Annotated in this window: 60 protein-coding genes (2 of these 60 only partly in view); 29 read left to right on the plus strand and 31 right to left on the minus strand. The window is 72.0% G+C overall.

Annotated features, from left to right (window positions below; genetic code table 11):
• The 4 genes from AB0I60_RS04420 to AB0I60_RS04435 all read right to left on the minus strand — a co-directional run.
• Nucleotides 1-12: the 5' portion of a TIGR04222 domain-containing membrane protein gene (locus AB0I60_RS04420; RefSeq protein ID WP_360725809.1), read on the minus strand. It extends 876 nt beyond the left edge of the window; the window shows 12 of its 888 coding nt (coding positions 1-12); its start codon is at nt 10-12; its stop codon lies beyond the left edge, outside the window.
• A gap of 246 nt (nt 13-258) precedes the next feature.
• A complete protein-coding gene (msrB, locus tag AB0I60_RS04425; RefSeq protein WP_360725810.1) occupies nt 259-696 on the minus strand; it encodes a peptide-methionine (R)-S-oxide reductase MsrB in 438 nt (145 codons plus the stop codon).
• A 9-nt stretch (nt 697-705) separates the two neighbouring features.
• Entirely contained in the window at nt 706-1,044 is a 339-nt protein-coding gene (locus tag AB0I60_RS04430) for a hypothetical protein (protein ID WP_360725811.1), read from the minus strand.
• A gap of 82 nt (nt 1,045-1,126) precedes the next feature.
• On the minus strand, nt 1,127-2,071 hold the full coding sequence (locus AB0I60_RS04435) for an asparaginase (RefSeq protein ID WP_360726798.1): 945 nt from the start codon (nt 2,069-2,071) through the stop codon (nt 1,127-1,129).
• Nucleotides 2,072-2,158: 87 nt separating this feature from the next.
• On the opposite strand from AB0I60_RS04435, the gene AB0I60_RS04440 reads away from it, so the two are divergent.
• Complete coding sequence (locus AB0I60_RS04440; protein WP_360725812.1) at nt 2,159-2,836, plus strand: GntR family transcriptional regulator; 678 nt, start codon at nt 2,159-2,161, stop codon at nt 2,834-2,836.
• Nucleotides 2,837-2,861: 25 nt separating this feature from the next.
• Here AB0I60_RS04440 and AB0I60_RS04445 read toward each other — a convergent pair whose 3' ends face one another.
• The 3 genes from AB0I60_RS04445 to AB0I60_RS04455 form a co-directional block, all read right to left on the minus strand.
• Nucleotides 2,862-3,725, minus strand: a complete 864-nt coding sequence (locus AB0I60_RS04445; protein ID WP_360725813.1) for an alpha/beta hydrolase — start codon at nt 3,723-3,725, stop codon at nt 2,862-2,864.
• A gap of 103 nt (nt 3,726-3,828) precedes the next feature.
• On the minus strand, nt 3,829-4,998 hold the full coding sequence (locus AB0I60_RS04450; protein WP_360725814.1) for an acyl-CoA dehydrogenase family protein: 1,170 nt from the start codon (nt 4,996-4,998) through the stop codon (nt 3,829-3,831).
• A 37-nt stretch (nt 4,999-5,035) separates the two neighbouring features.
• Nucleotides 5,036-6,187 carry an acyl-CoA dehydrogenase family protein gene (locus tag AB0I60_RS04455; protein WP_360725815.1) on the minus strand — a complete coding sequence of 384 codons (1,152 nt, stop codon included), beginning with the start codon at nt 6,185-6,187 and terminating at the stop codon, nt 5,036-5,038.
• A gap of 79 nt (nt 6,188-6,266) precedes the next feature.
• Between AB0I60_RS04455 and AB0I60_RS04460 the strand changes: the two genes are divergently transcribed.
• From AB0I60_RS04460 to AB0I60_RS04470, 3 genes are all read left to right on the plus strand, one after another.
• Nucleotides 6,267-6,902 carry a TetR/AcrR family transcriptional regulator C-terminal domain-containing protein gene (locus tag AB0I60_RS04460; protein ID WP_360725816.1) on the plus strand — a complete coding sequence of 212 codons (636 nt, stop codon included), beginning with the start codon at nt 6,267-6,269 and terminating at the stop codon, nt 6,900-6,902.
• A 40-nt stretch (nt 6,903-6,942) separates the two neighbouring features.
• A complete protein-coding gene (gene ligD, locus AB0I60_RS04465) occupies nt 6,943-7,938 on the plus strand; it encodes a non-homologous end-joining DNA ligase (protein ID WP_360725817.1) in 996 nt (331 codons plus the stop codon).
• Between the two features lie 1,237 nt (nt 7,939-9,175).
• Complete coding sequence (locus AB0I60_RS04470; protein WP_360725818.1) at nt 9,176-9,844, plus strand: DUF3800 domain-containing protein; 669 nt, start codon at nt 9,176-9,178, stop codon at nt 9,842-9,844.
• Between the two features lie 355 nt (nt 9,845-10,199).
• Here the strand turns inward: AB0I60_RS04470 and AB0I60_RS04475 are convergent, their stop codons facing one another.
• On the minus strand, nt 10,200-10,424 hold the full coding sequence (locus AB0I60_RS04475; protein ID WP_360725819.1) for a helix-turn-helix domain-containing protein: 225 nt from the start codon (nt 10,422-10,424) through the stop codon (nt 10,200-10,202).
• 184 nt (nt 10,425-10,608) lie between these two features.
• On the opposite strand from AB0I60_RS04475, the gene AB0I60_RS04480 reads away from it, so the two are divergent.
• Nucleotides 10,609-10,800, plus strand: coding sequence for a hypothetical protein (locus tag AB0I60_RS04480; RefSeq protein ID WP_360725820.1), 192 nt, complete (start codon nt 10,609-10,611; stop codon nt 10,798-10,800).
• 426 nt (nt 10,801-11,226) lie between these two features.
• On the opposite strand, the gene AB0I60_RS04485 is transcribed toward AB0I60_RS04480, so the two are convergent.
• Complete coding sequence (locus AB0I60_RS04485; RefSeq protein ID WP_360725821.1) at nt 11,227-11,667, minus strand: hypothetical protein; 441 nt, start codon at nt 11,665-11,667, stop codon at nt 11,227-11,229.
• Between the two features lie 223 nt (nt 11,668-11,890).
• Between AB0I60_RS04485 and AB0I60_RS04490 the strand changes: the two genes are divergently transcribed.
• The gene (locus AB0I60_RS04490) at nt 11,891-14,110 is read left to right on the plus strand and encodes a hypothetical protein (protein WP_360725822.1); all 2,220 of its coding nucleotides are present in this window, start codon (nt 11,891-11,893) and stop codon (nt 14,108-14,110) included.
• A gap of 138 nt (nt 14,111-14,248) precedes the next feature.
• Nucleotides 14,249-14,809: a hypothetical protein gene (locus AB0I60_RS04495; protein WP_360725823.1), complete on the plus strand. Its 561-nt coding sequence runs from the start codon at nt 14,249-14,251 to the stop codon at nt 14,807-14,809.
• A 74-nt stretch (nt 14,810-14,883) separates the two neighbouring features.
• On the opposite strand, the gene AB0I60_RS04500 is transcribed toward AB0I60_RS04495, so the two are convergent.
• The gene (locus AB0I60_RS04500; RefSeq protein WP_360725824.1) at nt 14,884-15,753 is read right to left on the minus strand and encodes a hypothetical protein; all 870 of its coding nucleotides are present in this window, start codon (nt 15,751-15,753) and stop codon (nt 14,884-14,886) included.
• A gap of 377 nt (nt 15,754-16,130) precedes the next feature.
• Between AB0I60_RS04500 and AB0I60_RS04505 the strand changes: the two genes are divergently transcribed.
• The 3 genes from AB0I60_RS04505 (at nt 16,131) to AB0I60_RS04515 (ending at nt 18,321) form a co-directional block, all read left to right on the plus strand.
• Nucleotides 16,131-17,033, plus strand: coding sequence for an aminoglycoside 3'-phosphotransferase/choline kinase family protein (locus AB0I60_RS04505; RefSeq protein ID WP_360725825.1), 903 nt, complete (start codon nt 16,131-16,133; stop codon nt 17,031-17,033).
• 77 nt (nt 17,034-17,110) lie between these two features.
• On the plus strand, nt 17,111-17,308 hold the full coding sequence (locus tag AB0I60_RS04510) for a hypothetical protein (RefSeq protein ID WP_360725826.1): 198 nt from the start codon (nt 17,111-17,113) through the stop codon (nt 17,306-17,308).
• Between the two features lie 320 nt (nt 17,309-17,628).
• Nucleotides 17,629-18,321 carry a DUF6319 family protein gene (locus tag AB0I60_RS04515; RefSeq protein ID WP_360725827.1) on the plus strand — a complete coding sequence of 231 codons (693 nt, stop codon included), beginning with the start codon at nt 17,629-17,631 and terminating at the stop codon, nt 18,319-18,321.
• Nucleotides 18,322-18,733: 412 nt separating this feature from the next.
• On the opposite strand, the gene AB0I60_RS04520 is transcribed toward AB0I60_RS04515, so the two are convergent.
• Complete coding sequence (locus AB0I60_RS04520) at nt 18,734-20,272, minus strand: alpha/beta hydrolase (RefSeq protein ID WP_360725828.1); 1,539 nt, start codon at nt 20,270-20,272, stop codon at nt 18,734-18,736.
• A gap of 78 nt (nt 20,273-20,350) precedes the next feature.
• Here AB0I60_RS04520 and AB0I60_RS04525 point away from each other — a divergent pair, with 78 nt between their 5' ends.
• Together AB0I60_RS04525 and AB0I60_RS04530 are read left to right on the plus strand one after the other, a co-directional pair.
• The gene (locus AB0I60_RS04525; RefSeq protein ID WP_360725829.1) at nt 20,351-21,274 is read left to right on the plus strand and encodes an EamA family transporter; all 924 of its coding nucleotides are present in this window, start codon (nt 20,351-20,353) and stop codon (nt 21,272-21,274) included.
• The gene (locus AB0I60_RS04530; protein ID WP_360725830.1) at nt 21,275-21,718 is read left to right on the plus strand and encodes a DUF1801 domain-containing protein; all 444 of its coding nucleotides are present in this window, start codon (nt 21,275-21,277) and stop codon (nt 21,716-21,718) included.
• Between the two features lie 118 nt (nt 21,719-21,836).
• Here the strand turns inward: AB0I60_RS04530 and AB0I60_RS04535 are convergent, their stop codons facing one another.
• The 11 genes from AB0I60_RS04535 to AB0I60_RS04585 all read right to left on the minus strand — a co-directional run bounded on the left by AB0I60_RS04535 (nt 21,837) and on the right by AB0I60_RS04585 (nt 29,067).
• On the minus strand, nt 21,837-22,349 hold the full coding sequence (locus tag AB0I60_RS04535) for a hypothetical protein (protein WP_360725831.1): 513 nt from the start codon (nt 22,347-22,349) through the stop codon (nt 21,837-21,839).
• 71 nt (nt 22,350-22,420) lie between these two features.
• Entirely contained in the window at nt 22,421-23,494 is a 1,074-nt protein-coding gene (locus AB0I60_RS04540; RefSeq protein WP_360725832.1) for an ATP-dependent DNA ligase, read from the minus strand.
• 78 nt (nt 23,495-23,572) lie between these two features.
• The gene (locus AB0I60_RS04545) at nt 23,573-24,109 is read right to left on the minus strand and encodes an alkaline shock response membrane anchor protein AmaP (RefSeq protein ID WP_360725833.1); all 537 of its coding nucleotides are present in this window, start codon (nt 24,107-24,109) and stop codon (nt 23,573-23,575) included.
• Nucleotides 24,106-24,705 (minus strand): DUF6286 domain-containing protein, encoded by a 600-nt coding sequence (locus AB0I60_RS04550; RefSeq protein ID WP_360725834.1) that lies wholly within the window; start codon nt 24,703-24,705, stop codon nt 24,106-24,108. The genes AB0I60_RS04545 and AB0I60_RS04550 overlap by 4 nt, the downstream gene beginning before the upstream one ends.
• Before the next feature lie 5 nt (nt 24,706-24,710).
• Entirely contained in the window at nt 24,711-25,091 is a 381-nt protein-coding gene (locus AB0I60_RS04555) for an Asp23/Gls24 family envelope stress response protein (RefSeq protein ID WP_360725835.1), read from the minus strand.
• An 8-nt stretch (nt 25,092-25,099) separates the two neighbouring features.
• Nucleotides 25,100-25,276, minus strand: a complete 177-nt coding sequence (locus AB0I60_RS04560) for a hypothetical protein (protein WP_360725836.1) — start codon at nt 25,274-25,276, stop codon at nt 25,100-25,102.
• Nucleotides 25,277-26,211: 935 nt separating this feature from the next.
• Nucleotides 26,212-26,649 carry a hypothetical protein gene (locus AB0I60_RS04565; protein ID WP_360725837.1) on the minus strand — a complete coding sequence of 146 codons (438 nt, stop codon included), beginning with the start codon at nt 26,647-26,649 and terminating at the stop codon, nt 26,212-26,214.
• Between the two features lie 5 nt (nt 26,650-26,654).
• Nucleotides 26,655-27,107, minus strand: a complete 453-nt coding sequence (locus AB0I60_RS04570) for an Asp23/Gls24 family envelope stress response protein (RefSeq protein ID WP_360725838.1) — start codon at nt 27,105-27,107, stop codon at nt 26,655-26,657.
• Nucleotides 27,108-27,251: 144 nt separating this feature from the next.
• A complete protein-coding gene (locus AB0I60_RS04575; RefSeq protein WP_360725839.1) occupies nt 27,252-27,782 on the minus strand; it encodes a hypothetical protein in 531 nt (176 codons plus the stop codon).
• Nucleotides 27,779-28,309 (minus strand): sigma-70 family RNA polymerase sigma factor, encoded by a 531-nt coding sequence (locus AB0I60_RS04580; RefSeq protein WP_360725840.1) that lies wholly within the window; start codon nt 28,307-28,309, stop codon nt 27,779-27,781. Before AB0I60_RS04580 ends, AB0I60_RS04575 begins: the two co-directional genes overlap by 4 nt.
• On the minus strand, nt 28,306-29,067 hold the full coding sequence (locus AB0I60_RS04585) for a pyrimidine reductase family protein (RefSeq protein WP_360726800.1): 762 nt from the start codon (nt 29,065-29,067) through the stop codon (nt 28,306-28,308). Before AB0I60_RS04585 ends, AB0I60_RS04580 begins: the two co-directional genes overlap by 4 nt.
• A 39-nt stretch (nt 29,068-29,106) precedes the next feature.
• Between AB0I60_RS04585 and zapE the strand changes: the two genes are divergently transcribed.
• On the plus strand, nt 29,107-30,105 hold the full coding sequence (zapE, locus tag AB0I60_RS04590) for a cell division protein ZapE (protein ID WP_360725841.1): 999 nt from the start codon (nt 29,107-29,109) through the stop codon (nt 30,103-30,105).
• A gap of 105 nt (nt 30,106-30,210) precedes the next feature.
• Nucleotides 30,211-30,453 (plus strand): DUF3040 domain-containing protein, encoded by a 243-nt coding sequence (locus AB0I60_RS04595; RefSeq protein ID WP_360726802.1) that lies wholly within the window; start codon nt 30,211-30,213, stop codon nt 30,451-30,453.
• A 39-nt stretch (nt 30,454-30,492) separates the two neighbouring features.
• Here the strand turns inward: AB0I60_RS04595 and AB0I60_RS04600 are convergent, their stop codons facing one another.
• Nucleotides 30,493-31,386: a hypothetical protein gene (locus AB0I60_RS04600; RefSeq protein ID WP_360725842.1), complete on the minus strand. Its 894-nt coding sequence runs from the start codon at nt 31,384-31,386 to the stop codon at nt 30,493-30,495.
• A 106-nt stretch (nt 31,387-31,492) separates the two neighbouring features.
• On the opposite strand from AB0I60_RS04600, the gene AB0I60_RS04605 reads away from it, so the two are divergent.
• Nucleotides 31,493-33,112: an ATP-binding cassette domain-containing protein gene (locus tag AB0I60_RS04605; RefSeq protein WP_360725843.1), complete on the plus strand. Its 1,620-nt coding sequence runs from the start codon at nt 31,493-31,495 to the stop codon at nt 33,110-33,112.
• Nucleotides 33,113-33,154: 42 nt separating this feature from the next.
• On the opposite strand, the gene AB0I60_RS04610 is transcribed toward AB0I60_RS04605, so the two are convergent.
• From AB0I60_RS04610 to rocD, 3 genes are all read right to left on the minus strand, one after another.
• A complete protein-coding gene (locus AB0I60_RS04610; RefSeq protein WP_360725844.1) occupies nt 33,155-33,841 on the minus strand; it encodes a hypothetical protein in 687 nt (228 codons plus the stop codon).
• A 215-nt stretch (nt 33,842-34,056) separates the two neighbouring features.
• Nucleotides 34,057-35,430, minus strand: a complete 1,374-nt coding sequence (locus tag AB0I60_RS04615) for a DUF2252 domain-containing protein (RefSeq protein WP_360725845.1) — start codon at nt 35,428-35,430, stop codon at nt 34,057-34,059.
• Between the two features lie 172 nt (nt 35,431-35,602).
• The gene (rocD, locus tag AB0I60_RS04620; protein ID WP_360725846.1) at nt 35,603-36,820 is read right to left on the minus strand and encodes an ornithine--oxo-acid transaminase; all 1,218 of its coding nucleotides are present in this window, start codon (nt 36,818-36,820) and stop codon (nt 35,603-35,605) included.
• A gap of 141 nt (nt 36,821-36,961) precedes the next feature.
• Between rocD and AB0I60_RS04625 the strand changes: the two genes are divergently transcribed.
• From AB0I60_RS04625 to AB0I60_RS04650, 6 genes are all read left to right on the plus strand, one after another.
• A complete protein-coding gene (locus AB0I60_RS04625) occupies nt 36,962-37,831 on the plus strand; it encodes a PPK2 family polyphosphate kinase (RefSeq protein WP_360725847.1) in 870 nt (289 codons plus the stop codon).
• A gap of 146 nt (nt 37,832-37,977) precedes the next feature.
• Nucleotides 37,978-39,027, plus strand: coding sequence for a lactonase family protein (locus tag AB0I60_RS04630; protein ID WP_360725848.1), 1,050 nt, complete (start codon nt 37,978-37,980; stop codon nt 39,025-39,027).
• Between the two features lie 46 nt (nt 39,028-39,073).
• A complete protein-coding gene (locus AB0I60_RS04635; RefSeq protein ID WP_360725849.1) occupies nt 39,074-39,808 on the plus strand; it encodes an SGNH/GDSL hydrolase family protein in 735 nt (244 codons plus the stop codon).
• A gap of 89 nt (nt 39,809-39,897) precedes the next feature.
• Entirely contained in the window at nt 39,898-40,692 is a 795-nt protein-coding gene (locus AB0I60_RS04640) for a HipA family kinase (protein WP_360725850.1), read from the plus strand.
• On the plus strand, nt 40,676-41,065 hold the full coding sequence (locus tag AB0I60_RS04645) for a DUF3037 domain-containing protein (protein ID WP_360725851.1): 390 nt from the start codon (nt 40,676-40,678) through the stop codon (nt 41,063-41,065). The genes AB0I60_RS04640 and AB0I60_RS04645 overlap by 17 nt, the downstream gene beginning before the upstream one ends.
• Before the next feature lie 74 nt (nt 41,066-41,139).
• Nucleotides 41,140-42,156 carry an LCP family protein gene (locus AB0I60_RS04650; RefSeq protein ID WP_360725852.1) on the plus strand — a complete coding sequence of 339 codons (1,017 nt, stop codon included), beginning with the start codon at nt 41,140-41,142 and terminating at the stop codon, nt 42,154-42,156.
• Nucleotides 42,157-42,307: 151 nt separating this feature from the next.
• Here the strand turns inward: AB0I60_RS04650 and AB0I60_RS04655 are convergent, their stop codons facing one another.
• On the minus strand, nt 42,308-42,457 hold the full coding sequence (locus AB0I60_RS04655; RefSeq protein WP_360725853.1) for a hypothetical protein: 150 nt from the start codon (nt 42,455-42,457) through the stop codon (nt 42,308-42,310).
• A 1,193-nt stretch (nt 42,458-43,650) separates the two neighbouring features.
• Here AB0I60_RS04655 and AB0I60_RS04660 point away from each other — a divergent pair.
• Nucleotides 43,651-43,917: a hypothetical protein gene (locus AB0I60_RS04660; RefSeq protein ID WP_360725854.1), complete on the plus strand. Its 267-nt coding sequence runs from the start codon at nt 43,651-43,653 to the stop codon at nt 43,915-43,917.
• A 227-nt stretch (nt 43,918-44,144) separates the two neighbouring features.
• Here AB0I60_RS04660 and secA2 read toward each other — a convergent pair whose 3' ends face one another.
• Nucleotides 44,145-46,463, minus strand: a complete 2,319-nt coding sequence (gene secA2, locus AB0I60_RS04665; protein WP_360725855.1) for an accessory Sec system translocase SecA2 — start codon at nt 46,461-46,463, stop codon at nt 44,145-44,147.
• A gap of 429 nt (nt 46,464-46,892) precedes the next feature.
• Here secA2 and AB0I60_RS04670 point away from each other — a divergent pair, with 429 nt between their 5' ends.
• On the plus strand, nt 46,893-47,846 hold the full coding sequence (locus AB0I60_RS04670) for a sporulation protein (protein ID WP_360726804.1): 954 nt from the start codon (nt 46,893-46,895) through the stop codon (nt 47,844-47,846).
• A 15-nt stretch (nt 47,847-47,861) separates the two neighbouring features.
• Nucleotides 47,862-48,134, plus strand: a complete 273-nt coding sequence (locus tag AB0I60_RS04675; RefSeq protein WP_360725856.1) for a GlsB/YeaQ/YmgE family stress response membrane protein — start codon at nt 47,862-47,864, stop codon at nt 48,132-48,134.
• Between the two features lie 75 nt (nt 48,135-48,209).
• Here AB0I60_RS04675 and AB0I60_RS04680 read toward each other — a convergent pair whose 3' ends face one another.
• Nucleotides 48,210-48,818, minus strand: a complete 609-nt coding sequence (locus tag AB0I60_RS04680) for a TetR/AcrR family transcriptional regulator (RefSeq protein WP_360725857.1) — start codon at nt 48,816-48,818, stop codon at nt 48,210-48,212.
• A 184-nt stretch (nt 48,819-49,002) separates the two neighbouring features.
• Here AB0I60_RS04680 and AB0I60_RS04685 point away from each other — a divergent pair, with 184 nt between their 5' ends.
• The 5 genes from AB0I60_RS04685 (at nt 49,003) to AB0I60_RS04705 (ending at nt 53,879) form a co-directional block, all read left to right on the plus strand.
• Entirely contained in the window at nt 49,003-49,764 is a 762-nt protein-coding gene (locus AB0I60_RS04685; RefSeq protein ID WP_360725858.1) for an SDR family oxidoreductase, read from the plus strand.
• A gap of 188 nt (nt 49,765-49,952) precedes the next feature.
• Complete coding sequence (locus AB0I60_RS04690) at nt 49,953-51,035, plus strand: hypothetical protein (RefSeq protein WP_360725859.1); 1,083 nt, start codon at nt 49,953-49,955, stop codon at nt 51,033-51,035.
• A complete protein-coding gene (locus AB0I60_RS04695) occupies nt 51,032-52,456 on the plus strand; it encodes a VWA domain-containing protein (RefSeq protein ID WP_360725860.1) in 1,425 nt (474 codons plus the stop codon). The genes AB0I60_RS04690 and AB0I60_RS04695 overlap by 4 nt, the downstream gene beginning before the upstream one ends.
• Nucleotides 52,457-52,490: 34 nt before the next feature.
• A complete protein-coding gene (locus AB0I60_RS04700; RefSeq protein WP_360725861.1) occupies nt 52,491-53,234 on the plus strand; it encodes a hypothetical protein in 744 nt (247 codons plus the stop codon).
• A gap of 72 nt (nt 53,235-53,306) precedes the next feature.
• A complete protein-coding gene (locus tag AB0I60_RS04705; RefSeq protein WP_360725862.1) occupies nt 53,307-53,879 on the plus strand; it encodes a TetR/AcrR family transcriptional regulator in 573 nt (190 codons plus the stop codon).
• Between the two features lie 121 nt (nt 53,880-54,000).
• Here the strand turns inward: AB0I60_RS04705 and AB0I60_RS04710 are convergent, their stop codons facing one another.
• Nucleotides 54,001-54,453 (minus strand): MaoC family dehydratase, encoded by a 453-nt coding sequence (locus AB0I60_RS04710; RefSeq protein ID WP_360725863.1) that lies wholly within the window; start codon nt 54,451-54,453, stop codon nt 54,001-54,003.
• 4 nt (nt 54,454-54,457) lie between these two features.
• Nucleotides 54,458-54,985 carry the 3' portion of a 3-oxoacyl-ACP reductase FabG gene (fabG, locus tag AB0I60_RS04715; protein WP_360725864.1) on the minus strand. Its footprint extends 246 nt past the window's final position, so 528 of the gene's 774 nt are visible here — the last part of the coding sequence; its start codon lies off the right edge, out of view — the gene reads right to left on this strand; its stop codon occupies nt 54,458-54,460.

The following is a 54,985-nucleotide window of genomic DNA, read 5'->3' on the forward strand; positions in this document are numbered from 1 at the left end:
AGGGCCCGACAAGCCCCACGGTCGCCCCACGGTCCACCCCCTGTGGCCCTCGGCGGACCCCGGGGTCCGCTCTCGGGGCTATCGTGTGCGCCAGGCCACACCCCAGCAAGAGGGCTTTAGCAAGCCTTAGGGTTGCCCTCGCACCCGATCAGGACGACGATGCGCCGTCCACGCCGCCGGAGCCCTCGCCGTCGGTGCCCTTGAAGATGCGCATGATTCCTCCAGGTGTCGATGCGTTCATCGTTCGGAGTAGCGCCTTCAGTCTGTCGGACCGCCGGGGTGTTCGACCAGGCGCAAGCTGATGCTGTTGATGCAGTAGCGCTGGTCCGTGGGGGTCGCGTAGCCCTCACCCTCGAAAACGTGCCCGAGGTGGCTGTGGCACGTGGCGCAGAGCACTTCGGTGCGCACCATGCCCAGGGCCCGGTCCTCGCGCAGGATGACCGAGTCGGCCGCGAGCGGGGAGAAGAACGAGGGCCAGCCGCAGTGCGAGTCGAACTTGGTGTCGCTGCGGAACAGCTCGGTCCCGCAGGCGCGGCAGGAGTAGACGCCCTCGGTCTTGGTGTCGGTGTACTCGCCGGTCCAGGCGGGCTCGGTGCCCGCGTCGCGCAGGACGGCGTACTCCTTGGGCGTCAGGATCTCCCGCCACTCCAGCTCCGAGTGGACCACCTTCGGGGTGGCGCCGACGACAGGTTCCATACCTCCACGTTAGTCGAAGAACGTCGACAGGATCTCGCCGAGGCCGAACCACACGCTGACCGCGACCCCCAGCAGGATGAGCAGCACGACGGCGACGGCGGTGAGCCGGCGCAGCCCACCGGCCCGGTTGGCGGAGTCGGCGAAGTTCTCCACGCCCGCCAGGTAGCCCTCCACGGTGAACGCGGGGTGCTGGCGCTGCATCCGGTCGAGGTGGTCGGCGAACGCCCGGGTCTCCGGGTCGTGCGGGTCGAGGCCGATCAGCTCGTCTTCCACGCTCGGGGGCCGGTCGTCGGGCCGGCCCGGCGGCCGGTCCTCCTCCGGTGTGTCGGCGGCACGCGAACTGGCCATGCGGTCAGCGTAGTGGCCCGTTCAACCCGGAGGACCGGGTCGAACGGACTTTTCACCCGCCTCCAGGCCGGTCCGCCGCCCCTCAGCCGGTGACGGTGGACGCCGGCCGGATCGCGCCGACCGGTCGGCCGTGCCCGAGGACCGGGACGGTGGCCAGCTCGTCGGGTGCCTCCACGCCCAGCCGGCGCAGGGCGGCGACCAGCACGACGGCGCGGGCCCGGCTCGACCCGTCGGCGATCTTGCACGCCACCGCCTCGCCGGTGGGCAGCCCGATGGCGTAGACGCCCTCGGCCCCGTCCTTGGCGACCGAGCCGGGGATCGCGCGCATCAGCGCCGTCACGTCCCTCCCGGTGCCGCCGACCCACTCCGGGTGGGTGCCCATGGCCTGCGCGATCCGGCGTTCCGGCCCGTCCGGGGCCGTGGCCAGCAGGGAGAACGCGCGGGCGAGGCCGACCAGCGAGATGCCGAACAGGGGTGCGCCGCAGCCGTCCACGCCGACCGCCCCGATCCGCTCGCCGGCCAGCTCCTCCAGCGTGTCCCGGATGGCGACCTGGAGCGGGTGGGCCGGGTCGAGGTAGGTCTCGGTCGGCCAGTCGTTGACCGCGCAGGTGGCGAGCATCGCGGCGTGCTTGCCGGAGCAGTTCATGTAGATCGGGGCCTTGCCCCGGCCGGCGGCCAGGTGCTCGCGCAGCGCCGCCTCGCCGATCGGCAGGTCGGGCGTGCAGCGCAGCGCGTCCGGGGTCAGCCCGGCGGCGGCGAGGATGCGGCGCGCGCCGTCGACGTGGAAGTCCTCGCCGGAGTGGCTGGCGCAGGCCAGGGCGAGCAGCTCGCCGTCCAGCGCCAGGCCGTGCCGCAGCATCGCCAGCGCCTGCACGGGCTTGTTCGAGGAGCGCGGGTAGGCGAGCTGGTCGGGCTGGCCGAGCAGGAACTTCGGGTCGCCGCCGGGCCCCAGCGCCACGACCGAGCCGTGGTGCACCGACTCCAGGAAATCGCCCCGCCACACCTCGGCGACCAGTGCGTGCACCATCATCCGTCCCTTCCCACCCACGATAAAGCCAACTGCCAACTGTCGACAGTTAACAACATGGCGGGCGGTCGTGGTAGGGAGACCTTCGTGACACCTCCCCTGCACCTCAGCCTGGCCGGACAGGCCGTCGACGTGCTGCGCGAACTGGTGCTGACCGGCGAGATCCCGTCCGGGACGAGGGTCAACGAGGTCGAGCTCGCCGGCCGGCTGGGCATCAGCCGGGGCCCGCTGCGCGAGGCGATCCGCCACCTGGCCTCGGAGGGCGTGCTGATCCTGGTCCCGCACCGGGGCGCGCACGTGCCCACCGCGACGCCCGACGACGTGCGGGCGCTGTTCGAGCTGCGCACCGCGCTGGAGTGCGCGGCGGCCGAACTGGCGGCGACCCGGCGGACCGAGGCGGACATCGTCCTGCTGCGGGAGGTGTGCGCCGAGTCGCGGCGCACCTACCAGGCGGGTGAGCGCTTCCCCCACCGCCTGGACCTGGCCTTCCACCAGGCACTGCTGGACGCCGCGCGCTCGCCGCAGATCGCCGGGCAGGTGCGGCTGGTGCAGCAGCGGGTGGTCCTGCTGCGCAGCGGTCTGCGCGACGACCCGCCGCACCAGCACGCGTCGCTGGACGACCACGACGCCCTGGTCACCGCCATCGCCGCCGCCGACCCGGTCAGGGCGTCCGAGGTGATGCGCAGGCACCTGGCCCGCGTGTGCTCGCAGATGCTCACCGGCCTGGCCACCGCCGAGGCGCTCGAGGCGTCGACCGCCGACTGACCGCGCACCGGCCGCCGTCGACCGCTCAGTGGGTCGCCAGGTGGTCCAGCAGGTGCAGGGTCGTCTCCTCGGCGGCCTCCTCCGGCACGAAGTGCCCGGTGCCCGCCAGCACCTCGAACCAGTACGGCCCGGTCACCCACCGGCCGGTGTTCTGCACCGCCTCCGGCCCGACGACCTCGTCGTCCTCGCCCCACAGGAACCGGGTCGGCACCGACACCGGGCGGAAGGTCCCGGTCAGGTCGTTGGCCCGGTACCAGTTCAGCGCCGCCGTCAACGCGCCCGGCTCGCTGAGCCTGCGCACGTACTGGTTCACCCGCTCCTGCGGGATCGCCGCCGGCCACCCGGCCCGCAGCCGCGCCGCGTTGTCCGCCAGCAGCTCCCGCTCCGCCACGCCCGGCGTGCGCAGGTGGTCCAGGGCCGACCACCGCCGCTGCTGGTCCGGGTCGGTCCGCAGGGCGTGCGCCAGCGCGCCGGGGTGCGGCGCCGACACCGCCGTCAGCGTCCGGATCCGCAACGGGTAGCGGGCGGCGGCGATCCACGCCGCGAGCGCGCCCCAGTCGTGCCCGACCAGGTCGAACCGCTTCCAGCCCAGCGCGTCCGCGATGTCGCGCACGTCCTGCACGGCGTGCTCCAGCCGGTAGGCCGCCACGTCACGGGGTCGCACGCCCGGCGAGTAGCCGCGCAGGTCCGGCGCGACCGCCCGGTAGCCGTGCGCGGCGAGCGCGCGCAGCTGGTGTCGCCACTCGATGCCGCACTCCGGCACGCCGTGCAGCAGCAGCACCTTGCGCCCGGTCACCGGACCGGTCGCAATGGCGTCGAACGTGCCGGCGCCGGTCGTGACGCGCTCCCGGGTCAGGTCCGACTCGAAGACTGCGGGTCGTGATCGCATGTACTCATCGTGGCCGGCGGTGGACGCAGAGTCCCTGGTGTGCGCACCCGAGGCCGGGTGGGGGCAGCCCTACCCCCTTCGGGGTGGCCGTCCCGGTGTCGCCTCAGCCGAGCGTCCCGGTGACCTTCGCGTGCCCCTTGAGCAGGTTGCGGGCGATCGTGCGGCGCTGGATCTCGTCGGTGCCCTCGTAGATCCGCAGCAGCCGCAGCTCGCGGTACCAGCGCTCGATCGGCAGCTCCCGCGTGTAGCCCATCCCTCCGTGGATCTGGAGCACCCGGTCCACGATCTCGTTCGCCTTGATCCCGCCGTACAGCTTGGCGATGCTCTGCGCCTGCCGCGAGTCCGCGCCCCGGTCGACCAGCCACGCGGCGTGCAGCACGAGCCAGCGCAGCGCCTCGACCTCCACCGCCGAGTCGGCCAGCATCCACTGGATCGCCTGGTACTCGGCGATCGGCTTGCCGAAGGTCACCCGGTTGCGGGCCTGCTCGACGGCCATCTCCACCAGCCGCTCGCACGCCCCGAGCGCCCGCGCGGGCAGCAGGTAGCGGCCCTGGCCGATCCACTGCATGGCCAGCCGGAAGCCCTGCCCGACCTCGCCCAGCACGTTCGCCCGAGGCACCCGCACCCCGTCGAAGACCAGCGCCGCCGGGCCCCACTCGCCCATGGTCGGGATGGGCTCGGACCGCCAGCCCATCTCCCGGTCGACCAGGAAGCACGTGACGCCGCCGTCCGCGCCCCTCTCCTTGTCGGTCACCGCGAACACCATGGCGAAGTCGGCCTCGTTGCCCTGGGTGATGAACGTCTTCTCGCCGGTGATCACCCAGTCGTCGCCGTCCTGCCGGGCGGAGGTGCGGATGGCCTTGGCGTCCGACCCCGCGCCCGGCTCGGTGATGGCGAAGCACGACACCCGCTCGCCGGAGATGGTCGGCAGCAGGTAGCGGGTGCGCTGCTCCTCGTTGCCGTGGAACAGGATGTTGTCGGCGTGGCCGCCGAACCGGAACGGCACGAAGCTGCGCCCCAGCTCCTGTTCGACCAGCGCGGTCATCACCGCGCCCAGCCCCATCCCGCCGTACTCCTGCGGCGTGAGCACGCCGAAGAACCCGGCCTTCTTGGCCTTGTCCTGCAACGCCTTCAGCTCCTCGCGCGGCAGGCCCGGCTCGCCCGCGCGCTCGCGGCGCAGCACGTCGGGTTCCAGCGGCAGGATCTCCTTGCGCACGAAGGTCCGCACCCAGTCGCGGATCTCCTTCTGCTCGTCGTCGAGCGTGAAGTCCATGACGTCCTCCTCCTGGAACCGCTGGAACCGCTGGGACCTAGGCGAACGCGCTGGTCCCGGTCAGCGCGCGGCCGATGAGCAGCTTCTGGATCTGGCTGGTGCCCTCGTAGAGGGTCGTGACCCTGGTGTCGCGCAGGTACTTGCCGACCGGGTACTCGTCCACGTAGCCGTAGCCGCCGAACACCTGGATCGCGTTGTTCGCCACCCGCACGGCGGCCTCCGAGGCGTACAGCTTGGCCATGGACGCCTCGGTCCCGAACGGCTCGCCCCGGTCCGCGAGGTCCGCGCACCGCCACGTGAGCAGGCGGGCCGCGTCGGTCTCCACCGCCATGTCCGCCAGCAGCTCCTGCACCAGTTGGAACCCGGCGATGGGCTTGCCGAACTGCTCGCGCTCCTTGGCGTAGCGCAGGCTCACCTCCAGCGCGCCGCGCGCGGCCCCGACGCACCCGGCGGCCACCGACATCCGGCCCCGGTCCAGCGCGGCCATGGCGAGCCGGAACCCGCCGCCCTCGTCGCCGATCCGGCAGTCGTCGGGCACCCGCACGTCGTCCAGGGCCAGTTCGGCGGTGGCCTGGCCGCGCATCCCGAGCTTGCCCCTGATCTCGCGCGCGGCGAAGCCGGGGGAGCCGGTCGGCACCAGGAACGCCGTGATGCCCTTCGGGCCCGGACCGCCGGTGCGGGCGAACACCAGCGCCACGTCCGCCCACGTCCCGTTGGTGATGAACACCTTCGTGCCGTCCAGCACCCAGCCGCCGCCGTCCCGCCGCGCGGTGGTGGCCAGCGACGCGGCGTCCGACCCGGTGCCGGGCTCGGTGAGGCCGAAGCAGCCCAGCGCGCGGCCCGCGCACAGGTCCGGCAGCCACCGCCGCCGCTGCTCGTCGGTGCCGTGCCGGGCGATCGTCTTGCCGACCAGGCCCAGCGACACCGAGACGATGCCGCGCACCGCCGAGTCGGCCCGCGCCAGCTCTTCGAGGACCAGGCAGTACGCCAGGTGGTCGCCGCCCGAGCCGCCGTCCTGCTCGGGTACGCCCAAGCCGAGGAACCCGACCTCGCCGAGCGCCGGCACCAGGTCGCGGTCGATCGCCTCGTCGCGGTCCCAGCGCGCGGCGTGCGGGGCGATCCGCTCCTCGGCGAACCGGTGCGCGAGTGCCTTGAGGTCGCGGTGCTCGTCGGAAAGTCGCAGATCCACCCCGGTGGCCTCCTCAACGAACGGTGTTAGGTTTCCCAACGTAGGGCGCACCCGAACCCGAGGCAAGAGGAGCCGACCCATGCCGAGGACACCGATCCTGAGCGCCTCCGGCATCCGCGCCACCGCCCTGGCCATCATCGACCGGGACGGGCTGGACGGCCTGTCGATGCGCAAGCTGGCCGCCGAGCTGGGCGTGCGCGCGGCGTCCCTGTACGGGCACGTGACCACCAAGGACGACCTGCTGCACGAACTGGCCGGCGAGATCCTGGAGCGGGTCGACGTCGGCGGTTTCGCCGACGGCGACTGGCGGCACGGCCTCACCACGTGCGCCCGCTCGTACCGGGCGGCCCTGGCCGAGCACCCGAACATCGTGCCGTTCCTGGCGTACGGCCCGGCGCACCGCGAGGCGTCCCTGCGCAGGCTGGACGTGGTGCACGGCGGCCTGGTCCGGGCGGGCTGGGGCCGGCGCGAGGCCACCATGATCGCCGCGTCGCTGATGTACCTGGTCTTCGGCGCGGCGCTGAGCACGTTCTCCAGCGGCTTCTCCCCCGACCAGGCCGCCTACCGCGACCGCTACCCGAACCTGGACAAGGCCCACCTGCTCCCGGCCGTGGCGGCGGAGCTGGACCACGACAGCTTCGAACTGGCCCTGGCCGCCTTCGTCGACGGCCTCGCCCTGCGCCACCCGGGGTCGCCCCGTCGCGCCGGTCCGTGATCTTCCGGCGAGGGCGGGCGGTGCGGGTTAGGCTCGCCGCGTGGCTGCCAAGGCTGTTGAGCTGACCGTCGGTGAGCGGGTCGTGCGGGTGTCCAACCCCGACAAGCCGTACTTCCCCGAGCGCGGCATCACCAAGCTCCAGGTCGTGGAGTACTACCTCGCCGTCGCGGAACCGCTGCTGGGCGTCCTGCGCGAGCGGCCCACGACGCTCAAGCGGTACGTGGACGGCGTGACCGGCGAGGCGTTCTACCAGAAGCGGCTGCCCAAGGGCGCGCCCGACTGGGTGCAGACGGCGCGCATCACGTTCCCGTCCGGCCGGTCCGCCGACGAGGTGTGCCCGACCGAACCCGCCGTCCTGGCGTGGGCCGCCAACCTCGGCACGTTCGACTTCCACCCGTGGCCGGTCCGCCGGGCGGACACCGACCACCCGGACGAACTCCGCGTCGACCTCGACCCGCAACCGGGCACCGACTTCGGCGACGCGGTGAAGGTCGCGCTGGTGCTGCGCGAGGTGCTCGGCGAACTGGGCCTCACCGGCTACCCGAAGACCTCCGGCGGACGCGGCATCCACGTCGCCGTGCGCATCCGCCCGGAGTGGGACTTCATCGACGTCCGGCACGCCGTGATCGCCCTGGCCCGCGAGGTCGAGCGCCGCGCCCCGGACCTGGCCACCACGTCGTGGTGGAAGGAGGAACGCGGCGAGAAGGTCTTCCTGGACTACAACCAGGCCGCCCGGGACCGCACCATAGCCTCCGCGTGGTCCGTCCGAGGCACCCCGCGCGCCACCGTCTCCACCCCGGTGACGTGGGACAGGCTGTCCACAGTGGACCCGGACGACTTCGACGTCCTGACCGTCCCGGCGTACCTGGCCGAACACGGCGACCCCCACGCCGGCCTGGACGCCGAGGCGTACGGGCTGGAAACCCTGCTCGACTGGTACGAATCCGACGAACGCGGCGAAATGCCGTACCCCCCGGACTACCCGAAGATGCCCGGCGAACCGCCCCGCGTCCAACCGTCCCGGAAGCGCAACTAGCGCCGAGGGGACAGGTCGCTCTCACGTCTCGCGGGCACTGGCACAGCGTCCACTCGCCGGATGACCTGGGCGGTATCGGGGAAGAGGTTGAGTCGCACCGACTCGCCGACCGGTCGCCTTCCGACTCGACCCGTCGCCGGCTGCGCGAGGCGGTGCTGCACAACACGTGCGCGTACTCGCGGATCGCTGAGGAGTTCGGCGACTGGTCCGTGGCACGGCCGCTGCCCGCGACCGCGGAGACCCTGACCCGAGTGCGTCTCCTGCCTGGCTGACTCGGATAAGGCACCCTCGACCATCGAGCAGGCCGTGACCGCCATCCGGAGCCTGCACCGCGTCGCTGGGCATCCGAACAGCTCCGACACCGAAGGTGCGCGTTTGGTGTTTCGTCTCCACCGCCGTTGACTCGCCCAATCCGGCGAGCGCGCAAGGCCCCGCCGGTCATCAACGAGTCGCTGCGACTGATGATCGACGCCTGCGACCCGGCCACGCAGACGGGCCTGTGTGACCGAGCCGTGCTCGTACTCGGCTTGGCGATGATGGGCCGCCATAGCGAACTGGAGTTGTCCGGCTTGCGTGAGACCGCCGACGGGCTTGGAGGTACTGGTCCGCAAGTCGAGACCGACCAGCCCGCCCTCCGCGTCGAGGTCGCTATCCCGCGCGGCAGCCACCCGACACCGACCCGGTCCGCGTGGTCAAGGCGTGGACGGACGCGCTTGCCGAACGCGGCGTCACCGACGAGCGGCTGCTGCGGTCGGTCGACCGGCACAGCAGGATCGGCGGGAATTTGAGCACGAACGCCGTGGCGACAATCGTCAAGGCTGCCGTCGGCCGGGCCGGGCTGCCTGACGCCGAGTCGTACTCGGCGCACTTGCTGCGCGCTGGCGGGCCACCTCCGCTTACCCGGCCGGGGTGCCGGTCTCGGTGATCGCTGCGCATGGACGCTGGAAAGGGTCCTCGCCGGTCGTGCTTGGCTGGGTGCGCGGTGGACAAGTGGCGCGACAACCCAATGCGGGGCGTCGGGCTGTAGTCCTACGGGCCGGACTAGAGGCGTGCGAAGAGCACGGAAAAGGACGGTTGTGCCGCACCCTGTTGACGTGCGGCTTACGTATGCGAGCCGGGGCGAGGGATGCGGCTCGGGATGAGGGATGGTCTTGTGCCCCTCCGGGGTGTCCGGGATCGCCGGATTCTCGGAGTAGTCTGCTAGGCCACCACCCAGAGTGATCAGCAAGGGGGCCGGATGGCTCGTCGGTACCTGTTCTCGGATGAGAGCGGAGACCTCCAGTTCCGCGCTGCCCCGCAGGTCAGCCGGTACTTCGCTGTGGGCACCCTGCTGATCGAGGAGCCGGAGCTGGGCAAGCTGCGCCAAGCTCTTGCCACCGCGAGGGATGAACTGGCCTGGGCGCGGCACGGCCTCGACTCGACCTTCCACGCGACCACCGACAGTCAGCACGTCAGAGACACGGTTTTCGAGGCGTTGAAGCCGATCGACTTCCGAGTGGACGTCACGTTGGTCGACAAACCGAAAGCCCAGCCGAAGATCAGGCCGGACGACCCCACGTTCTTCCGCTACGCCTGGTACTACCACCTCAAGTACCTCGCGCCTCGGACCCTGCAGGTTAACGACGAACTACTGGTCGTCGCGGCGTCCATCGGGACCAAGAAGGGGCGTGCCGCGTTCCGCGGAGCCATCGAGGACGTGATGACCCAGTGCTTGCCGTTCCGCGTGAAGCGCACCCTGGCCTTCTGGCGGGACGAGTCCGACTTCGGTCTGCAAGCAGTTGACTACTGTACGTGGGCAGTCATGCGTGCTTGGGAACGCGGCGACGATCGGAGTCTCAAGTTGATCAAGGACAAGGTGTGCAGCGAGTACGACCTCTTCAGGTCCGGCACGCAGGCCTACTACTGATCCAGAAAGCACGAACCCCCGGCCAACTAGGCGGAAGCCGAGCCCAGGGGCTCTTTCGTCGGACGGGGTCGCGCTCCATGAGCTTAGCGCGTGTACACGCTTGCGATTACTCCCTTTGGGGTGACGCCATGCACCCGGCATGTGTTCTATATCACACTCAGGCTGGTGCTACGCAGGCATCTGTCGGCGCTGATAGCAGCTTCTGTGCAGGTCAGGACTTGTCAGGTGGGTCATTTCAACGTCAAGAGAGCCCATCTCAAGCTATACGACATCTGGAGTAGTGGGCTTGCTTCGGATGTCGTGTAGGCGAGTGAAGTCGGAGCTGTGGCCTTGTAGCGCAATGCCGTCAGGACGCTCACCCGCCGGCGCTGCGCCTGCACCTGCTCGGTACGCCGCTGCCGACCATCGCGGCCTCGTCGAGTACCGCACCGGTCTCCGTCGCGCCGGACGCCATGGCCTCCATCGCTTTGCTCGGGACGATGTATCGGGTACGGATCTTCACCGCAGGGAAGGCATCGTCCCGGATCGCGCGGTAGGGCGTGGCGGCGCTCACGCGTAAGATCTCCGCCGCCTCGCGCACCGTGTGAACAGCGGCCCGCTCGTCGTCTCACTCACGGCGTTGTGGTTGTGCGCCAGGTTGATCGTAGGAACGGGCCACGGCCTCCTCAATCCGATCGTGTGGCGGTGCAGGTGTGCGTGACCGGATGACGACCCGAACGGGCAGTTCCGGCGTTCGTGCCGCGCGCCAGGCTCGACCAGTGGGAATGCCTACCGACGCTGGGTACGAGGCTGACGACTACCTGCACAAGGCGCTGGGTGCGCGGAGTCGGGACTACCAGGCGACCGGAGCCGAGCGTACCGAGCTGCTGGCGCTGTCGCCGCTGGACGTCGGGCTGGCGGCCTTCTTCGAGCTGCGCCGGGCAAATCTGGATGCGGAGAACGCACCGCAGCGCTGACGAAGTACACCCGTTGGCTGGAGGAAAATCATCGCGGCTGCCCCGGCACGCAGACGCGCTGAGGACGCAGGCGCGGGCGATGGATCGACACGCTCGTGCGCTGAACGACTTCGAGCGGGGAAATCGGCGGCGTGAGCGCTGAGCCGCTGCGGCTCTGCAGGTCAACTGGTGGGGAGTCGGGCACCCCGTCACCTGAATGATGAGCCGACTCGACCCGGCTACCGTCGGAAGCGGCCGGGAGGTGCCGATGCGGACAGCACGGGAGCGAAGCCGCTGGAACTCGGGTCAGCGCGTCCGCGTGATCCGCAAGCGGCGCGGCCTGTCACAGGACACCGCGGGCTGGCCGGGCTTATCAAGCCCTACCAGAAGTCGGCCAGCCCGATGGCCGTTATGCGGCTGCCCCAGCAACGGATGTTGGCCATCCGGTCAGGAGCTTTCGACCTTGTGGATCGCAAGCAGGATTTTCTCGCTTCCTGTCAGCACCGTGTTCCACGGCTGCAAGCACCGGACGCGTTCACTGCTGCCCGCCGGAGTGGTCACGCACACCGTGGTCCACTCCTCGATCGCCTCGCCGACCTCCCCCACGGCCCGCTCCACCACCACGTAGCGGTTGTCCATCGCGTCGGCCTGGTCGCCGATCTCCTCGATCGTCTTGCGGAAGTCCAGGATGGCCTGGAGGCAGTCGGGCTTGAACATGGCCTCGCTCGGGCACGCGCTGCGTGGTGACAGGGCGGGGAGCCGTTTCTCCCACAGCGGAGCCAGTTTGGTAGGTGCGGCGGTTGCGGTGATCGTCCTCGTCGCGGCCGACGACGAGGACGGCACGGCCGTGGGTTCGCCCTCGGAGCAGGCGGTGAGCAGGGCTGCCACGACGAAGGCCGCTATGACACGCATGGAGGGTCATTCGCGCGGGTCGGTGTTCGCGTTACTGATAGGGCTCGGAGACGGCGGCCCGCCTCGCGCACGAGTCTGACCCGGCCTTCAAGCCTATCGCCGCCCAGGTGAGTCAGGACATCCTCGATGAGGTCAACAAGCCGGAGACCGACCAAGGGCGGCTGTGTCACGTGTGGTGCGGTGGGGGCGATGTACGGGTGTGCGTCGACGTCTTCTGCTGTTCGCGTGGGTCCTGGTCGTGGTGGGGCTGGGCTGGTGGGTGCTCGCGGTCACCCTGCTCGACAGCGGGGAGCGGGCGAACGCCAGTGGGTTCGGGCAGTTCGTGTTGGCGGCTGTCGGGCTGGTCATCGTGGTCGGCGACCTGGTCGTCAAAGCCGTCCGGCCCGTCGACCCGCCCGACCTCGACGAGCTGACCGACCGGCTCGCGCTGCACCTGCGCGCGCAGTGGGAGCAGGCCGCCGCCGACCGGGGGCTGGTGCAGCCCGCCCCGCTGCCGGTCCGGTGGCGGCGCAGCACCGAGCCGGTGGCCGGGCCGGTGGTGGCGGCCGTGGGGGACCGGGGCGGGCGTCCGCCGTTCGAGCCGTTGCCCGGGTTGGTCCGGGTGACCGCCGGGAAGTTGCGCAACGGCACCAGGAACTCGCTGCACCGGCTCTACGGCGGGCTGCCGTCGGGTCGGCTGGTCGTCGTCGGCGGGCCCGGGGCCGGGAAGTCGTCCACCGCCGTGCTGCTCCTGCTCGACGCGTTGCGCTACCGCGACCAGGTCGACCCCGGCGTGCGGGCCGAGGTGCCGGTGCCGGTGTTGACGACGCTGGCCGACTGGGACCCGACGACCGTGCCGCTCGCCGACTGGGTGGTCGGGAAACTGGCCGGGTCCGGGCTGTCGCGCGGGCGTCGCGGGACGGAGCAGGCCGCGCGGTTGTTGCGCGCCAAGCGGGTCGCGCTGTTCCTCGACGGCCTGGACGAGGTGCCGCCGCAGACCAGGGCCGCCGCCCTGCGCGCGCTCAGCGCCCAGGCCGACGTGCGGGTCGTGCTGCTGTCCCGGACGAGCGAGCTGGTCGACGCTGCGGCGCACCAGCCGTTCGTGGGGGCCGTCGCGGTCCAGTTGGAGCCGCTGCGCCCGGCGGACGTGGCCGACCACCTCCTGCGCCACCTGACCGAACCGGCACCTGCGGCGTGGCAGGCGGTGGCCGCCGCCGTCGCCGACGAACCGGGGTGCCCGGTGGCGCAGGCGCTGACCACACCGCTCGGGTTCGGGCTGCTCCGAGACGTCCACCCGGCCACCGCACCCGTCGACCGGCTGCTGGACGTCCGCGAGTTCCGCACGGCGCAGGCCGTCGTGGACCACCTGCTGGACGAGGCGGTCCGGTCCGCCTACACGCCCCGGCCCGGCGAACCGCCACCGCCGTGCTCGCCGGAGCGGGCGCGGTCCGCGCTGGCCGTCGTCGCCACCCACCTGACCGCGCGCGGGACGCGGGACCTGGCCTGGTGGAAGCTGCCCGAGTGGGTGCCGCTGCCGCTGTTCAGCCTGCTCGCCTTCCTGCCCACGGCGTGCGGGTTCTCCGCGTTGTTCGCCCTCGGGCTCTTTCTCGCCCTGACGAGCATCGATGCGGCGGCCCCGATGCTGGCGACCTACCCGCTGGCGATCTTCACCGCGGCCTTCCTGGTCGCCTTCGCCCTTGCCTACCTCGTCGCGTTCCTCCGATGGGCGGCGATGGTGGTGGTGGGTCGCCTGCACGCGCGCGTCCCGCCGTGGCTGCGGGCGTTCGCCAGCCCGGTGAAGCCACCGCAACGCCCGCTGCTCGGCCGTGGCCCGTGGAGGTTCAAGCGGTCACGGCTGTGGGGCTTGGCCGCCGTTCCCCTCTTCGGCGTGGTGCTCGGTTCCGCGACGCTGGTGGTCGACGGGACGTTCGGGCTGTTCCTGCCGGGATTCGTCGTCGGTGCCGCGCTGGGCCTGGCGGGCGCGCTGGTGGACGTGGTGGTCGACAAGGCCGCCGTGGTCGAGAGCAACCCGCTGCGGGCGGTCCGCAGCGACTGGGCCGCCGTGTGGTCGGCTGGTGCGGTGATGGCGGTGGTCGGCCTCGGCGCCGGCGGGCTGGTCGGGTGGGAGGCCGGCCTGTGGTGTGGGTTGTTCGGCGCGGTCGGTGCGCTGTCGATGTGGATCGACGGGTCGTCGGCCTGGCGGGCCTCGGTCGCCCAGGCGTACCTGTGGGCGCGCTACCGGACACCGTTGCGGCTGCTGAGGTTCCTCGAAGGCGCGCGCACCCGTCACCTGGTGCGCCTGGTGGGCCCGGTCTACCAGTTCCGCCACGCCACCCTCCAGGACCGCCTCGCGGGTGGTCCCGCGAGCCCGCCCGCAGACCGCGAGGCCGGACCCACGTACGGGGTACGGCTCGATCAGGGGTGTGCGGGGACCGGCTGATCGGCGGGGACGAGCGGTAGGGGACGGCGCGCGCGGGTGGCGCAGGTGATCAGTCGAGCCGATCACCTCCGCCGAACTTTCCGCCTCGCGGACGAAGATCGCGGCCGATCGGCGGCGGGCGCTTGTAGCGTTCGGGGTATGGAGTTCGTCATCCGTGTCGCGGCGCCCCTGCCCGTGTTGCCCCGCCTGCCGGTGGCCCGGAGGAGGGTGCTCGCCCTGGCGGAACGGGACGGCCTGCTGTGCCGGTGGTGCGGGCTCAAGGCCGACCTGGAGTGGCCCGTGGGCCACCCGGCCGCGCCGGTGGCGACCCGCACCGGCTCCGGCGAGCCGGAGGACGTGCGGCTGGCGCACCGGTTCTGCGACGACCCGGCGAACCGCAAGTTCGACCGGTCCGAGCCGGACGCCACGGTGCGGGTGCGCCGGGCCCGGCTGGCGTTCGCGGTGGAGCTGGCCCGGACGCCCGGCGACCACGCCCGCCGGTGGCGGCGCTTCGACCGGGGCAGCGACCGGCAGCGCACGACCGTCGCGCACCTGCGGTCGATGGCCCGCATCGGCGTCCGCCCCGGCCTGGCCGACGTGGCGGCGGTGGCCACCGGCCCGCTGTCCAGGTCCCTCTACGAGGCCCGTGTGCGCCGCTGGTCCCACCGCCCGCTCCCGACCGCCGACCAGCGCTCGGTGGAAGTCCGCCGCGCCGACTGATCCCGCGCGCCCTTCCGACATCCGCCGGCACCGCTGGTCGCGGCACTCCCGTCGGAACCGCGCGAGCGGTCGGGCTACGCGAGTTCCAGCCGCATCCCGAACCGCCGGTCGGCGGCGATGTCGTGGGCGACCAGCTCGGCCACCGGCCGCCCGCCGCTCGTGGTCGTCGTGGTGAGCCGGTAGGCGTCCTTCTCCGCGTCCAGGTCGACCGGGGTCGCGCGCAGCGAGGCCCCGGCGGGCAGCGTCACCCGGTAGCGCAGGTAGGCCAGCGGGTTGCCCATCTTCATCACGAACTCGTCCGTCCGCCCGAGCATCAGCGGGGCTGCTTTACCCGGCCACCGCACCTCGAACCGCAGAATTACTTCCTCACCTTTTCGGGGAGCGTCGGCGGGGAAGTGCACGAGCACCTCCAGCCGTCCATCGGCGAGCCACCGGGACGTGCGTTCGCATTGATCTCCCCGGAATTCACCGACCTCGATGCCCGTGACGTCGACCTGTACTTTCCGGCGCACCGCGGGTGCCTGCGGAAAATTCGGTCCCAGGCGGACCCGGTAGAACCCGAGCTGGTCGCGCTGGACGAATGCGTGGACGAGTATCGAGGCGCACACGTCTCCATTCGGGGCCACCTCGGCGGTCTCCTCCCAGCGGTCGATCCGCCACAGCGGCTGGATCTCGTCGTAGATGAGGTCGCAGTAGTGGCCGACCAGTTCTTCGCGGTCGAGCAGCTTGGTGTGCACCACCGCCCGGCTGCGGGCGAGCACGGCCAGCGCACCCACCACGCACAGCGCCCCGGCCAGCAGGAATGCGGCGGTGACGACCGCCGAGCCGAAGGACGCCCCGAGCACGCTGCCGAACGCGAGCAGCCCTCCGGTTGCCTTGATCAAGCCAGGCAGGCCCTTGTCGGCCAGGTGGCAGTCCACTGCGGAGATCAGTTTTTCCAGCATCCGACCCTCCCCTGACCGGCGCGTTCGGGCGTCCGGAAGTCCGCGCCCGTCGACCGTGCCGGATCGTCGTGAGGGAAGCACCGCCGGCGTCGGCGGTCAATTCATTCCCGATGGGCCCGACTATGCATGGCGTGCATAGCCGGGTTCCTCCGGTGGGAAGCGAACGGGGACTACTTGTCCCCGCTCTCGCCGCCCTCTCCGCCTCGGTTCTGAACCATGAGAACTCCACTAAATCGGACATGGGTGGATGACCTCTTCGCCCAAGATGACGGTGCTTTTCAAGGTCCGGCGCAGTAAATCACACGCGATCGGGACCGCTACTTGCGGGGTGGAATAACCGGTTCACCGGGAACCGGTCGGCGGTTAGTCTCGCGCGCGTGGACTTGTTCCCGGTAGCGGAGACCGAAGCCCAGTTCGAACGGATCGCGGCGGACGAGCGGGTGCTGCGGCCCGCCGTCGACGCGCTGTGCCGCCACCTCGGCCTCGACGGCGCGGTCGAGCGGTTCGCGGACGGGTCGTTGCCCGTCTACGCGGTGGGCGCGCGCCACGTCCTCAAGCTCTTCCCCGCCGTGTACGCCGGCGAGGTCGCCACCGAGCGGGACGTGCTCGACGCCGTCGCCGGCCGGCTGCCGGTGGCCACGCCCGAGGTCCTCGGTGCCGGGGAGTTCGGCGGCTGGGGCTACGTCCACATGTCCCGGCTGCACGGCACGAGCCTGGTCGACGTCTGGCCCGGCCTCGACGGCACGGGGCGGCGGGACGTCGCCCGGCAGGTCGGCGAGGCGCTGGCGGTGCTGCACACGATCACCCCGCCGGTCGCGCACCCCGCCGACTGGGGCGCGTTCGTCGCGCGGCAGGCGGCCGGGTGCGCCGCCCGTCAGGAGGGCCGGGGCCTGGCACCGGCCTGGTTGGAGCAGATCCCGGACTTCCTGGCCTCCGTCGACCTGTCGGACCCGGACCTGGTCCTCACGCACACCGAGGTGATGAGCGCGCACCTGCTCGTCCGGGACGGCCGGCTGTCCGGCCTGGTCGACTTCGAGCCCGCCATGCGCGCCGCCCGGGAGTACGAGTTCGTCGCCACGGGCGTCTTCCTCACCCGGGGCGACGGGGACGCGAACGCCGCGCTGCGGGCCGGCTACGGCCGCGAGGTCGACCCGCGCCGGGTCATGGCGTACGCGCTCCTGCACGTCTACTCGAACCTGCCGTGGTACCTGCGCGAGGTGCCGACCGGGGCGACCACCCTGGACGGCCTGGCGGAGCACTGGTTTGGGCCAACCGGCTAGATGTCGCAGCGGTTCAGCCGCGATCCGACTACACCTCTCGTACCATGGGCGTCGACGCTGGAGCGAGGAGGTCGGCCGTGGCGGGTGCCTACGTGGTGCGGTTCGTCGGCGGTCCGCTGGACGGTCGGGTCGACTCGGTGAGCACTCCGCCGGAGGCTCCCAAGCCGACGCTCACCCACGTGCACCTGCACGGCGGGCCGAAGATCGTGCACCACTACGACCTCCAGTACGCCGTCGAGTACGGCTGCGAGTACCGCCTCCGCGTCGAGGACTGACCCCGGAGACCCCGCCCCCGGCCGCTCCTGCCGCTGCGGGCAGCGCCGACCGTTCCCTTTCAGTCCACTATGGACGATCAAATTCCCGGTGGCGGTGCCGCCGTGTCGCGGTGAACCGAGGGGTGGGCGGAGGAGTGACCGCGTACCGCTCGCGGGGGCGGTTGGTCCACTGTGGACGGTGGGGTCGTCGTGCGGTCTTGCTTGCGTTCTCCGCTCGTCTGTCGGCACAGTGGGTGCCCCGTCCCGGCCGGCTCGCGGAATTGTCGGTGCCGTAGGGCAAGCTGCACGCGACGGAACATGATCGGCAGTGGAGGTGCCCGATGGCGAAGGCGAAGCAGAGTTCCTTGTCGGCCGAGGACCTCGACCACCTGCGCGCGGAGCTCGCCGAGGGCCGCCCGCCCGTGGTGTGGTTCACCTCGGCGGCGGTCGGCGTCGAGGCGGGCAGGTCGGCGAAGGTGCTCGCGTTCACCGACCCGCCGGAGGGCGACTACATCCAGGTGCGGCCGACGGGCGACAAGGACGAGTTGTCGTTCTCGCCCGGTGAGCTCACCCTGAAGAAGCCCGCGCCGCGCCGCAAGACGCCCCCGCCGCCACCCCGGCCGGAGCCGGTGGCCGCCGCACCCGCCCCGATCGAGCACCTCTACACCCCGGAGCCCAAGCCCGTGCCCCCGAAGCCCGCACCCAAGCCCGCACCCGCCGCCACCCCGGCAGCCGCGCCCGCCCGCGCCGCCGGCCGCAAGCAGCCCAAGCCGGCCGAGGTCACCGTCACGCTGACCTCCACCGCCGAGGGGGAGTGGACCGTGGACGTGCAGACCGGCGCGAAGCGGGTGCTCAAGAACGCCCCGATCGCGGCGTCCGCCGTGGCGCAGGCCGCGAAGCTGCTCCTGCCGGAAGTCGACGAGGCCGTGGAGACGGTTTTGAGCGCCGCTCGGGAACGGCACTTGGCGCGCGTCGAACAACTCCGCGCGGAGTTGGAGGCCGCCCAGCGCGCATTGGATGAGCTGACCGGCTGAAATAGGGCCACGCAGTGCGACATCCAGATGACAATTGTTCCGCGAACGGGTGACTGCTCTTCCCACGGCCGGCGGTAGGGCGCACCGTGGGTGCCGTCATACCGTGCCACTAGCTGGATGCCCACGCGATCACTCGGAGGCCACGATGGCGGTAGAGATCACGACCACGGAACAGGTCCCGGCGGCCGGCAGCTGCGGCTGCTGCGGCGGGTGCACCGGTCCCGGCTGCGGGTGCTGCTCGAGCTGTTGATTCCGCGCAGTCGACGGCCCCTGCGGACCCCGGTCCGCAGGGGCCGTCGCACGTCTCGGCGCGGAAACACCGGTGGAATGCCGGTGGAATGCCCTCCGACCGTCGACCGCGCTTTGTGTATTCATAGAGGACAAATACGCTCGAGTGCGCGGCCGGCAATTGTCAGGGCGGGCAGACCGTGCCACTGGTCGGCAATTTCGCGTCCACCAGGAAATCCACGGCGGACTGCGTCGCGCACGCCGACTGCACCAGCGCGCCGTGCCCGGCACCCTGCCAACCGACCACCACGCCTGCCGGCAGCGCCTGGGCCGCCCGCTCGGTGCCGCCCACCGGCGTGACCGGGTCGTTCGCAGTGCTCACCACCAGGATCGGCGGCGCGCTGGTCAGCTTCGGCACCTGCGGCAGCGGCGGCACCGGGAACGGTCCGCACAGCAGCAGCCGCCGCGCGTACCAGGCCCCGAACAGCGGGTGCTTGGTCCGCCAGTCGTCGGCCATGCTCTTCACCCGCTCCGGCGGTATCCGGGTCGTGGTGTCGTTGCACCGGGTCACGATGCCCGGGTCGAGCAGCGGCGGGTTCTCGTCGCGGTCCACCACCTGCGGGCGCACGAAGTCCGTCAGCGGGGCCCCGTTGCCCTGCTCGGCGGCCACCAGCGCGTCGGCCAGCGCCGGCCACCGCGAGCGGTCCGCCAACCCCGCCAGCACCGCCGACACCGCCGTGCCGGGCGTCAGGTCCAGGTCGTTGCCCCGGATCTTCTTGGCGCGCAACGCGTCGAGCAGCGCCGTGAACCTCTTGGTGGCGTCCTGTCCCAGCGGGCACGACCGGATCACGCAGTCCTTCTGGAACGCCGCGAACGTCTCCTCGGCGGCGACCGCCTGCGCCTGCGCCACCCCCGGCACGTCCAGCGTCGGGTCCGGCGCGCCGTCGAACACCACCCGGCCCACCCGGTCCGGGTAGCGGCTCGCGTACAGGGTCAGCACCCGCGACCCGTCGCCGACGCCGATCGCGTTGAGGTGCGCCGTGCCCAACGCCTCCCGCAACTGCTCCAGGTCCGCCGACGCGCGCCACGAGTCCACGGCGGGCAGCCGGTTCTCCAGGTCCAGCACGCACTCCTGGCTCGCCCGCCCGATCGACTCCAGCAGCGCGTCCTGGGACGGGCTGTCCGGATCGGACTCCACGATCCCGACCCGCGCCACCTCCGGCACGCACTGCACGCCGTCCGACTTGCCGGTGCCCCGCCGGTCCACGCCGATCAGCGAGAACGTGCTCAGCAGCGCGGGCGGCAGCGACGCCGCCATCCGGGCCGCCTTCACGGTCCCCGGCTCGCCGTCCGGGTCGCCCACCACGACCAGCGCGCTGCCGCCCGTGCCGACCTTCAGCAGCGACATGCCGAGCGCGCCGCGCCCCGGCCGGTTGGGCACGTCCAGCTTCACGGTGAGCCGCGCGCACTCGTACTGCTGGTCGCCCGCCGGGGCCGACGCACCCATCCGCGCCTTCGTCGCGTCGGTGCACGACGACCAGGTCAGCGACGACTTCATGTTCTCCAGCGGGGGGACCTCGCGCGGACCGGTCGGAGCCGACCCCTGGGTCTGGTCGTCGTCGCCGTGCACGGCGATCACCGGCCGCGACGACGGGCCGGCGCTGCACGCGCCCAGCGCGGTCAGGGCCACCAGCAACAGGGCGGCGTGGCGCCGACGCGGCACAGTCGTCCCCTCACTCTCGGTCGACGGGTGGTGCAAAGCCTCACATAAGCGAGGTGAGACTTCGGTGAGCGGGGGAGGATGGCCGACGTGGTCATGGTGCACGTCGAAGGTGTCCCCGAGCGGCGGACCCCCGGTTCCGGGCCGGTCGCCGCCGTCGCGCGCGCGTTCGGCGCGATCCCGCCGCCGGCGCTCGTGCTGCTCGGCGTGGTGAGCGTCCAGGTCGGCGCGGCGGTGGCGAAGCAGCTGTTCACCCTGGCCGGGTCGGCCGGCACGGTGACGCTGCGGCTCGTGCTGGCCGCCCTGGTGCTGCTGGTCGTGTGGCGGCCGTCATTCCGGGTCGACAAGCGCACCCTGCTGGTCGTCGCCGGGTACGGCGGCGTCCTGGGCGCGATGAACCTGACCTTCTACCAGGCCATCGAGCGCATCCCGCTGGGCGCGGCGGTCACCATCGAGTTCCTGGGGCCGCTCGCGGTGGCCGTGCTCGGGTCGCGGCGCTGGCTCGACGGCGTGTGGGCGCTGCTCGCCGCCGCCGGCGTGCTGCTGCTGACCAGGGCCGACGGCGGCCTGGAGCTGACCGGCGTGCTGTTCGCCCTGGGCGCGGCGGTGTGCTGGGCCGGTTACATCCTGCTGGCGGCGGCGCTGGGCAGCCGCACCTCCGACGGGCGGGGGCTGGCGCTGGCGATGGTGTTCGCGGCGGTGGTCGTGCTGCCGTTCGGCGTGGTCGACGCGGGCACCGCCCTGCTCGACCCGGTCGTGCTGATCGCCGGCCTGGCCGTGGCGCTGCTGTCGTCGGTCATCCCGTACTCGCTGGAGCTGGAGGCGCTGCGGCGCATCCCGCCGCGCGTGTTCGGCATCCTGATGAGCCTGGAGCCGGCCGTCGCGGCGGTAGCCGGGCTGGTGGTGCTGCACGAGGCCCTGCTCCCGGCACAATGGGTCGCGGTGTGCTGCGTCGTCCTGGCATCGGTCGGGGCGACCCGCACCGCGCGACCCCCGGAGGCATAGATGGTGCGGAGCGAGGCGGCGACGGTCGAGGAGTACCTCGGTGAGCTGCCGGACGAGCGGCGGGACGCGGTGGCCGAGGTGCGGGAGGTGATCCTGGCCAACCTGCCCGAGGGCTACGAGGAGGGCATGGCGTGGGGGATGATCACCTACTCGGTGCCGCTGAGCCGTTCGGGCAAGACCTACAACGGGCAGCCGCTGGCGTACGTGGCGCTCGCGTCCCAGAAGAACCACCTGTCCCTGTACCTGACGTGCGCGTACGGCGAGCGCGAGCAGGAGTTCCGCGCCGAGTTCGAGGCCACCGGGCGCAAGCTGGACATGGGTAGGAGCTGCATCCGCTTCAAGCGCCCCGCGGACCTGCCCCTGGACCTCATCGGCCGCGAGGTGGCCCGCTACCAGGTGGACGAGTTCCTGGCCCTGACCGCCGCCGCCCGCTCCACCCGCTGACCTTCCCCGGCCCCTGCTGACGTTCCCCGGGCCTCACCCGCTGATCCCGCCAAGACAGCACCCGCCGACCCTGCCAAGGCACCGCCCGCCGACCCCACCAAGGCACCGCCCGGTCCGCTCATGGCCTGGTGCGGCCGGGCTCCGCCTCGTCCGGCTCCGGTGCCTTCCGCCCCGGCGCGGGTGCGTTCTGCGGGGGCGTCTGCTCGACCGGGGTCTCCGCGCCCAACGCGCCGTCCACCAGCTCCCGACCCCGGGCCTCGAAGATCGCGGCGTACTGGGCCGAGTAGTGGTCGTAGACGGCGATGACGTCGTCGGCCTTGGCGACCTCGCCCCGGAACCGGTCGCGCAGCCGCCGCATCGCGTTCACGTCGGCCCGCCGCTTCTGGCTGTGCAGGTACGGCTTGAACGTCACGTTCAGCCCGCCCACCACCGCCGCCACCAGCAGCAGGCTCTTGCCCAGCACCGTCTCCGACGAGGTGAACCCCACCGCCAGCACCGCCGGCACCAGGATCAGCACGATCGTGTAGAGCACGCCGGTGCTGCGGTGCACCTGCCGCCACACGGTGAGCCGGCGGCAGTCGGTGTGCATCCGGTCGTCGAGTTCCTGGACGAGCGCGTTCACATCCCCCACGCCCCGTCACGGTACGCGGACGGCCCGCCACCGTCACCGGAATCGCGGGTTCCGCGCCCGTCCGCCCGGGATCAGGCCGGCTTGACCTCGCCGCGCAGCACCGACTCCACGTCGTAGCGCGCCGGCTGTTCGAGCTGGTCGTAGCCGCACGACTCGGGCGTGCGGTCCGGCCGCCACCGCCGGAACTGGCCGTTGTGCCGCAACCGCGCCGGCGCCGCGCCCTCGGTCTGCGAGTAGGCGATCTCCAGCACCCGCTCCGGCCGCAACGGCACCCAGTCCGCGTGCTTCCCGCGCCACCGGTTGATCTCACCCGGCAGCCGCCGACCGTCCGGCTCCACCAGCCACGGGTGGTCACCTTCGGTGATCAGCTCGCGGAACTCGTCCGCCAGCTCCCGCCGCTCGGCAGCCTTGAACGACCCGACGACACCCACGTGGTGCAGCACGCCGTGGTCGTCGTGCAGCCCGAGCAGCAGCGACCCGACCGCCGTGCCCGGCTCGGTGTCCTTGTGCCAGCGCAGGCCCGCCACCACGCACTCGGCGGTCCGCTGGTGCTTGACCTTGACCATCGTCCGCTTGCCCGGCGAGTACCCGGCCGAGGCGGGCTTGCCGATCACCCCGTCCAGCCCCGCGCCCTCGAACAGCTCGAACCACTGCCGGGCCAGCTCGCCGTCGGTCGTGGCCGGCGTCAGGTACAGCGAGTCACCCGGCGTCACCAGGCCCTCCAACCGCTCCCGGCGCGCGGTGCACGGCTCGTCCAGCAGCACGTCGTCACCCACCGCCAGCAGGTCGAACGCCACGAAGCTCGCGGGCGTCCGCTCGGCCAGCAGCGCGACCCGGCTGGCCGCCGGGTGGATGCGCTCGGACAGCGCGTCGAAGTCCAGCTTGTCGTCCTTGGCCACGACCAGTTCACCGTCAACCACGACCCGTTCCGGCAGCGTGCGCAGCAGCGCCGCCACCGCCTCCGGGAAGTACCGGTTGAGCGGCTTGCCGCTGCGCGACTGCAAGGTCAGCTCGTCACCGTCGCGGAACACCAGGCAGCGGTAGCCGTCCCACTTCGGCTCGAACACCCAGTCCGAGCCGGTCGGGATCTCGTTCACCGCGTTGGCCAGCATCGGCTGCACGGGAGGGTTCAGCGGGAGCGCCACGCCGCCATCCTGCCCGGCGAGCGGCTCCCGCGCACGTGCTCCCACGCGTGCCCCCACGCGTGCCCCCACGCGTGCCCCTCAGCGGACCCGCTGCCGGGGCCGGGCCGCCAGGTCCAACCGCACCGCGGTCGGCAGCACGGCCACGCCGAGGGTCTCCCGGGCGCGGCCCAGCACCCCGTCCAGCTCCCGCCACACCGCGCGGACGTCCGCGCCCTGGCGGAGCGTGAGCTTCATCCGCAGCGCCGGCTCGCCGATCACCTTCACCCGAGCGGACGTCACGCCGTCCACCCGCTCCACATCGGACTTCACCGCGTCGGCGATCGCGGACGAGGTGACCACCAGGTCGTGGTCGAGGGTGAGGTCCGGGTGGCGCTCCGGGGTGGCCGCCCGCCACACCCAGCGCAACCCGACGACGACCAGGACGAGACCCAGCGCCAACGCCCCGATCCGGACCGGCAGCAGGTGGTCGCGCGCCCAGTCCAGGACGGTCTGGTCCAGCAGCGGGCGGTCGACGCGGCGGGCGTTCAGCACGACCGCGCCGGCCCCGACGAGCAGCGCGATGGTGCCGAGGATCGCGGCGCAGACCCGTTCGGTGCGGTAGGAGCGGGCGATCATCGGGCCTCCGTGCTCGTCGTGGCCAGGCGGTCGTCCGGACGCGGCGCGGGCGCGGCCCGGGGCGTCCGGCGGTCGACCGGCGGCGTGGCGTGCCGGTCCTTCGGGGAGCTGACGACCACCGACACCTTGAGCGGCTTGGCGATCGGCAGCGACTCGACCGTCTTGCCGACGACGTCGAGCAGCCGGGGGCGCAGCGACGCCTCGTCGTGCAGGGCACTGGTCGCCCGGACCCGGACCTTGCGCCGCGACACGGTGACCGACGCCGACGACACCCCGTCCTGGGACCGGACCCGGTTGCCGACGACCCGGGCCAGCGCGGTCGGGGTGGTCGTGACGACGACCTGCTCGGACGGGTCGTGCAGGCGGACGTAGCGGAAGCGCGCGGTCATCGCCAGGAGCAGCAGCAGGAAGCCGGCGGCTGCGGCGACGATGCCGGCGGTGCGGACGCGGTCGTCGGTCCAGGCCAGGTCGCGCGGCAGGGTGACGAGGTGGCCGTTGCCGCTCCAGTGCCACGCGACGTCCGCGATGAGCAGTGCCCCGGCGGCGGCGACGGCCAGCCCGAGGAACGGCGACAGGAAGCGCAGGAGTGCCCGCACGGCCGTCACCCCACCCGGGACGGGGTCGGCAGGCGCAGCGCGGCGACCGTCACGTCGACGTCGCGCACGTGGTAGCCGGTGAGCCGCTCGACCTCGTCGGTGACGGAGCGGCGCACGGACTCGGCGGCCTGCCGGACGTCGGCGGGGTAGCGGAGGGCGAGCCGGACGTCGACGTCGACGCTGTCCGAGTCCTCCCGCACCTTGACCGAACTCTCCGGCTGGGTGCCGGACACCAGCGCCACCGCTCGCCCGGCGATCTTCCGCAACACCGACGAGTGAATGTCCAAGGACCCCCGATCACCCGCCGCAGCGCCCGGCCACTCGTCACCGTCCCGGGTGGACGGGTAGTAGTCGTCGAGCGGCACGACGAAGGTCCGCAACCGCACCCGCCGACTCACTTGTCCCGCCCCCGACCGAGCAGGTCGCCGAGGTCGACCTCACCGTCCAGGACGCGCCCCACGACCAGGCCGATGATCCCGACGGCAAGCGTGACGAGAAAAGCCCCGAACCCGTTGGCAGCCGCCAACCCGAGCACCAGCCCAGCCAACAACCCGGTCTGAGTCCCGCTCATAACCCACTCCCAACCTAGATGAGATCCCGCCGCCCACGCCCCCGCCGGGACCCCGCCCTCCCGATCCCGGCCACCCGCCGAACCAACCGCCGAACCGCAACCACTCCCCAGAACTCCCGCTGCACGAAGAAAACGGGCGCATCGAACCGCTCCTCCCCGTCCTCCGGAGCCACCTCCCCCGCCCGGTCCCCGTGCTCCTCCCCGTGCTCTTCTCCGTCCTGGCTCCGCCGCCCCCGACCGCGATGCCGCCCCCGGGCGTCAGCGGCCCGCAACGCCGCCAACCCGCGCACGAACTCCTCCGGGTCACCCCCGACGTCGGGGTGGTGGGCCCGAACGAACGCCCGAATCTCAGCCCGCCGACTCAACCCCGACACCTCCCACACCCACCCGCACTCACCACGACCCGCGTCCCGACTCGCTCTGCGACCGGCGTCCCGTGTCCCGCGTCGTCCCGTGTCCCGTGTCCCGCGTCCCGACTCGCGCCGGGACCCGCGCACGCATCGCCACCTCAGGCCCTGTCACGCGCCCACCTCGGTGCCGTGAGCCGATGCCCAGGTTCGTCGCCTGCTGCCAGATGTCCGGTCGGCCCGTCCGCCGCCCGCTCTCCTGGCCTGGCCGCGTGCCTGCTGGCCGCGTGCCTGCTGGCCGTGCGCTCGCTGCCCGCCCAGTCGTCGGCCGCGCGCCTGCGGTGCGTATGCCTGCTGCCCGCGTGCTGGCTCGGCTCGGTGGGACGGGATTAGGTGGTGCTGGGCTCGGTGGAGTGAGGGGCGGGTGTCGGGGGATCGAGGTGTTGGGGGCCTTGCGCATTTGCTTCGCCGGGAGTGCCGCGCTCCTTGTTTCCGGCAACGAAATTCTCTCCCGGATCGTGCCCGGAATCGAGGATGTTCGCCCGGTCGAAGGGTGTCTGGCGGAATTCGTTCGAACGTTTCTCCTGGTCACGGCTCCTCCAAGTCTGCCACGACCACGTCCACCGGCACGTTTCCGGTCACGCGTGCCACCACGGTTCGCAATTCCGCTACGACTTCCGGGATCGGGCGGTCGCTCGTGTGGAGGACTACCGAGACTCCCACCCTTTCCTCCGCGCGCACCCCGACCACCCGCTTACCCGGCAGGTACGACGCGAACGTGCCTGCGAGGCGGGCCACCGACGGGTGGGCCAGCAGCGCCGCCTCGATCTGCTCCGCCGCGTGCTGGTCTGCCGCGTGCTGGTCTGCCGCGACCTGCGCCGCCGAGTGCTGCGCCGCCGTATCCGGGCCTTCCGCGTGCCGCTCCGCCGAGTGCGAGCCCGCCGAGTGCGAGCCCACCGCGTGCGAGCCCGCTGAATGCGAGCCGGCCGCGTGCGAGCCCGCCGAGTGCTGCTCCGCCGAGTGCACCGGGCCTACTCGACGCGCGAGGGCTGGGTCTGCTCCTCGTTGTCGCCGTTCTCGTCGGGCAGGTGGATGTCGTTCACCGCGATGTTCACCTCGATGACCTCCAGGCCGGTGATGCGCTCCACCGCCGTGATCACGTTGCGCCGCACCGCTCGCGCCAGGTCGACGATCCCCGCCCCGTACTCCACGACGATGTCCAGGTCGATCGCCGCCTGCTTCTCGCCGACCTCGACCGACACCCCGGACGTGGCCGACGTCCCCGCGCCGGGGATCCGCTCGCGCAGCGCACCGAACGCCCGGGAGACGCCGCCGCCCAGGGCGTGCACGCCGGAGATCTCGCGCGCCGCGATCCCGGCGACCTTCTGCACCACGGACGACGCGATGGTGGTCTTGCCCTGCGTCGTGTCGTCGGCCAGGCGGGCGGGGGCGGTGTCGGGCTTGGTGGCTGTGTTCTGGGCCATGGCGCGGTCCTCTCCGGCAGGCGAATCGTTCTGCACAGGTTCGGATGCGGACGGTGTCCAAGACGTCACGGTATTGTGATGCGCATCACAGCTCAAGTGCGCCGCATGGGGGATGCGGGAGAGGCGTCCGCCCAAACGGCAGCGTCACGGGGCTATGTCGATCAGGTGGACGTGCACCACGGGAGCCGCGTCGCCCAGGTGGGTCAGCAGCTCGCGCGCCAAGGTCGTGCGGAGGTCGTCGGCCGCCGTGATCGCCGGGCTCGGGTACTTCGCCGTCACCAGCACCTGGAGCTGACCGTCCTCCACCGCCGTGCCGCGCACGTGCAGGCCCAGGGGCGTCGCCGCGTCCACGGCCAACTGCCGGCACACCGCCAGCACCGCCCGCTCCGACACCCGCACCCGGCCGCCTTCCTGGCCGAACTCGACCGGTGTGCCGCCCAGCCTCGGGCGGACGCCGTGGACGGCCGCCAGGACGCGGTTCACCAGGCCCGGCGGGGTCGGCACGGGGGTCACCGCCGTCTCGCGCACGGCCGACCACCGCCGCTCCAGCTCGGCCAGTTCCGCCGCGCAGTCGGGGCACCCGTCCACGTGCCGGGCCAGCGCCGGATCGTCGTCGCGGTCGGCCAGGTACGCCACCAGCTCGTCCGCCGAACGTCCGCAGGGGAGCGGGCTCATCGCTGCTCCCTCAGCTTCGCCATGAGGGCCACCCTTGCCCGGTGCAGCCGCGCGCGCAAGGCCGGCACCCCCGTGCCCAGCACCTCGGCGACCTCCTCGTAGCTCAGGCCCTCCAGCTCGCGCAGCACCAGCGGCACGCGCTGGGACGGTTCCAGGTCGGCGATGGCCCGCAGCACGACGTCCGCCGTCTCGTTGCGCAGCACCGACGCCTCCGGTTCTTCGACCGCGCGCGGCTCGGGCGCGGAGTCCAGCGGCACGGTGGGCTTCTTGCGGCGCAGGTGCGCCAGGGCGGCGTTGGTCACCACCCGGTAGAGCCAGGTGGACGGGGCCGCGTCGCCCCGGAACCCGGGCAGGGCCCGCCACGCCGAGATCCACGCGTCCTGCACGACGTCCTCGGCCTCGACCGGGTCGCCGACGATCCGCAGCGCCACCCGGTACATCCGCCCGGTGTGCCGGCGGACGAGTTCGTCGAACGCCGCCGGGTCGCCGCGCACGGCCGCGTCCAGCAGGGGCTGGTCCGACGTCACGCGCCCGCCCGCCGGTACCGCAGCAGCAGCGCGCTCCCGTGGCGCAGGACCGAGGCCAGTTCGAGGTCGCGCGGCGCGGGGGGCAGCGGGCCGGTGGCGATCCGGCCGGCGTCGCCGCCGGCGAGGAGCGGGGCGACGGTCAGGCACAGCGCGTCGACCAGGTCCGCGGCGATGAGCGCGCCGAACAGGGTCGGCCCGCCCTCGCAGTCGACCCGGCGCAGCCCGCGCTCGTCGAGGGCGGCCAGCGCGGTGGGCACGTCGACCCGCTCGTCGCCCGCGACCACGACGTCCGCGCCGGCCGCGCTCAGCGCGTCGCGGCGTTCGGCGGGCGCGGCGGACGTGGTCAGCACGATCGGGCGCGCGGCGGTGTCGGTGATCAGCGGCGAGGTGGGTTCGAGCGAGCAGCGGGCGGTGACCACGGCGATCGGCGGGACCGGCGAGAGGCCGAGCCGGGCGCGCAGGTCCTGCCGCACGTCCTCGGCGCGCACGCCCCGGTAGCCCTCGATGAGCGCGGTGCCCGCGCCGACCAGCACGACGTCGGCCAGGTCGCGCCCGAGGGCGAAGACCTCCCGGTCGGCCGGGTTGCCCAGGCCGCCGGACTTGCCGGCGACGGTCACCGCCCCGTCCGCGCCGGCGACGAAGTTGACCTGCACCCACGGGCGGTCCAGGTCGGGCGGGTAGTCGTAGAGCCGTTCCAGGTCGGCATCGGTGACCTCGGCTGCCTGGTCGGGGTTCGCGGGGGGTGGCGGCCACAACATCTGCACGTGCCCATCCCAGCACGCCGTTACGCTTCGGGCATGTCAGCCCCGCGCCTGTCCGACCGCGACCCGCACGTGGAGGCGGACGAACTGGTGGGGGCGATGGTCCCGCCGCCCCGGTTCGACGCCGTCCGGTTCGCCACCTACCTGCCGAACCCCGACGAGCCGAGCCAGGCCGAGGCGGTCGAGGCGTGCCGGGCGTTCGCCGAGCGCGTGTCGGAGGGGTCGAGGGGCTGGTTCGGCTCGCTGTTCCGCAAGGAGCGCGACGACAAGCCGGGGCTCTACCTCGACGGCGGGTTCGGCGTCGGCAAGACGCACCTGCTCGCGTCGATCTGGCACGCGGTGCCGGGCCCGAAGGCGTACGGCACGTTCGTGGAGCTGACGAACCTGGTCGGCGCGCTCGGGTTCGCCGAGGCGGTCGACCGGCTGTCCGGGCACAAGCTGCTGGCGGTCGACGAGTTCGAGCTGGACGACCCCGGCGACACGATGCTGGTGACCCGGTTGATCAAGGAGCTGGTGGCGGCGGGCGTGGCGGTCGCGGCGACGTCGAACACGCTGCCGGACAAGCTGGGCGAGGGCCGGTTCGCGGCGGCGGACTTCCTGCGCGAGATCCAGTCGATGTCGGCGAAGTTCACCGTGGTGCGGGTGGACGGTCCGGACTACCGGCACCGGGGCCTGCCGGACGCGCCGGACCCGGTGTCCGACGACGAGCTGGCGGCGCGGGCCGAGGGCACGCCCGGGTCCACGCTGGACGATTTCGCGGAGCTGTGCGCGCGGCTGGCCCGGCTGCACCCGTCGCGCTACGGGCGGCTGCTCGACGGCGTGACGGCGGTGCACCTGCGCGGTGTCACGCCCGCGCCGGACCAGGCGGTGGCGCTGCGGCTGGTGGCGCTGGGCGACCGGCTCTACGACCGCGACATCCCGGTCGCGGTGTCCGGCGCCGCGCTGTCGGAGCTGTTCACCGAGGAGATGCTGCGCGGCGGCTACCGCAAGAAGTACCTGCGCGCGGTGTCCCGCCTGGTAGCCCTTTCGAGGTAGCCGGACCACCCTTCCGGCGTACCTCGAAACCAGCCCCCAGGTGGACCTGCCGGAGACCTCGGGCGCTGGTTTCGCGGGGTGGCCGCCGGGTATCCATGACTGGTGATGAGCGAAGCGGAGCGCCGGACGCTCAACGAGATAGAGCACAGACTCGCCGTGGAGGAGCCGGGACTGGCCGACGTGCTGGTCAGCGGTCGCCCTCGCCACCCCGTCGTCACCTACGCCCTCGCGGCCACCTTCGCCGCCCTCGGTCTGCTCCTGATGACCCTGGGCGTCGTCGGTTCCGCCCTGCTGTCGATCGGCTGCGCGGCGATCACGTTGCTGCTGCGCGGTTTCACGCTCCGCTGAACCGCCCCTCACCGACCCTCCGGACAGCCTCCCAGCTCCTCACGGGATGAGGTTGACGCGCGCGGTGCACGTGCCGACGATCGTCGTCGCGTCGTAGTTCTCCCACCGCGCGCCACCCTCCCAGGGGTCCTGCACGAGCAGGCCCGCGAAGCTCGCGCCGATCAGCCGCAGCGAACTCATCCGCGTGTACCCGGTGACCACGCGCGCGTGACCGGGCACGAAGCTGATCGACGGCCGCCACTCGCGCACCTCGGACCGGTACTCGGCGAACGTGGGCGTCGGGGTCAGCTCGGCGGTCAGCGCCTTCCCGGTCAGCGTCTCCAGCGCCGGCGCGACGTCGTGCTCGTCGCCGGGCACCGGGTGCTCCTCGGTGCCCAGCCCCAGTTCCTCGGCCAACCGCTCCTGGTCGTACCGGTACCGGTAGAAGTCCAGCACCACCTGCACGCACGCCGCCGTCGCCCACTCGGCGGTCTCCTGCCGGAACGGCCGCCCGCACAGGCTCAGCTCCCGGGTGTCCACGCGCGGCCGGAGCACCTCCTCGACCAGGCCCCGGTCGAACTGCCGCACGACGGGCTCGGTCACCTTGAGCACCTGCGCCAGGTGCGCCAGGTCCTGCACGCGCTGGCGGTAGCGCTCCTCGTCGGCAATCCGCGCGGCGGCGGACACCACCGGCCGCGCCGAGGTCCGCGCCGGCTCGACCCGGCCCTCCGGCACCACCGCCACCAGCGGTGCGCCCAGGCCCGGCCGGGCGGCGACGTCCACGTACCCGTCGCCGGCGGCGTGCCGCCACAGCAGCACCTCGCCCGTCTCGTCGCACACCGGCACGGGCTCGTCGGACAGCCGCACGCCGGCCGCCGGGAACGGCAGCGCACCCACCGTGACCAGCACTCCCAGCTGTGCCGCGACCAGCCGCGCCCTCTCGACCGTGGTCATCGAACCCTCCCCAGAATGGTGTTCGTGCCCTAAGGAGCACCGGGAGGGGGCCTCTGATACGCAAACCCGGTGGCTTCGCGGGACGACGCCGGGGGACCATGCGCGGGTGGGATTCCTGGACTCGAACGGCCTCGCCTACCGCCTGCCCGACGGACGCGAGCTGTTCCGCGACGTGTCGTTCAAAGTCGGCGCGGGTGCCGTGGTGGCCCTGGTCGGCGCGAACGGCGTCGGCAAGACGACCCTGCTGCGCATCCTGTCGGGTGAGCTGGCGCCGAGCGCGGGCAGCGTGCGGGTGCAGGGCGGGCTGGGCGTGATGCCGCAGTTCGTCGGGTCGGTCCGGGACGGCAGCACGGTGCGCGACCTGCTGCTGGCGGCGTCGCCCCGGCCGCTGCGGGAGGCCGCGACCCGCTTGGACGAGGTCGAGCTGGCGTTGATGGAGAACGACGACGAGCCGACCCAGATGCGGTACGCGGAGGCCCTGACCGGGTGGGGCGAGGTGGGCGGCTACGACGCCGAGGTGCTCTGGGACACGGTGACCGTGGCCGCGCTCGGCGTCCCGTTCGACCGGGCCCGGTTCCGCGAGGTGCGCACGCTGTCCGGCGGCGAGCAGAAGCGGCTGGTGCTGGAGGCGCTGCTGCGCGGGCCGGAGCAGGTGCTGCTGCTCGACGAGCCGGACAACTACCTGGACGTGCCCGGCAAGCGGTGGCTGGAGGAGCGGCTCACCGACACGGCCAAGGCGGTCCTGCTGGTCAGCCACGACCGCGAGCTGCTGGACGTGGCGGCAACCCAGGTGGTGACGGTCGAGGCGCACTCGGCGTGGACGCACAGCGGCTCGTTCGGCACCTGGCACGCCGCCCGCGCGGCCCGGGTCGAGCGGCTCGCCGAGCAGCACCGGCGGTGGGACGAGGAGCACGCCCGGCTCAAGGAGCTGGTCCGGACGCTCCAGGTGCAGGCCCGGATCAGCGAGGTGATGGCGGCGAAGTACCGGGCGATGCAGACCCGGCTGGCGCGGTTCGAGGAGGCCGGGCCGCCGCCGGAGCTGCCCACCGACGAGCGGGTCGCGCCCCGGCTGCGCGGCGGCCGGACCGGCGTGCGCGCGATCACCTGCGCGGACCTGGAGCTGACCGGGTTGATGAAGCCGTTCGACCTGGAGGTGTTCTTCGGCGACCGGGTGGCGGTGCTCGGCTCGAACGGCTCGGGCAAGAGCCACTTCCTGCGGCTGCTGGGCGGCGGCGAGGTGGCGCACTCCGGGGCGTGGAAGCTGGGCGCGCGGGTCGCGCCGGGGCTGTTCGCGCAGACCCACCAGCACCCGGAGTGGATCGGCCGGACGCTGGTCGACGTGCTGTGGCACGGCGAGGACGGCCGGTCGGGCAAGGACCGGGGCGCGGCGATGGCGGTGCTGGACCGCTACGGCCTGGCCAAGTCCGGCGACCAGCGGTTCGAGACCCTGTCCGGCGGCCAGCAGGCGCGGTTCCAGGTGCTGCTGCTGGAGCTGTCGGGCGCGACCCTGCTGCTGCTCGACGAGCCCACCGACAACCTGGACCTGAACTCGGCGGAGGCGTTGCAGTCGGCGCTGGACGAGTTCACCGGGACGGTCGTGGCGGTCACCCACGACCGCTGGTTCGCCCGCACCTTCGACCGCTTCCTGGTGTTCCGATCGGACGGCGAGGTGGTGGAGTCCGACGAGCCGGTGTGGGACGAGCAGCGGGTCCGCCGCGCGCGGTGACCCCGCCGGGCCGGGCGCGCGCGGCGTCCGGCCCGGGTCCGGTCACACCAGGTCGAAGGTCGCCGTCGTGGGGGAGCCCGCCGCGTCGCTGTGGTAGCCGGAGGCGGTCACGGTCACCTTGGCCTTGCCGCCGTCGGTGAACTTGACGATCTCCACGCCGCCGTCACGGGCCGGGTAGTTCACGTACTCGACGGTCTTCATCGGTGTCTTGGCGGGCACCGCCGCGCCGTGCGGCATGACGGTCTTGGCGAGCAGTTGCATCAGGTGCACGCGGTCCTTGTCCTCCTTCTCCCCGACCTCGGCCTTGATGAAGGCCATCAGGCCGCGCCACGCCCAGTTCTCCAGCACGATCGCCTCGCCGGTGGCGCGGACGCAGCCGAGCCGGTCGGACTGCCGGTCGACCTTGGCCTCCCGGTGGAAGCTCACCAGGGTGGTCTCCGGGATCACGTGCCCGTAGACGGTCGTCCCGATGAACCCGAAGCCCTCGCTCTGCTGCTGGTCCCACACGTTGCGCGTGGGTTCGGCCCATTGCTCCCACGCTTTCTCGAATACCCACTTGCCGGCTTCCGTCAGCGTTCCCGCCAACTCGGCGGTGAGCGCCGTGCCCAATGCCGAGAGCCACATCTGCGCCGGTTCGGCGGCCACCGTCTTGGCCACCGCGCCGCAACCCGTTGCCGCCACTGCCAGGCTCGACCCGGCAGCCACCAGCAGGTGCCTGCGAGAGATCACTCCGACCGCCTCTCGATGGGGATTCGGGACCAGCCCTTAAATTACCGGTCGGAGCGACTTCCCGCGAAAGCGTTCACGGACCGTTCCCGGCCGTGTGCGAATGGTCATCCAGTCACCGGGAAAGGCCGCACAATTGCGGTCGGGAACCGTTCTGGAAATGGTTCCGATAGGCCGTTCGCCGTAATGGCGCTCTCGGCGGGGGAGACCGCCCGGCGCTACTCGACGTGGGCGGTCAGCCGCCCGGACTCGACCGCCTTCACCAACTGCTCGTGGTCGTCGGCGGTCCGGTCGGCGTAGTCCACCGCGAACCGGGTGAACGCGTCGTCCAGCCCGTCGCCGCCCGCGCAGTACCCGGCGAGCAGCCTCGGGTCCACCGAGCGGGAGTGCGCCCGCGCCAGCAGCGCCCCGGCGAACCGGCCGTAGTCGTCCAGGTCCTCGCGCTTGAGCCGGGTCGCGTCGATCTCGCCCTTGCGGTTGCGGAACTGGCGGACGATGAAGTGCCGGCCGCCGATCGTGGTCCAGCCCAGCAGGATGTCGGTCTCGGCCTGCACGAGCCGCGCGCCGTGCACGACCCGCTTGCCCTCGTGCCTGGCCTCCGGCACGTCCAGGAACGGCGCGAGCGCGGAGCGCCTGGCCTCCTTGACCTGGAGGACCAGCGCCTCGTCGCCGTTGCCGTGCAGCAGGACCAGGTAGTTGCGCAGCCCGACGCTGCCGGTGCCGACCACCCGGAACGCCACGTCGGACACCCCGTAGCGCATGATCAGGTTGTAACGCGACTCGCGCAGCGTGTCCACGTAGGACGGCAGCGCGTCGACCACGGACCGCGCCTCGTCCTCCGGTATCCGGGTCAGCACGGGCGGGTCGGCGACGAACCGCCAGTGCCCGCCCTCCCGGCGGGTCCACTTCGCGGCGACCTTGGCGCTGGTGTTCCTGCGCGCCTTGGACGCGGCCTTGCTGAACTCGTCGGTCAGGTCCTCGGCCTTCGCCTTGGACAGCACCGACTCGTCGCCCAGCGCGCTCCACGACTCCAGGAACGGGACCTCCGCCAGGTGCCGGGCCGCGCCGCGGTAGGCCCGCACCGCGTCGCCCGCCGCGTCCCGGCAGCCCCGCTCGGACACGCCGCCCTCGCGCCCGGCCAGCACCAGCGAGGTGACCAGCCGCTTGAGGTCCCACTCCCACGGGCCGGGCAGGGTCTCGTCGAAGTCGTTGATGTCCATGACGATCTGGCCGTCGGGCGTGCCGTACAGGCCGAAGTTGGCCGCGTGCGCGTCACCGCACAGCTGCGCGTCCAGCCCGCTGCGCGGCCCCACCGCGAGGTCGCCCGCCATCAGGCCCGCGCTGCCCCGGAAGAACGCGAACGGCGACGCCAGCATCCGTCCGACGCGCAACGGCACCAGGTGCGGCAGCCTGCCCTCGTTGGACGCCTCGACGTACTCGACGACCGACGGCCGGTCCGGTGCGGGGGTGGCCGCCCGGTGCGCCTCGTGCGGCACCGCCGCGCGCAGCCGCCGGCCCTGCGCCAGGACCTCGTCGGGTTCGGTCCACCGTCCCAGCGCGACGGCCGCTTCGGCCCGCCTGTGTTCTCCCATACCGGGAATGATGCCCGTGCGGCGCGCGGGATACGGCCCCGTGGCAAGCCTGTGACCTGCGCAATCGGTCTGTCCGTGCAAATCGGGCGCGGTCGCCACCTGCCGTGTCCGGGCGATGGCGAACAGTGGTGGCGCGAGCGGGTCGCGGAGGTCGCCCACGCCACCGGTCGGGCTACCTGCCGAGCACGCGCTCGATCGCGTCCAGGCCGTGGTCGAGCTCGGCCTCGGTGATCACCAGCGGCGGCGCGACCCGCAGCGTGGTGTCCTGGGTCTCCTTGCACAGCACGCCGAGCCGGGCCAGCGCCTCGGACGCCTCCCGGCCGCGCGGCCCGCCGGGCGCGATCTCGACGCCCGCCCACAGGCCCCGGCCGCGCACCTCGGCGACACCCCGGCCGACCAGCCCGCCGAGCCGGCCGTGCAGCCGCTCGCCCAGCTCGCGCGAGCGCCGCTGGAACTCCCCGGTCGCCAGCAGCCGCACGACGGCCCGGCCGACCGCGCACGCCAGCGGGTTGCCGCCGAACGTCGAGCCGTGCTCGCCGGGCTTGAGCACGCCGAGCACGTCCCGGCGGCCGACCACGGCGGACACCGGCACGATGCCGCCGCCCAGCGCCTTGCCCAGGGTGTAGAGGTCGGCGCGCACGCCGTCGTGGTCCAGCGCGAGCAGCTCGCCGGTGCGGCCCAGGCCGGACTGGATCTCGTCGGCGATGAACAGCGCCCGGTGCTCGTCGCACAGCGCGCGGATGCCCGCGAGGTAGCCGGCCGGCGGCACGACGACGCCCGCCTCGCCCTGGATGGGCTCGATCAGCACGGCGGCCGTCCTCGGGCCGATCGCGTCGCGCACCGCGTCGAGGTCGCCGTACTCGACCACCCGGAAGCCGGGGGTGAAGGGACCGAAGTCGGCGCGCGCGGTGTCGTCGGTGGAGAACGACACGATCGTGGTGGTGCGGCCGTGGAAGTTGGAGCCGGCCACGACGATCTCGGCGGTGCCCTCGGGCACGCCCTTGACCTGGTAGGCCCACTTGCGGGCGACCTTGATCGCGGACTCCACGGCCTCCGCGCCGGAGTTCATCGCCAGCACCATCTCGGTGCCGGTCAGCTCGGCGAGCTCGCGGCAGAACAGGCCGAACTGGTCGTGGTGGAACGCGCGGCTGGTCAAGGTCACCCGGTCGAGCTGCGCGACGGCGGCGGCCACCAGGTCGGGGTGCCGGTGGCCGAAGTTGAGCGACGAGTAGCCGGACAGGAAGTCGAGGTAGCGGCGGCCCTCGACGTCGGTCACCCAGGTGCCCTCGCCGTGGGAGATCACGATCGGCAGCGGGTGGTAGTTGTGCGTGCTCCACTGCTCGTCGAGTGCGATGAACTGCTGCGCGGCGGGAGCGGCGACGGTGGACATGTCACCAGGCTAAAGGGCCTGTCACGGCGATTTCATCCGTTGAGTGTTGCGTACTTGGTGTATTCGTTGCGCAGTTGGGGATTGGTGCGGCGATCCGTTGCGCAGCGGGCGGGGTGTGGATCACCCGGTTACAGTCCGACGATGGCCAAGAAGTCCGCGCAGGTGGAGTCGGTCCGGGACGCGCTGCGGGTGGACCCCGACGGCTTCGACATCGCCCGCCTCGACCCGGCGGGCCGGCCGGTCGGCCCCCGGTCGAAGGACGCCGCCGCCGCCGACCTGGCGAAGGTCGGCGCCGAGCTGGACGCCCTCCAGGAGGCGCTCTACGCCGAGGGCACCGGCGGCGGGCGGCGGCGGGTGCTGCTGGTGCTCCAGGGCATGGACACCTCCGGCAAGGGCGGGGTGATCCGGCACGTCGCCGGCCTGGTGAACCCCCAGGGCCTGCACATCGCCTCGTTCAAGAAGCCGACCAGGGCCGAGCTGCGGCACGACTTCCTGTGGCGGATCCGGCGGCAGGTGCCCGCGCCGGGAATGATCGGCGTGTTCGACCGCTCGCACTACGAGGACGTGCTCGTCGCGCGGGTCGACGGGCTGGTTCCGGCCGCCGAGTGGCGGCGGCGCTACCGGCTGATCAACGACTTCGAGGCGGAGCTGGTCGACGCCGGCGTCGCGCTGGTGAAGTGCTACCTGCACATCTCGCCGGACAAGCAGCGGGAGCGGCTGGTGGAGCGCTTGGAGAACCCGGCCAAGCGCTGGAAGTACAACCCGCACGACGTGGACGTGCGGGCCGAGTTCTCCCGGTACCAGGCCGCCTATCAAGACGCTCTGGCGAAGTGCTCGACGCCGGCCGCCCCGTGGTACGCGATTCCCGCCGACCGCAAGTGGTACCGGAACTGGGCGGTGGCCCGGGTGCTGCTGGAGGCGCTTCGGGAGGTGGCACCGGTGTTCCCCGAGCCCTCGTACGATCCGGTGGTCGAATTGGCTCGCCTCCAGGAGACTGATCCGTTGCGCTAGACGCAATATCCGTTGCACCTATTGCCCTCCCGCCGTGGTCTAGTCCACTGTGGGGCACGCCGCGGGCTCGTGTGGAGCGGAGGTCTGGCGTGAATGTGGACAGGCGGCGGTTCCTGGGGGCCGTGGGTGTTGGAGCGGGGTTGCTGATGACCGAAGGTGTCGCCGAAGCACGCGCGGAGGTCCGCGTCTACCTGGGCACCTACACCACCTGGGCGGGCGGCGGCCCCGGCCTGGGGCTGGCCTCCTACGACGCGGCCACCGGCCGGCTGAGGTCGACCGGCGTGGTCGCGGGCGTGCCCAACCCGTCGTTCGTGATCAACGCGGGCAGGCGCGTCTACGCGGTGAACGAGCAGTCCAAGGGGACCGTGACCGCGCTGGAGGTCGGCGCGAACGGGGTGCCCAAGGTGATCAACACGCAGAGCACCGGCGGCGCGGACCCGTGCCACCTGGTGCTGCACCAGGGGCACGTGCTGGCCGCGAACTACAGTTCCGGCAGCGTGTCGGTGCACCCGGTCCGGGCGGACGGCGGGCTCGGCCCGAGGACCGACCTGGTCCGGCACAAGGGGTCCGGACCGGACCCGGACCGCCAGGAAGGCCCGCACGCGCACCAGGTGCTGGCCGACCCGGCGGGCGCGTTCGTGCTCGCCGTCGACCTCGGCGCGGACGCGGTGTTCTCCTACCGGCTGGAGCAGGGCAGGCTGACCCGCGTCGGCACCGCCCGGCTGCACCCCGGCGCCGGACCCCGGCACCTGGCGTTCCACCCGAACGGGCGGTACGCCTACATCGCCGACGAGCTGGACTCCACGGTCGTCGTGGCGTCCTACGCGAACGGCGTGCTCACGCCGGGCCAGAAGCTCGGCACGCTGCCCCCGGGCGCACCGACCACGCCGCGCAACTACCCGGCGGAGGTCGTCGTGTCGGCGGACGGGCGGTTCGCGTACGTGTCCAACCGGGGGCACGACAGCGTGGCGGTGTTCGCGGTGGAGCGCGACGGCGCGTCGCTGCGGCTGCTGGAGGCCACGCCGGTCGGCGGCGAGTTCCCCCGGCACATCGCGTTGGACCCGACCGGCGGGCTGCTGTTCGCGGCCAACCAGAACTCCAACACGGTGACCACGTTCGCGGTGGACAAGGCGACCGGGAAGCTCAAGCACACGAGCACCTTCCCGGCACCCATCCCGGTGTGCGTCGCCCTGTAGGGGGAACTTTCCCCGCCACGACCGTCCACAGTGGTACGCCGTACGCATGAACCTGTTGGCAGCACTGATGGTCGCGGCACTGATCCCCGCGCCGACCCCCGTCGCTCCGGAGTACGTCGCCCTCGGCGACTCCTACGCGGCGGGGGTCGGCGCGCACCGCGAGGCGTGCGGGCGCAGCCCCGCCGCCCACCCCGAGCTGTTCGCGGCGGCGCGCGGGTTCTCGCTCGTCTTCGCCGCGTGCACCGGGGCGACGACGGCCGAGGTCCTGCGGCAGACCGAGCAGATCACACCGGAGACGTCCCTGGTGACGCTGACGGTCGGCGGCAACGACGCGGGCTTCGCCGACGTGATGAGGACCTGCGCCCTGGGCTCGGACTCGACCTGCGAGGCGCGGGTGGTCGCCGCCGAGCGGTTCGTCCGCGACGAGCTGCCCGCCAAGCTGGAGCAGGTCGGCGCGGCGGTGCGCGAGCGGACCGCCGCCCGCGTGGTCGTGCTCGGGTACCCGAGGCTGTTCGAGCCCTCCGGCCGCTGCCTGATGACGCCCAAGCAGCGCGAGGCGCTCAACCGGGCGGCGGACACCCTCGACGAGGTGGAGCGGACCTGGGCCGAGTCCAAGGGGTTCACCTTCGGCGACGTGCGGGAGGCGTTCGCCGGGCACGGCGTCTGCGGCTCCGACCCGTGGGTCAACGACGTGTCGATCCCGGTCCGCAACTCCTACCACCCGAACGCGACCGGCCACCGCAGCGGCTACCTGCCGGTGCTGGAGCGCGCGGTGCCGTGACGGCGCACCCGGCCGCCGACCGCGCCCCGGACCGGCCCACCGGGTAACCCGTTGGCGGTGATCGGCCGCGACCGGCGATGATGCCCGACGTGAAAGACACGAACGGGCTGCGCCGGGTCGCGGCCACCCGCTACGTCACCCCCTTCCGCGAGGGCGGCTCGCTGCCCGGCCTGGTCGAGGCCGACGACCTCGGCATGTACGTGCTCAAGTTCCGGGGCGCGGGTCAGGGCGTCAAAGCGCTGATCGCGGAGGTCGTGGTGGGCGAGCTGGCCCGCCGGCTGGGCTTCCGGGTGCCGGAGGTCGTGCTGGTCGACCTGGACCCCGAGCTGGCCCGCGCCGAGCCCGACCAGGAGGTCCAGGAGCTGCTGCGGGCCAGCGGGGGCGTGAACCTCGGGCTGGACTACCTGCCCGGCTCGTTCGACTACAACCCGGCGGTGCGCGAGCCGTCGGCCGACCTCGCCACCCGGCTGCTGTGGCTGGACGCCCTGGCGCTGAACGTCGACCGCAGTTGGCGCAACCCCAACACCCTGCTGTGGCACCGCGAGCTGTGGCTGATCGACCACGGCGCCGCGCTGTACTTCCACCACTCGTGGAACCCGGAGCGGTTCCCGGCCGCGACCTACCGGTTCGACGCCGCCGACCACCTGATGCTGCCCTTCGCCGGCCCCCTGGCCGAGGTCGACGCCGAGCTGTCCGCGCGGATCACGCCCGACGTGCTCGCCGAGGTGCTGGCCCTGGTGCCCGACGAGTGGCTGGCGCAGGACGAGGCGTTCGAGACCCCGGAGCGGGTCCGCGCCGCGTACACCCGGTTCTTCACGACCCGCCTGGCGCAGCCGCGCGCCTGGGTGGACGCCCTGGAGGAAGCCCGTGCCGCACGTGTTTGAGTACGCGCTGCTGCGCGCGGTGCCCCGGCAGGAACGCGGCGAGTTCGTCAACGTCGGCGTGCTGGTCTACTGCGCGCCGCTGGGTTTCCTGGGCGCGCGCGTGCACGTCGACGAGCAGCGGCTGCGCGCGCTCGACCCGTTCCTGGACGTCGAGCTGCTGAAGGCGAACCTCGCCCACCTCGGGGTGTCCTGCGACGGCCACCCGGAGGCGGGCCCGGTGTCGCGGACCACCCCCGGCCAGCGGTTCCGCTGGCTGACCGCGCCGCGCAGCACGATCATCCAGACCTCGCCCGCGCACACCGGCCTCACCGACGACCCGGAGGCGGCGCTGGAGCACCTGCTGCGCACCCTGGTGCTGCCGCCCGAGCACTAGGCTGGCAACCTCTCGCCTCACACCGCGTCTATAGGTGCGAGCAGTTGCCGACACACGGGATCGGGGTCGCTGACATGAGCGCCGGCTACCACCAGGGCTACCAGCAGAGGGGCGGCTACCGGCCCGCGCCGAAGCGCCGCAAACCGCGCATCGGGCGGATCGTCCTGGCCGTCCTGGTCTTGTTGCTGGCCTTCGCGGTCGGCATGTGGGTCTACGTGGACTCGTCGCTGCGCCGCCTGGACGCCCTGCCCGACTACGAGGGCAGGCCCGCCGACACACCCGGCACCAACTGGCTGCTGGTCGGCTCGGACGCGCGCGACGACCTGACCGAGGAGCAGAAGTCCGAGCTGTCCACGGGGGACGCGGGCGGGCGCCGCACGGACACCATCATGGTCCTGCACATCCCCGAGGGATCGGGGAAGTCGACGTTGGTGAGCGTGCCCCGGGACTCCTATGTGGACATCCCGGGCAACGGCAAGAACAAGATCAACGCGGCGTTCGCGCTCGGCGGTGCACCGCTGCTGACCCAGACCGTCGAGGGCGCCACGGGTCTGCGCATCGACCACTACATGGAGATCGGCTTCGGCGGGTTCGCGGGCATCGTGGACGCCGTGGGCGGCGTGGACCTGTGCATCAAGGAGCCGATGAACGACCCGCTGGCCGGCCTCGACCTCCAGCCGGGCTGCCCCCAGGAGCTGAACGGCGCGCAGGCGCTGGGCTTCGTGCGGACCCGGGCATTCGCCACGGCGGACCTCCAGCGCGTGCAGAACCAGCGCGAGTTCCTGTCGGCGCTGTCGGACAAGGCCACCAGCTTCGGCACCTTGGCCAACCCGTTCCGCGCGTTCCCGCTGCTGTTCGCGGCGACCGACTCGATCTCGGTCAACGAGGGCGACCACCTGCACCACCTGGCGGGGATGGCGTTCGGCATGGGCGGCGGCGTGGACAACGTGACGGTGCCGGTGGGCGGCACCCCGACCGTGCCCGGTGCGGGGTCGGTGGTGCAGTGGGACCGGCAGAACGCGCTGCGCCTGTTCGGTGCCCTGGAGAAGGACGAGCCGGTGCCGTCCGACCTGCTGCAACAGCCGGGCTGATGCTCGGATACTGAGTGCTCGCTTCCCGGTTGCTTTCGAGCAGAGCACCGGAAACGTCAACGGCGCTGTTTCCGCCCCCCGGAAACAGCGCCGTACGCGGTCTCGACCCCCTGGTGCTTGCGACGCACCCCTTGGTGCTTGTGACGCCCGCTCAGCCGGCCTTCACATCCGGCGTGCTCTTGACGTCCTCCACAGCGGGAGCAGCGTCGGCCGGGATGGCGTCGGCCTCGATGTCCGCGCTGGCCTCGATGATGCCTTCGAACTCGCGCAGCAGGTCGTCGTAGATCGGCGTGAGTGACACTTGGTAACCCCCACAGTCTGGTTCGTCCCCCGATCGGACCAAAGCAGCCTACTCGTGGCCCCGTGTCCACTTCACCTGGTATCCGGCAAAACGTGGCGCGTGTCGCTAATCGTTGGCTAAACACTTCGCATTCCCGCAGGTCGGGCGCTCGGCGGTGCCCTTGTGGCGGTGGATTTGCAGTGTTCCCGGTCACAGGTCCGGTCGGGTCTGGTGGTGAGAGTTCCGTCGACGGCTTTCGTGTCGAAGCGGTGGTGTGCGAGGTCGAGGAGGAGGCGGGTGCCCAGGTGGAGGTGGCGACACTGGTCGGCCTGTACTCGAACCCCCAGGCACGTCATCGCCTACGCCACCGGCGAAGTCCGCCGGGAGTCCTCCACCTGCTTCCGTGCCCGATCACCCCCGCTGAGCGGGGAGAACGACGAGCTGATGGACACGGGCGCGCACGACACAGGACCACCCCCGCCTGAGCGGGGAGAGCAGAGGTGCCCGCAACTTTCGGGACGGAGTGGAAGGATCACCCCCGCGTGCGCGGGGAGAACACTTTCGACCTGGGAGTGTGCTGTGGCACGCCCTCGATTTCATTCGGTTCGACCTGGCATCGGGGCGCGGGCTGCGGCAAGCTGATCGACATTTCCGAGGCACAGGCAGTCACATCTTGGCAGAACCACCAGGCCGGGCCAAGGCGCGCTAGCCGGCAGGCGCAACCATGCCGCGCGGTTCTCGCCCTGGTGCGAAGGAGACACATGCGCCTCGGATACCGTGCTGCATCAGCCAAGGGCGCTTGGCGCGGACTTGCTCGATGCAGATGTCGAGCGCCGAAAGGGCTCCACAGATGTGAGTGGTGCTCAGGTTGCTTCGGGTCTTGGGATCATCCTGGTAGGGACCGTTTCGAGCTACCGCCGTGCGGGCGACCCCGGTCACCGTGGGTCGCAGCGAGTCGAAACCTCTGCTTCACCGTTTCGGGGCACGGCCAAATGGTCGATTCCGGTGGTGCACTTCGGTCACGTCGCAGCGCAGGGCAGGTATGTGCCTGGGGGTGTTCCGTTGCGCCCTTGCGGTTCCGGCGCACGGTCAGGGGCTTGAGTCGCACGATGGGGGCGTTTCGACCGGGTGCGTTCGGGTAGCTGGGATGACCCAGTGAAGTTCGCACTACCAGGTGATTTACGTTCACCCGGCGTGAGGTGAACGCTTCCGGGGTGACTGAGCAACGGCGCTCTACGCCTCACGAACGGGAATCGGACCTGATCCGGCGCATCCAGAACCTGGCACGCCGCGCCGAACGCACCGCGTTCAACCACTCGAACCTGGTGGGTCCGCCCCCGTCCCAGGAACACCTGGACATCCTCGCGGAGATCCGCGCCCTCACCGAGCAGGCGGTGGCGGCGAGACTTGCCAGACCCGCCACCGTGCCCCGCCAGGCCGACTCCGTGGAGTCCGTGCCGTTGAGCGCTCCCGCCTTTTGAGCCGCCCCACCGGGGGCCGCCCCGGGCCCCGGGCAGCCGCACGCGTGCGCGGCTGCCCCGGAGAGCGACCGGCAGGCGTGCCGCCCGGCGACACCCGACGCCGGCCCGGAGCAGCACCGGTCCGACGCCAGGCCGACACCACCGGTTCGGAGCCAGGAGAACCGCCGGTCCGACGCCAAGCAGCCAGGTCACCAGTCCGACGCCGAGCCCGGGATCGCCGAGACCCCTTAGCGGCGGCGGACCAGTTTCACCAAGCCCTTGAAGGTCTCTTCCAGGCCCGAGGAGAACGGGTTGTCGTTGACCAGGTAGGTCCACGTCGTGTTCGGGCGCTGCACGCCCGCCTCCGCCAGGTGCGCGCCCTCCGCGTCGATCTCCACCTTGGCGAACGTCTCCTCCGCCTCGTCCCACGCGTCCGGCACGATCCGGTGGTACGCCGGGATCGCCTCGCGGTGGAACTCGTCCAGCGGGTTCTGCCGGGCCAGCGCCCGCAGGTGGATGCCCTCGCGCAGGTCCGTCAGGAACGTCAGGTGGTCGCTCCACCGCTGGTCGAGGTGGTGCAGCGCGATCAGCCGGGCCGCGCCCACCAGCACGTCGCGGTCGAGGTCGGCGAGTTCCTCGGCGCGCTCGGGCTTGCGCGCCGCCAGCTCCTCCCACGCCTTGTCGGTGGTCAGCAGCTCGTCGCGGTACTCCAGCATCAACGTCCGCTGGTGCTCGATCAGCTTGTTGTAGCGCCAGGTGTTGCGGTGGATCTCCAGGTGCACGCCCTCGGCCACGCGCTGCCCGTGCTCGACGGTGTGCAGCGTGCCGGTGTCGACCACCCGGCCGTCCTCCTCGACCTCGGCGGGCTCGTCGTGGTCGGGCACGTACTGCGCCACCAGGTCGTCCTGCAACGAGGAGAAGAACACCGAGCCGCCGGGGTCGCCCTGGCGGCCCGCCCGGCCGCGCAGCTGGTCGTCCAGCCGGGACGACGGGTGCCGGCCGGTGCCGATCACGTACAGGCCGCCCAGCTCGGAGATCCGCTCGTGGTCGGTCGAGTCGTGGCCGCCCAGCCGGATGTCGGTGCCGCGACCGGCCATCTGGGTCGACACGGTGATCCGCTCGAACGAACCCGCGTCGGCGATGATCGACGCCTCCTCGGCGTCGTTCTTCGCGTTGAGGACCACGCACTCCAGGCCGGCTTCGGCGAGCTTGCGGGACAGCCGCTCGGACTCGGCCACGTCGAGCGTGCCGACCAGGATCGGCCGCCCGGTCTCGTGGACGGTCTTGATCTCCTGGACGATGGCGGCTTCCTTCAGCTCCAGCGTCGTGTAGAGCCGGGGTGCCTCGTCCTCCCGCACGCACTCCACGTTGGCCGGGATGACCAGCACTTCGAGCTGGTAGAAGTCGCGGAGCTGCTCGGCCACGGCGACCGCCGTGCCGGTCATGCCGCACACCGTCGGGTAGCGGCTGAGCAGCGCCTGGACGGTGATGGAGTCGAGCACCTCGCCGGAGTCGGTGGTGGCCACCGCCTCCTTGGCCTCGACGGCGGCCTGGAGGCCGTCCGGCCAGCGCTGGAGCTTGGCGATCCGGCCCCGGGTGTCGTTGATCAGGTGGACCTTGCCGTCGCGCACGATGTAGTCGACGTCGCGGTGCAGCAGGACCTGGGCGTGCAGCGCCACGTTGACCTTGCTCAGCGTGGTCGACACGTGCTCGTCGGAGTACAGGTCGATGCCGCCGAGGGCGCGTTCGACCAGCTCGGAGCCGGCACCGGTGAGGTAGACGTTGCGCTCCTCGTCGTCGACCTCGAAGTGCAGGTCGCGGCGCAGCCGCTTGACCAGGTCGGCCAGCGCCGGGTCGACGGCGGGGCCTGCGGTGGAGCCGGCCAGCACCAGCGGCACGCGGGCCTCGTCCACCAGCACCGAGTCGGCCTCGTCCACCAGGGCGACGCGCGGCGCGGGCACGATCCGGTCGGCCTCGTCGGTGGCGAGCCGGTCGCGCAGCACGTCGAAACCCAGCTCGGACACCGAGGCGTAGGTGACCTCGGCCTCGTAGGCGGTGCGGCGCTCCTCGGGCTTGCTGCTCTGGCTGACCCAGCCGACGGACACGCCGAGCAGCTCGTAGAGCGGACCCATCCACTCGGCGTCGCGCTGGGCGAGGTAGTCGTTGACCGACACCACGTGCACGTGGTCGCCGCGCAGCGCGAACCCGGCGGCGGCGATCGCGCCGGACAGGGTCTTGCCCTCACCGGTGGCCATCTCCACGACGTGGCCTTCGAGCAGGCCGAGCGCGCCGAGGACCTGCACGTCGAACGGCCGCAGCCCGAGTGCCCGGTCGGCGGCCTCGCGCCCCAGGGCGCAGACCTCGACCAGTTCGGGGCGTCCGAACCCGGACCTCTCCCGCAGCTTCGCCGCCGCCTCGGTCAGCTCCGCGTCGCTGAGCGCGCTCACGCGGTCCGCCTGCTCGTTCACCTCGGCGAGCAGCTTGCGGTACGGCGTGAGGTCGGCGGAGCCGGGCTTCTGCGCGAACCGGCGCAGCCGCTGCTTGAACCGTCCCAGGAGAGTGGTCACGGCACCGCAACGTACGGCACGTCGGCAACGTTCCGCACGTCACCCGATTGACATTTCACGGTGGACGGTAGGAGCGGCGTGTTCGTGCACGGCGTGCAAGGCGGGTTCGGACGCTGATCGGAGGCTTCGCGAGGCGGTTCGAGCGTTCCGGGGGCGGTCGAGGCCGGTTTCGGTGGTCGCTGGTGTTTGTAGGGGTGTCGCGGGGGTCTCGGGGTTGCAGGAGGTCCGTGGGCGGGGTGCGGGGGAGTGTTCGTGACGGAGCGTGGGGCGGTCGTGGGAGCGCTTGCGCCGGTAGGGTGTGATGGCCATCACATAAAGTGGGTTGTGCTTAGCGTTGGCCCACGTGGAACCGATGCCCGGGGTGAGGCGTCTTCTGGGCTAATCCACCCAGGACCTGATCCGGACAGTCCCACCAGGAGGACCACCGTGGTGTTCAAGAGGATGTTGCGCGCGTTCGGAGTCGGCGGTCCGTCCGTGGACACGGTGCTGACCAACCCCAACGTGCGTCCCGGCGAGCTGCTCACCGGCGAGGTGCGCATCGCCGGCGGCGACCACCCCGCCGACATCGACGAGGTCAAGCTGTCGCTGGTGACCAGGGTCGAGGTGGAGAGCGGCGACAACGAGCACAACCGCACCGTCGAGTTCGCCCGCGTCGTCGTCGGCCGGCGCATCCAGGTCGGCCCCGGCCAGCACCTCGCGCTGCCGTTCCAGTTCCCGGTGCCGCTGGAGACCCCGCTGACCGTCGTGCACGGCACCCCGCTGCACGGCATGACCATGGGCCTGCGGACCGAGCTGGAGGTGCGCGGCGCGGTCGACCCGGGCGACCTCGACCCGGTCGCCGTGCACCCGGTGCGCTCCCAGGAGCACGTGCTCGGCGCGTTCGGCGCGCTGGGCTTCCGGTTCACCCGCGCGGACAACGAGCAGGGCCGCATCCACGGCGTGCCGCAGCAGCTCCCGTTCTACCAGGAGATCGAGTTCCTGCCGCCGCAGCAGTTCCTGAGCAAGATCAGCCAGGTCGAGCTGACGTTCGTCACCGACCCGCACCACCTGTACGTCGTGCTGGAGGCCGACCGCCGGGGTGGCCTGTTCCGGCAGGGCGGCGACACGTTCGGGCATTTCGCCATGTCGCACGATGAGGTGATCCGCACGGACTGGGCCGGGGTCCTGCACCAGTGGATGGACCAGGTCGCCGGCAGGCGATCTTCGCACGGCCACGGCGTGCACGGGATGCCCGGGATGCACCACGGGGGCCACCACGGCGGTCACCACGGTGGGGGAATCGGGGCCGGCGGCATCGTCGCAGGGGCTGCGGCCGGCGTGTTCGGTGGGATGATTGTCGGTGAGGCCCTCGACGAGGTCGGGGACTTCTTCGAAGGCGACTAACCCGCAGGAGGCATCGTGGGCATCGGCGGCGTCATCAGCGCTCTTATCGTGGGTCTCATCATCGGGTTCCTCGGCAAGCTCGTGGCCCCGGGCAAGCAGTCCATCCCCGTCTGGCTGACCATCGTGGTCGGCATCGTGGCTGCTTTCCTGGGCACGTTCGTGGCCCGGGCGCTCGGTGTCGACGACACCCCCGGCATCGACTGGATCGAGATCATCGTCCAGGTGGCGATCGCCGCTGTCGGGGTCAGCCTCGTGGCCGGTTTCTGGGGCAAGAGGCAAGCCCACTAGGTGTGCGCGCGGAGGGCCTCCCGGCTCGGTCGGGGGGCCCTCCGGCGTTCGCGGGGTGTGGCGGCTCGTGGGCGGTCAGGCCCCGAGCATCCGGAGCACGAGGTCGGCGTACAGGCTGCCGATGTCGGCGGGTGTGCGGTGGCCGGCGGGCTGGTACCAGCGGGCCACGTCGATGCACAGCGAGAGGACGGCCAGCGTCGCCCCGCGCGTGTCCGGGACGTGGAACGCGCCGGAGGCCACGCCGTCCTCGATCATCTCCCGGACGGCGGTTTCGGTGCGCCTGCGCAGCACGACCACCTCGGCGAGGTGCTCAGGGGTCAGCGCGCCCAGCTCGTACTGCACGACGCGGGCCGTCGTGTGGTGCTCGGCGTGCCAGGAGGCGAACGCCGTGACGGCGGCGGCCGTCCGCGCTACCGGGTCCGGGCCGGTGGCGGAGGTCAGCACGTCGAGCGCGGTGGTGTGGCCGATCCGGGAGATCTGGAACAGCAGGTCTTCCTTGGACCGGTAGTGGATGTAGACGGCGGCGGGGCTCATCCCGGCCTGCGCGGCGATGTCCCGGGTCGTGGTGGCGTGGTAGCCCCGCCCGGCGAACGCGGCGGCGGCGGCGATGAGCATCCGGCGGGCGGCCGGTGGGGTGATGTCGCTCCACGCCCGGTCGAGCAGGTCGAACTCGTGGGCGGTCATCGGGCCTCCTTGACAGCGGCGCTCAGCCTAACGGAGGCTGAGCGTGCGCTTAGGGCTAAGCAACTGCTTAGTATGACGATTCGATGCGGCTTCGGCGCATCGCTCGGCACGGCGCGGGTGGTTGAGATCGCTGCGGTGCGATGAGGCGTTCGGCGGGCCGCGGGGTCCACTGTGGAGGTTAAGAATGGGGATCCTGGACAGGTTCCGGTTGGACGGGAAGGTCGCGATCGTCACCGGCGCGTCGTCCGGGCTCGGCGTGGCGTTCGCCAAGGGGCTGGCCGAGGCCGGGGCGGACGTGGTGCTCGCGGCGCGTCGGGTCGACCGGCTGGCGGAGACGGCGGCGTTGGTCGAGGGTGCGGGGCGGCGCGCGCTGGTCGTGCGGGCGGACGTGACCCGGCCGGAGGACTGCCGCGAGGTGGCGCGGGCCGCCGCCGGGTTCGGCGCGGTCGGCGTGCTGGTGAACAACGCCGGGGTGGCGTCGGCGGTGCCGGCGTCGCGGGAGACGCCGGAGCAGTTCCGGGCCGTGCTGGACGTGAACCTCAACGGGGCCTTCCTGATGGCGCAGGCCGCTGCGGCGGTGATGACCGGGGGCGGCTCGATCATCACCGTGTCCAGCGTGCTCGGGCTGGTGTCGGGCGGGCTGCCGCAGGCCGCCTACTCGGCGTCCAAGGCCGGGGTGCTGGGCCTGACCCGGGACCTGGCGCAGCAGTGGACCGGCCGCAAGGGCATCCGGGTGAACGCCCTGGCACCGGGCTACTTCGCCTCCGAGATGACCGACCAGTACCCGGAGGGGTACCTGGACGCGCACATCGCGCGGCTGCCGATGGGGCGGATGGGCGACCCGGAGGAGCTGGCGGCGGCGGTGGTGTTCCTCGCCTCGGACGCGGGCGGGTACGTGACCGGTGCGACGGTCGTGGTCGATGGTGGGGCGACGGTGGGCGGTTGACGTCCTGCCGGGCTGACCGCCGGCGCATGGCGGGGAGTTTGTAACCGGATGGCGACCGGGTGCGACATACCCTGAGGGAGAACCTCTCATCCGGGGGAATCGTGGCCGAAGAGCCTGGTTTCAGGGTTGTCGAACCGTCTCGTTCCGTATTCCGCCGCAAACGCTTCCTGCTGCCGTTCGGGATCTCGGTGGTGGTCGCGCTGGCGGGCGCGATCGCGCTGTTCGCGTCCGGCACGGTGGCGCTGCCCGCGCAGGAGGTCCTGGTCGTGCGGGGGATGATCGGGTCCAAGCGCGACTTCTTCCAGGACCCCGAGGTGAAGCGCCTGCTTATGGCGCACCGCATCCAGGTGCAGATGACCCCGGTGGGGTCGCGCGAGCTGGTCAACCGCGACGACCTGGACGACTACGACTTCGTGTTCCCGTCCGGGCAGTCGATGGTGGAAGTCGTCTACGAGCGGCGCAAGAACAAGTCCACCAACCCGTACCGGCCGTTCTTCACGCCGATCGTGCTGGCCACCTACGCCGACTACGCGCGGGCGCTGCGCGATGCCGGCGTGGTGCGCGAGCAGGGGGACGGTGACGGGCTCTACTACGACCTGTCGGTGCCCGCGCTGATCAAGGTCATGCAGCAGGGCAGGTTCTGGTCGGACCTGGGCACGGGCAACAACAACAGGGTCATCACGCAGATCCCGGACCCGTGCCGCACCTACTCCGGCGCGACCTACGTGGGGATGCTGGCGTTCGCGCTCAACGACAACCACCCGCCGACGGACGACGAGGCGGCGGTCCGGCTGGCCCGCGAGATCAAACCGCTGCTCGACGTCGAGGGGCAGCACGGCGACGACCACGCGCCCAAGTACCTGGCACCGGACGGGCGCACGTTCGGGACCGTCGTGGTGATCTACGAGCACCAGTTCCTGGCGCACCAGCTCGCGGTCGTGGAGCGGACCGGGCAGCCGGACCGCACCCGCGCCCTGCTGTACCCGGAGGCGCAGCACGAGACCGCGCCGGAGCTGCTGGCGTTCACGCCGGCCGGCAACCGGTTGGGGCACTTGATCTCCGAGGAGCCCGCGCTGCGCCGGCGTGCGCTCGAACTCGGCTTCCGGGTGCTCGGCCCGAGCGGCGAGACGTCGGACTACGGCGCCCTGTCGGAACACCTGCGGGCGCGGGGCCTGCCCACGCCGACCAGCGGGATCGGTGACACCGAGACGTGGCTGCCCAACCGGAAGCTGCTGGAGAGGATGATCCTCGAAGTCGGTGGCTGCGCGTGAGGGCGGTCCTGGCACTGGTGCTGGTGCTGGTCGCCGGGTGCACGTCCGCGCCGCAGCCGGTGACGCTGACCGTGCTCGCCGGGGCGGAGCTGGCCGACCTGGGGCCGGTGCTGGACGAGCTGCGGCGCGACACCGGCGTGGACCTGAGGCTGGACCACCGGGGCACGATCGAGGCCGGCGAGGAGATCCGCCGCGGTGCCCGGCACGACCTGGCCTGGCTGTCCACCAGCCGGTACCTGCGGCTGGCGGGCACGGCGGTCCCGGTCGCCACGAGCGTGATGCTGTCGCCGGTGGTGGTCGGCGTGAAACCCGGGCGGCTCAAGGAGAACTCGCCGTCCTGGGCGTCGATCGCGTCGGTGGCCGGCCTCGGCGGGCTGAGGTACCTGATGGCCGACCCGAAGGTCGCGGGCAGCGGCTTGGCGGCGTTGATCGGCGTGGCGACGGCCGCAGCGGGCACGGGGGCGGCGCTGCGGCCCGAGGACGTGCGGTGCGACAAGGTGCAGGGGTTCCTGGTCGGGCGCGAGGCCGTGGCGGCGGCCGAAGACCTCGCCGACGAGTACGTGCGGCAGCAGGACCAGCTCGACGCGGTGCTCACCTACGAGTCGACGGTGTTGTCCCTCAACGCTTCCGGTCGGATCCGGGAACCGCTGGAAGTCGTCTACCCGCGTGACGGGATCGTGCTGGCGGACTACCCGGTGATGTTGCTGAAACCGGAGAAGCGGGCCGTCTACGACCGGGCGGTGGCCTGGATGACGGGCGAGCGCGGGCAGCGGGCGTTGATGAAGACGTTCCGCAGGCCGGTCGACCCGGCGGTCGAGCGGACCGGGCCGCTGCGGGCGGAACTGGGGACCTCGCTGTACTTCCCGGGTTCCCAACAGGTCGTCGACGCGTTGCTGGCCGCGTACGACCGGGCCGGGAAGCCCGGCCGGGTGGTGTACGTGCTGGACTACTCGACCTCCATGGCGGGGCCGAGGATCGACGGCCTGCGCGACGCGTTCGCGCGGTTGACCGGCTTCGAGGGGTTCCGGGTCGGGGAGTCGGTGACCGTGGTGCGGTTCGCCGGTTCGGTGCTGGCGGCCGACACGGTCGAGGTGCGCGGAGCCTCGGACGTCGCTGCCCTGCAAGCGTTGCTGGGCGGTGAGCTAGAGGACGGGACTGCGGTGTGGTCGGCCCTGGACGTGGCCTACCGGCAGGCCGGCGACGGTGCGGTCGTGGTGATGACGGACGGGGAGAACAACGCGGGGATGGGCGTGGAGGAGCTGCTGGCCGCGTGGCCGCGCCCCGCCCGGACGTACGCGGTGCGGTTCGGGTCGGCCGATCCGCAGGAGTTGGGACGGGTGGCGGGTGCCTCGGGTGGTCGGCTGATCGACGCCGAAGCCGGGTCGTTGGCGGCGGCGGTGCGGGAAGTGCGGGGCTGCTGAGTTGCCGGTGGGGTAGAGGGAGGGCACCGAAGTGGTGGACCGCGCGTTGTGGTGGTCTGTGTGGTGGCCGTGGGCGGTCGTGTGGGTGGTGACGGTGCTCGCGGTGGTGGTGGCGGTGGTGGCGCTGGTCCTGGCCTGGCGGGCACGCCACCGGTTCGCGCCCGTGCGCGAGGTGCCCGGTTTGACGTTGTACCTCAACGCGAAGAGCGTCATGGACCTGTACCAGGTGGGCGGCTTCGGCGACGCGCTGGTCAAGGAGGTCACGCACCGGGTGGGCGTGACCAAGGACGGCAAGGTGGCCATCCCCGGGCTGCCGGACCTGGCGGCGGGCGTGGCGTACGGGCGGGAGGTGGTCAAGACCTACCTGGAGCGGTCCGAGCCGATCAGCGTGGTGGGCGTGCTGCTGGACGCCCTGGAGGCTGCGGGGAGCCTGGTGCACGTCGACCTGACCGACCAGACGGTGGTGCGCAGCCCGGCGCTGGAGCGCAGCCCGGCGCCTGGTGGTGGGGCGCAGGGGGATGCGGTGGCGTTGCGCAAGCTCAAGGCGTACGTGTTGCTCAAGGGCGAGTTCTCGATCGAGGAGGAGAAGGACGGCGTGACGGTCCTGCTGGCCGACGTCGGGGCGGACGGCGTGCGGGTGCGGGTGGAGTGCCTGGCGTCCGGACTGGACGACGCGCTGCCGGAGGGGCTGTTCGACGCGGTGTGCCTGGGGCGGGTGCAGGCGTGGCGGGCCGAGGCGAAGGAACTGGTCGTCCGGCCGATCGCCGTGTTCCAGTGAGGTGCCGGTGGCGGGGCGTCGTCCGAGTTCTGAGTTCTGAAGGGTGGGGGCGGGGCGTTTAAGCTGCCCGGCATGGGCACAGTGCCGGAGCGGCTGATCGGGGCCGCCACCAGGTTGTTCGCCGACAAGGGCTTCGACCGGGTGGCGGTGCAGGAGATCGTCGACCTCGCGGGCGTCACCAAAGGGGCGATGTACCACTACTTCGGGTCGAAGGACGACCTGCTGCACGAGATCTACGGCAGCCTCCTGCGGGTGCAGACCGAGCGGCTGGAGCTGATCGCCGCCGGGGACGGGGCGGTGGCCGACCGCCTGCACGCGGCGGCGGTGGACGTGGTGGTGACGTCCGTCGAGAACTTCGACCAGGCGAAGGTGTACTTCCGCTCGGCCGACCAGTTGGCCGAGTCGCAGCGGCTGGCCATGCGGCTGGAACGCCGGAAGTACCACGAGCGCTTCCGCTCGCTGGTGGAGGAGGGCCAGGACGCCGGGGTCTTCCGCGACACCGTGCCCGCCGACCTGACCGTCCACTACTTCTTCGGGGCGGTGCACCACCTGGGCTCCTGGTACCGGGAGAGTGGGACGTTGTCGGCCGAGGAAGTCGGACGGCATTACGCGGACCTGTTGTTGGGGTCGTTGCGGGATCAGTGAAAAGCGTCCTCGCCGGACGGGCGAGCCGCCAAGGATGACGGAAGTGCGGGCCACACGGGGATGACACGACTGCGGTGGCGCGCGGATGACGGGGGCGGGGTGTGATGTGGGGGTGTTGGTGTCAGGGGATGTAAAGGACGACGGTTTCTGCTACGCAGGCGGGTTTGTGATGGCCCTCGATCTCCACGGTCACCTTGATCACCGCTTGTTTGCCCGGTGGCAGGTCGGTGAGTTCGACCAGTTCCGCTCCCGCTCGCAGGCGTGATCCCACGGTCACCGGAGTGGGGAAGCGGACTTTGTTCAGGCCGTAGTTCACGCCCATCTTCAGGTTTTCCACCGCGTAGACGTCGCGGACCAGCTTGGGGATCAGGGACAGGGTCAGGTAGCCGTGGGCCACCGGGGCTTTGAAGGGGCCCGCCTTCGCCTTCTCGACGTCCACGTGGATCCACTGGTGGTCGTCCGTGGCTTCGGCGAAGAGGTCGATCTCGTGTTGGGTGATCTCGTGCCAGGTGCCGTGACCCAGGTGTTCGCCCTTGGCCTCGCCCAGGGCGTCCAGGGTGGGGAAGGTCCTCATGGAGTCAGTCCTTCGGTCCGCCGGCCACGTAGACGACCTGGCCGGAGACGAAACCCGCGCCTTCGCTCACCAGGAACGACGCGGTGTGGGCGATGTCCTCCGGGGTGCCGACCCGGCCGACCGGGATCGTGAGGGCCGCCGCCTTCTTGAAGTCCTCGAAGTCCGCGCCCACGCGCGCTGCGGTGGCTGCGGTCATGTCGGTGGCGATGAAGCCGGGGGCGATGGCGTTGGCGGTGATGCCGAACTTGCCCAGTTCGATGGCCAGGGTCTTGGTGAGGCCCTGGATACCGGCTTTCGCGGCGGAGTAGTTGGCCTGGCCCCGGTTGCCCAGGGCGCTGATGCTCGACAGGTTGACGATCCGGCCCCACCGGGCCTCGACCTGGAACCGCTGGACCGCGCGGCTCATCAGGAACGTGCCTTTGAGGTGCACGCCCAGCACGGCGTCCCAGTCGTCCTCGGTCATCTTGAACAGCAGGTTGTCGCGCAGGATGCCGGCGTTGTTCACCAGCACGGTGGGGGCTCCCAGCTCGTC

Source organism: Actinosynnema sp. NPDC050436, assembly GCF_040655415.1.
Lineage (GTDB): Bacteria > Actinomycetota > Actinomycetes > Mycobacteriales > Pseudonocardiaceae > Actinosynnema.

Bases quoted from the DNA above. Each gene is read 5' to 3' on its own strand.
- AB0I60_RS04600 (WP_360725842.1), bottom strand. From the start codon at position 31,386: ATGACCACGGTCGAGAGGGCGCGGCTGGTCGCGGCACAGCTGGGAGTG.
- AB0I60_RS04480 (WP_360725820.1), top strand. From the start codon at position 10,609: ATGCCTACCGACGCTGGGTACGAGGCTGACGACTACCTGCACAAGGCG.
- AB0I60_RS04685 (WP_360725858.1), top strand. From the start codon at position 49,003: ATGGGGATCCTGGACAGGTTCCGGTTGGACGGGAAGGTCGCGATCGTC.
- AB0I60_RS04525 (WP_360725829.1), top strand. From the start codon at position 20,351: ATGGCCGACGTGGTCATGGTGCACGTCGAAGGTGTCCCCGAGCGGCGG.
- AB0I60_RS04595 (WP_360726802.1), top strand. From the start codon at position 30,211: ATGAGCGAAGCGGAGCGCCGGACGCTCAACGAGATAGAGCACAGACTC.
- AB0I60_RS04445 (WP_360725813.1), bottom strand. From the start codon at position 3,725: ATGCGATCACGACCCGCAGTCTTCGAGTCGGACCTGACCCGGGAGCGC.
- AB0I60_RS04545 (WP_360725833.1), bottom strand. From the start codon at position 24,109: ATGATCGCCCGCTCCTACCGCACCGAACGGGTCTGCGCCGCGATCCTC.
- AB0I60_RS04635 (WP_360725849.1), top strand. From the start codon at position 39,074: ATGAACCTGTTGGCAGCACTGATGGTCGCGGCACTGATCCCCGCGCCG.
- AB0I60_RS04530 (WP_360725830.1), top strand. From the start codon at position 21,275: ATGGTGCGGAGCGAGGCGGCGACGGTCGAGGAGTACCTCGGTGAGCTG.
- msrB (WP_360725810.1), bottom strand. From the start codon at position 696: ATGGAACCTGTCGTCGGCGCCACCCCGAAGGTGGTCCACTCGGAGCTG.
- AB0I60_RS04625 (WP_360725847.1), top strand. From the start codon at position 36,962: ATGGCCAAGAAGTCCGCGCAGGTGGAGTCGGTCCGGGACGCGCTGCGG.
- AB0I60_RS04585 (WP_360726800.1), bottom strand. From the start codon at position 29,067: ATGTTGTGGCCGCCACCCCCCGCGAACCCCGACCAGGCAGCCGAGGTC.
- AB0I60_RS04680 (WP_360725857.1), bottom strand. From the start codon at position 48,818: ATGACCGCCCACGAGTTCGACCTGCTCGACCGGGCGTGGAGCGACATC.
- AB0I60_RS04710 (WP_360725863.1), bottom strand. From the start codon at position 54,453: ATGAGGACCTTCCCCACCCTGGACGCCCTGGGCGAGGCCAAGGGCGAA.
- AB0I60_RS04435 (WP_360726798.1), bottom strand. From the start codon at position 2,071: ATGGTGCACGCACTGGTCGCCGAGGTGTGGCGGGGCGATTTCCTGGAG.
- AB0I60_RS04615 (WP_360725845.1), bottom strand. From the start codon at position 35,430: ATGGGAGAACACAGGCGGGCCGAAGCGGCCGTCGCGCTGGGACGGTGG.
- AB0I60_RS04560 (WP_360725836.1), bottom strand. From the start codon at position 25,276: ATGAGCGGGACTCAGACCGGGTTGTTGGCTGGGCTGGTGCTCGGGTTG.
- AB0I60_RS04575 (WP_360725839.1), bottom strand. From the start codon at position 27,782: ATGAGCCCGCTCCCCTGCGGACGTTCGGCGGACGAGCTGGTGGCGTAC.
- AB0I60_RS04460 (WP_360725816.1), top strand. From the start codon at position 6,267: ATGCCGAGGACACCGATCCTGAGCGCCTCCGGCATCCGCGCCACCGCC.
- AB0I60_RS04430 (WP_360725811.1), bottom strand. From the start codon at position 1,044: ATGGCCAGTTCGCGTGCCGCCGACACACCGGAGGAGGACCGGCCGCCG.
- AB0I60_RS04650 (WP_360725852.1), top strand. From the start codon at position 41,140: ATGAGCGCCGGCTACCACCAGGGCTACCAGCAGAGGGGCGGCTACCGG.
- zapE (WP_360725841.1), top strand. From the start codon at position 29,107: ATGTCAGCCCCGCGCCTGTCCGACCGCGACCCGCACGTGGAGGCGGAC.
- AB0I60_RS04450 (WP_360725814.1), bottom strand. From the start codon at position 4,998: ATGGACTTCACGCTCGACGACGAGCAGAAGGAGATCCGCGACTGGGTG.
- AB0I60_RS04500 (WP_360725824.1), bottom strand. From the start codon at position 15,753: ATGCTGGAAAAACTGATCTCCGCAGTGGACTGCCACCTGGCCGACAAG.
- AB0I60_RS04705 (WP_360725862.1), top strand. From the start codon at position 53,307: ATGGGCACAGTGCCGGAGCGGCTGATCGGGGCCGCCACCAGGTTGTTC.
- AB0I60_RS04570 (WP_360725838.1), bottom strand. From the start codon at position 27,107: ATGGCCCAGAACACAGCCACCAAGCCCGACACCGCCCCCGCCCGCCTG.
- rocD (WP_360725846.1), bottom strand. From the start codon at position 36,820: ATGTCCACCGTCGCCGCTCCCGCCGCGCAGCAGTTCATCGCACTCGAC.
- AB0I60_RS04515 (WP_360725827.1), top strand. From the start codon at position 17,629: ATGGCGAAGGCGAAGCAGAGTTCCTTGTCGGCCGAGGACCTCGACCAC.
- AB0I60_RS04495 (WP_360725823.1), top strand. From the start codon at position 14,249: ATGGAGTTCGTCATCCGTGTCGCGGCGCCCCTGCCCGTGTTGCCCCGC.
- AB0I60_RS04470 (WP_360725818.1), top strand. From the start codon at position 9,176: ATGGCTCGTCGGTACCTGTTCTCGGATGAGAGCGGAGACCTCCAGTTC.
- AB0I60_RS04630 (WP_360725848.1), top strand. From the start codon at position 37,978: ATGACCGAAGGTGTCGCCGAAGCACGCGCGGAGGTCCGCGTCTACCTG.